Here is a 57671-nt window from a genome sequence, read left to right as displayed (position 1 = left end):
GACTTCGTCAGCTGCATTATTGTTATTACATGCAGCCAGACCGATTGTTAACACCCCTGATAGCAATAAACCTAATGGCTTTTTTATCAAATTTATTACCCCCTTGCAAAAGTTAATGTTTTTGCCTTCTTATTATTGATTATTTCTAAAATAATATTGATGGAAATTACAGTGTATTTTTACATTAAAAAAACCGTATGGTAATGTAACCAAACGGTTTTTTCTTATTAATTAGGGCATATTACAATCAAAGCTTTTAAAAAAGAAAAATCCAAACTCAAACGATGAGGGATTTTTCAAATAACGTCTCCGATACTTAGACAAGTACCTTTTTCAGTTTTTCCGTTAGTGCTTGAATGACCATTTTATAATCTGCTACAACACCAATATTGGCCCGTTTAAAGATAGGTGCTTCTGGGTCTGTGTTGATAGCAACCACCGTCTTTGCATTGGTGATTCCTGCAAGGTGCTGACTGGCACCAGAAATCCCAACTGCGATATAAAGATCAGGTGCAACCACTGCACCTGTCTGCCCGACCTGCAGATTTGAAGGAACCCATCCTGCATCACAAGCAGCACGCGAGGCACCAACTGTACCTCCTAAAAGATTTGCAAGAACATGAAGGTCATTAAAACCTTCCGGACCCTCGATTCCTCGACCACCGGAAATGATAATTCGTGCATCCTCCAGCCGAATATCAGATAATGCAGCTTGAATTTTTACTACCAGCTTGGTTACTATCATATCTTCTGATGGAGTATAGTTAACCTCAATAATTTCACCTATACGTGTCTCATCCGGCACATCTACATTCTGGCTCTTTTTACGAATACCAACTACTGCTTTAGAACGAGTTGTTGTATATTCCCCGAACGCCTTATCACCATAAATTGGACGAAGCCAAGTTAATTTGTCACTGTTGTAATTGTAATCAACTACTTCCGTAATAGCAGATGCACCAGTACGCGCAGCTAGCCTGCCCACAAGGTCTTTCCCGATTCTGTCGAAAGAGAGGATAAGGATATCTGCTCCCGACTGTTGTAATACAGTTTCGATGCAGTTTACATACAGTTCAACATCGTATTCAGTAAGAATTGGATTCGAAATGGTGTATGCAATGCCCGCCCCAAGGGAGATTGATTCCTTAGCCCCAGCCGCTGCTAAAGGTCCAAGCGAGACAGAACAAACTTCACCACCAGTGGAACTAGCCAAGCGGCCGCCAAAGAAAAGAGCTTCTTTAGCACCTGAACTCAAGCCCTCTTCCTGTTGATTTGTGAATACAAGAATTCTTGACATGGTTGTCTTCCCCCTATAAAATCTTGAGAGCCACTAGCCTGCCCGCTAATTCACCAGCAAGGTCCACACCATCATTTCCAGGCAGTACCTCACAAGCGACTTCCCGATTCAGGACGTAAGCCCGCTCCAGCTTGACACCGGGCTGACAGCGCTCACTATCAAGATTAAGATCTTCTGATTCTAAAACCGTAATCGGTTTACTTCTAGCAAGTCGAATATCCTTTACCTTTGGCAGCCTAGGAACGTTCGTTTCAGCACTAATAATTGTGAAAATGGACGGAGTTGGTACACTTACAACTGCATAGCCGCCTTCAACTTCAAGCGTAGCTTTCACATTGCCCTCTTCCACCTCAAGGTCTGAAACGAGTGTTAAGCAAGGTACCCCTAATTCCTCAGCCATAACAGGTCCAACAAGACCTTCCTCGATATCACTGGCTTGGTAGCCTGTCAGGATAAGTTGTGCTCCACCCAATGATTTAATGGTTTGTGCAAGTATATGCCCAACAGCCTGACCGTCTAGATTTTCCCACTCATCATCCCATACCCTGACTGCCGCATTGGCTGTAAAAGCAAGTGCTCTCCGAAGGACATCCTCTGACTCCTCATCCCCTAGGCAGAGAGCGGTTACACTCGCTCCAGGTATTTTATCTCGAATTTGAATGGCCAGTTCAAGTGCGTTTTCAGCAAACGAGTCTAGTAGCAAATCGGAGTCACTAATATCAGGACGATTTGTTTCAGGATCGATGTTAAAATATTTTGGTGTAATTTCAGGATCAATAACTTGTTTAAGGCAAACAACGATGTGCATATTTATTTCACCTCACGATTGTTAACGATATTTGATTCCCTTTAGCGAGCCTTTTCCTATCTGAAGGGCACCAAAAATCTTCTTTGATTCCCTTAACTGTGCTCTTTCCTTTCTGAAGGGCACCAAAGACTTCTTTTGATTCCCTTCAGTGAGCTTTTCCCTTTGCAAAGGGAACCATCAATTTTTAACTCCTACTCCCTTAACTGACAATCCATTATCATCCTTAGGATTTGGAGAAGGAATAAGTCCGTACATTTCCCTCAGTCTTTCCACTGCTTCAACAGGCGGCTTTGCATTATAGTAACCGCGCCGTGTCATGTAGACACCAGAGTTTTTGCGAAGATCTACTAGTGACTCACACATTTTTATTCCGGCTGCAAATGAGTCAACCACTGGTACATCACCAATTCGAGAAATTCCCTGGGTTGCTAAAAAGACGTTCATCGGGCCCTCTCCCGGAATGATGACATCTGCACCATCTGCAATCGCCAGCTCTGCAGCTTTTTTGAAGGATTCAATAATCGGTTCTGGATCATTAAATCCAGCCATAATATCATCAAAGCCCGCTTCTGTCTGAACAATAGGTCCAAGCTTTCCTCCTAAACCATATTTATCAGCATTTTGACGAAGCTCATCTGCCAGCGGCGCCAAAAAATTCACCACGCCAATCCGGTCCCCAAGCATCGAAGCCATGTGAAAGGAGGCTTGACCATATCCCACTACAGGAATATCAACCAATGTTCTTGCCTCTAAAAGACCTACATCTGGAATAGTTGCTATGAACATCGCGTCATATCCAGCCTTTTCAGCTGTTAGGGCAGCCCGTATAAACTGTTCCCGGTGAAGGTTTTGTAAATAGGAATGAGTTATAAATATACCTGGGTAATGAGAAGGATATGTTTCTTCTGACACACCATGTAAAACAACCTCCACATCCGGGCGGGCGATCCTGCTTACATGTTTAATAATCGCATCCCGATAATGTGGAACTCGGTCAATGGTGGTAAGGCTTTGATGCCAGATTTTCATAGAATGACCTCCTTTTTTCGATTATTTATAAAATAGAACTTACCTCAATTTGCTTTCCGCCAGTTTTTCCAGCCATCTGCCAGATACACCCGGTTCCGATTAAACTACTGCATTCTCAGAAACCGCAGACTGTACAGCAATCCGTCCAAATACGGCTGCCTTTCCAAGCGAACTTCCTGTCATATAGCCAGCCCCGTGGAATCCGCCTGTTACTTCCCCCGCTGCATACAAACCTGGAATGGGCTCGCCGTAAGGATTCACAACCTGTGCATTTGCATTTACAGAAATACCTGCATAGGTAGCAAGCATGGCGACTGTTGATTCAAATGCATAGAAAGGCGCCGTTTCAATTGCTGTTGGTTTTCCGTAGTTATGTGTCAAAGACCTTCTGCCAAAATCAGGATCTTCCCCATTTTGAACGCCTTGATTGTATCTAAAAATGGTATCTTCTAGTACTTCTACTGGTACGTCAATACAGTCCGCCAGTTCATCTAATGTATCTGCTTTGTACAGAAGTCTGCGCTTCTTTAGCAATTCAAAATCATAGAGGGGATCATCTAACACACCCTTTTTCATTACGGTCTGATCCCAAACTTGATAGCTGATCTGTTCAGGCTGTTCGAATGCCGCCTTACCTAAAAGTTTATACGAAATAGACTCATTCACGAACCGCTTCCCAAATTGGTTAACCATTATGGCCCCTTTATAAAATGCCAATCCCTGCGACTTTAACTTCCCGGCTGCACTTGGATGAAATCCATATGTTCCATTCAAATATGGGAGGTCCTTCACCCATGCACCATGCTCCCAAGCCATCCGAATCCCGTCACCTTGATTGCCAGCACCGCCAATTCTTAAGGCACCTTTTAATTGTGGAGCAAACTGGCCAAGCAGCTCTTCACTTTTAGCAAAACCTCCAGAAGCAATTAACACTCCTTTACTAGCAACAGCCTTTCTTTCTTCCCCAGACGCCTCATATAAAACTGTATCAATTCGCCCTTCATCATTCTTCAGCAGTCTTCGTGCAGGAGCATTAAAATAAATCGTCACGTTCGCTAGCTGCTTCACTCTCCTGTAAAGAGACTGGATTGCCTGATGAGGATCGATAATATGTCCGCGTGGAACGCTATGACCACTTACTGCTTCCAATGATCTAAACTCGACATCGTGGTCAACCAGCCATTGATATGTCTCCAATTGATATCTGCCATATTCAGCTACCAATGTTGAATCATTTACCCCACCGCCAACCTCCGTCATATCGGCCAATATTGATTCAGTAGAATCAGTTATTCCTGCTCGTTCCTGCATATCTGTACCCGCAAATGCCATATAACCTGAGCTGAGGACTGTACTGCCGCCCAGTTCATCCTGCTTTTCCAAGAGCAGGACATTAACACCCTGCTCCCCAGCCTCAACGGCAGCACACATACCCGCAAGCCCGCCGCCTAGAATGATCAAATCATAGCTTTCCATTATTCTCACTCCTCAGATTCAAAAGCTTTTAACACTTCTAACGCTGCTTCACATACCTGCATGTCGTGTGAATAATGACCTCCGCTTACTCCAAATCCACCAATTAGCTCATTATTGATTTTGATTGGATATCCACCGCCAAAAATAACTAATCTAGGCGTGTGAACAATGCCATGCAATAATGGAGGATCGTCTTTTAACCTGTCATACCATTCATGTGTTGCGCGGTTATAGGCTGCAGCAGAAAACGCCTTATTTTGAGCGATTTCAAGGCTAAGTACTGGTGCACCATCCATTGCATAAAATGCTTTTAAGTTACCAGGTTTGTCCACAATTGCAATACTGAATGGAATTCCTAGTTCTTGCCCCTTTGCTAATGCGGCTTCTAACATTTTATTTGCTAACGCTAGGCTAATATTTTTTGATTCAATTGCTGTTGTAAAGTTTTCCATTTTATTTCCCCTTTTCTATCAACAAATTAGTTTATAAATTTACTGGTCTTCCATTCCCAAATGCTTCAATTACTGTCGCGGATACGGCTTTCATTTTTGGCAGACACATGTCAACAATTACATTTGCCATGTCAATTGGATGCAGCCAATTATCTTTGTTAACATCCGGAGCAATATCTTCCATCATCTTTGTGTCAACTGGGCCTGGGCAGACCGCATTTACTCTAACATTGAATGGTTTTAGCTCTTCTCCTAATGCTTTTGTAAATCCAATTACTGCCCATTTAGAGGTAATATAGGCACTTCTGTCCGGACCGCCTTTTGTTCCCCAAATCGATGATACATTGATAATGACACCATTTCTTTTCTCTTTCATTTGCGGTACTACTGCATTCGCACATAAAAACACACCGCGGGTATTGATTTCTTGGACAAAGTCCCACTCTTCAACACTCGTTTCATCGAATGGCTTTAGTAGCATAACACCAGCATTATTAATTAAAATATCAATACTGCCGAGTTTTTCTACCGTCTCCTGAATTGCTTTGTTCACATCTTCCTCAGAGCGTACATCACCAGCAAGAGCAATTGCTTCGCCATCTAGTTCCTCCCTAATATAAGCAGCCGTTTCCGATATTTCTGCTAAACTACGAGAAAATACAGCTACTTTTGCCCCCTGTTTTGCTAAAAGCAAGCAGGTTTCCCTGCCAATCCCTCTGCCGCCGCCAGTTACAAACGCAACTTTATTTTTTAAATCCAAAAATCATCACCCCTTCATTACACCTCAAGTTTTTTATCACTACTAACGTAAGAAGCTGCATGCTCACCTGCACGTTTACCAAACACCAAGCCGCGAAGTACGGATGTGCCGCCAGGATATTTTCCATAGTATAGACCTGCAGTTTCACCTGCGACATACAATCCAGGAATTACATCATCATCCTGCGATAAAACCCTTCCTTTTGTATCAGAAGCTATGCCTCCATTCGTGAAAACATTGGAGCAGACAATAGGGTAGGCAATATATGGCGCCTTATCAATAGTTATGGCCCAATTTGATTTTGGCGGATAAATTCCAACAGCCTGTTTTCCGTCCTTCTTATCCCAGTGGAATTCTCCTGGCTGTACAGCAGCATTAAAGGATTCTACTGTTGCAATTAAATGATCTGCAGGCACCCCAATTTTCACAGCTAATTCCTCTAGTGTATCGGCCTCAATCGCCGGTTTATCCGTTTCGATTGCCCGTTCATAATTCGGAATGTCGTACATTTTTTGGTCACTGATCATATAGGCGATATGGTCAGGGAGGTCGTAGAAGATTTTGCGGGCTACTGCTTCATATTGCTCGTCAACCGTGGAAATTCCTTCATCGACAAAACGGTTGCCATTTTTATCAACCAAAATTGCATAAGGGTAGGTCATAACGGCTGCTTCTTCCCGCTTACTTCTAGGGTCAACTGGTTCAGCATGAAAGGCATCGAACTGACCCGCTCCTTTCGCCCCTATTTCCATTGCCATCCGAATACCTTCCCCTTTGTTATAAAGGCCGCCTTCGGCTACTGTACGAATCTTATGCGCATCTCTTCCGACATACTGTGCCATCATTTCTTGATTTCCTTGGAATCCTCCAGCAGCAAGAACAACAGCGCCGACTTTCAGCTGAAGAGAATTTCCACCCTTAACACGAACCATGAGTCCATTTATCGCACCTTCATCATCAAGGAGTAATTTCCAAGCAGTCGCTTCATAAATAATCTCGACACCAAGTCCGCCAGCACGGCGCGATAATGTATCAATGATTGCCCGGCCTCCGCCAACTGGGAGAAGCCGCGGTTTTGAAGAAGTTAAAAACATCGTTGGCAGGTAATCGAAATCTACCCCTTTTTCCTCGACCCAGCGCAGCGTACTTCCAGCGTTTTCTGCGAGAGTTTCTATGTACTCCCTATCGGAGAAATCATCTGAGAATGCCATCATATCTTCTACAAAGTTGTCTGCGATTTCATCAATATTCTTCATTCGCATGTAAGAGGCTGTCCATCTGGAATTTCCGCCCCGATGATCGTAATCCGTGCGTTCTAAGATCGCAATTCGTAAATTTCTTCCTTCCTTCTTGGCACTTTCCGCAGCGGACAAAGCTGCTGCTGTTCCTGCCACACCACAGCCAATTACTACAATGTCATAATCCAATTCTCTCTCCACTTTCGTAACCTCCTAGATTAATTATTATATAAATACTTCTTTTCCCACTCTTTGATTTGATCTAGTTTGAAAAGTGATTGTCTTTCCTCCCAGGTACAAATTAAAGGTAATAAATTTTCCTGAGAGCCTTCTTCTTTTAAAATTCTTAAAGATTCAGTGATTCCTTTAATAGCGGAACGAAGTGCAGTATTTGCACACAGCATGATTTTAAAACCTATTTCTTCTGCTTCTTTTAAAGAAATAAGTGGGGTTTTACCGCCCTCTACTAAGTTAATAACCTGTGGGATTCCTTTTAGTGAACTAGTAATTTGCCGTAATTCTTCAATGGTATTTGGTGCTTCGACAAAAATAATATCTGCACCCGCTTCGTAATAAGCAAAAGCCCTGTCTATGGCGTCTTCAAGGCCATTTGTAGCAATTGCATCAGTCCGTGCCATTATTGCCAGATTTTCATCTTTTCGGGCATCTAAGGCAGCCTTAATTTTTCCTACCATTTCTTCTTTCGAAATGACATCTTTTCCGTTAAAATGACCGCATTTCTTTGGTGATACCTGATCCTCCATCTGAATGGCAGCGACACCCGCACGTTCAAACTCTTTTACCGTCCGAATCACATTGATAGCATTTCCGAACCCAGTATCTCCATCTACTACGATCGGAACATTGGTAACATCGGCCATTCTGGCAACGATATCAACCACTTCCTTAAGAGAGGTAAGTCCTACGTCAGCCCAGCCAAGCTGTGCATTAGATATTCCAGCTCCCGTAGCATAAATCGCCTTAAAGCCAGTTTCTTCTATTAACTTTGCTGACATCGCATCATAGGCACCAGGAAGGATAAAGGAACCTGGTTCACGAAGCAGTTTTTGAAAAACTTGACATTTATTCATAGAGTTAATCCTCCAACTTTTAAAATAGGACGAGAAGAGGGAGCCTCCTCAGAGATACGCTGCTGCCAAACAATCGATAGCCTCCCAAACATATATAGCGGCAGTTCTGTAACAGGTTTAAGAGATTTTTCTACCACATTCACTTCTGTAAGCATTGATAAATTTCCTATATTAATGCTTACCGCATACTTTCCGGGGGCAGGAAGTGTATAGTATGGATTCAGCTTGAATGTTTGACCATCCCACATTCCTTCTACTTCATAGCAGCAGCCAAGAAAATCTGGCAGTTCCTCTACATTGCCTGCAGCTAATCTTTCACGAATGCAGGTAGAGCTTATTTTCTCGCCGCGGCATGCTACCTTTTCCACTTTTGTCACATCAATGATTCCCCCGGAATCATTCATCAAACGCTCTAAATTTCCGATTCCCCTAGAACCATAAGTAAAATCAAAACCGGCGACTGCATGGATAACCCCAAGATTGACCAGATAATCTTTAACATATTGTTCAGGTGAAAGAGCGGCAAATTCCCTAGTGAATTCAACAATATAAAACGTATCAACACCAAGTCCCCGAAGAATTTTTTCCTTAACAGAAAGGGGGATTAAATAATCAACTTGTTTTTCCCCATTGGACAAGACAGACTTTGGATGTGGAAAGAAACTCATAACAGCAAGCTGCACACCCTTTTCTTTCGCTATCCGTAAAGCCGTTTTAATTACTTCTCGATGTCCGTAATGGAGTCCATCAAAAAAACCAAGTGCCATTACACATGCATTTGCTTTTCCCTGCCAATCTGCCAAATTATCATGGTTAATATAAATCTTTTCCATACAGTCTCCTTTCTTCTTGATTAAGAATTTTTTGATAGATTAGGAGTATCCTAATATCTTAGTGCATTTGATTCTAAGCCTGCTAAAACGCGGCCATAATTTTCTTTGGTGATTAACGGTGAAATCGTTCTGTGTGAATAGAGCGTCCAAAAATCACGGAAAATTCTTTGCAGCGGGTGACCTTCATATACATAACCAGAACCGCTGGCTAGAATTAAAATATCGAGTGCTTCCTTACTTACTTGATTGGCATAACCGATATCTGCTAATGCCTTAACTCGTGCTGGCTTATCCATGAATTTACCGCTGGCAGCCCATGCATCTAGCTCATCCGCCACACGGTAATAATGCATGGAAGCGGTATCAATTTTCAAAGCAGCATCTGAAAGTAATGCATGGAGAGTCGGTGAATCAATTAAATTTTCTACACCAATATGGGCAGCTTTTCGATTAGGCAGTACTTGCTGGAAAAATTCTAACGCTGCCTTTACCAAACCTAAGCCCGGTAATGCCAAAGACAATGCTAAAGCTGGAAAAAGTGCAGTATTATAGAGCGGGATATCGCGTAAATGATCTGATTTAAATTGTCCATTTAGCACTTCTGCAAAAGAAACCACTCGGTGTTCTGGGATAAATACGTTTGTCATTTTCACACTGTTACTCCCTGTACCCTTCAAGCCCATAACATGCCAGTCATCCATAATTTCAACTTCTTCAAAAGGCACTGTCATTAAGGCTTGATCCACAAGGTTTCCTTCATCATCTCTGATTACCATACCGAAGTATCCCCAAGTCGCATGGAGCGAACCCGAGCAGAACATCCAGAACCCTTCTTCGATTAAATATCCACCGTCCACTTTTCGGGCAATACATTTTCTAGGTTCGTATACACCTGCAAAAAGGACATTATCTTCATTCTCTCCAAAGATTTCTTGGTGCGTTTTTTCTGTAAATGATTCCGCTACCATAAGTTCCCGAATTGCACAAAGCGAGAGAATCCAGCCCGTAGAAGCACAGCCGCGTGAAATTTCCACAATACAATCTGAATAGGTTCTCATACTTGTTTGATAACCGCCATAAATACTTGGGCGCAACAGCTTAAAAAGCCCCGCTTCTTTTAATTCATTGATCGTCGCCTCAGGTATTCGACGGATTTCTTCCGTTTCTTTTGCTCTTTCCTTTAGTTTTGGAACAAGAGATTTGGCTTTTTCTACAAGAAAAGTATCACTATGAGCAACATTTATCATTTGAAATTCTCCTTTTCAACTTTATTATTCCTCTTATTCGATTTAGATCTTAGTTAAATTTTAGAAAATTATAAAATTAATTTAAAGGGTAAAAACCTTTCAAGTTTGAAACATTTTTAGATAACTTTTATTGGTTTTCTAAACATAAATCTGCCGTTTTGTCCCAAAGAATAGAAATTAGTAAAGTTTTTTTACGAATTTATCGTTTCCTTTGTTTTGATAAAATGAGCTGCATGTTCACCTGCCAATTTTCCGAATACGGATCCTGCCATTAACCCTGCACCCCCCGGGTAATTAAAATAAAATAGACCCCCTACCGCCTCACCAGCAGCATATAGTCCCGGAATGGACTCGGATAACAGATTCTGAACCTCCGTTGCAGTATTAATTTTCAGACCGCCAAACGTAAAGGTTATACCGCAGGTAACCGCATAGGCCTCAAACGGGCCATCTTCCAATGTGTTCGCCCAATTTGACTTCTTGATTGCTAACCCTTCTGTGCATCTGCCGTCCTTGATATTTGGATTAAACGGGATATCTTTACGGACAGATGCATTGTATTCTTTAACATTTTGTAAAAAACCATCCGCGTCAACACCTTCAAGTTTTTCCGCTAATTCCTCTAACGTAGCGGCTTTTACTTTAGTCACTTGTCTGCCTTTATATTCCTCGCGAAGCAAATGAGAAACCTTTTGATCGAAAATCTGCCAAGCGAATTGTCCCGGCTGATCCAATATTAATCTTCCATATTTCGCATAGGTGTAATTGCGGAAATCAGAACCTTCATCGACAAAGCGTTTACCATCAGCGTTTACCATGATTCCAAAGGGGTAACTTAATTTTTGAAAGCCTTCTGTAAAATCTGGCAGATAACGGTCCCCTCCGACTGAATGGCAGCCTGACCAGTTGCCGGCGGATAGTGCACCAATATTTAGCGCCATTTGAATACCTTCTCCTGTGTTAAAACGGCTTCCCCTTGCATGGGCCAAGTCCCATTTTGGTCCTAAGTACCGGGTCCTCATTTCAGGGTTCGCATGAAAGCCGCCAGAAGCCAATATAACGGCTTTCGCCAGGATTTTTGTACTCTTGCCATTATGTTTAAAAATCACACCGTGTACACCATTGTCATCATGGATCAGTTCCACCGCCATCGCATCAAACAGAATCTGAACCCCTAAAGAGGACGCTTCTTTATGAAGCGCTTCGACCAATCCCGGCCCCCCGCCTACTGATTCAACAATCATACCGCCCCAAAACTTAAATTTACCGTCTACTTTAAAGGCTTGCCGACCATATATAGGCACCCACCTTACCTTGTGGCCTGTAAGCCATTTCATGGTTTCAAAACTTTTTTCGGTAAGAATGGAGGCTAATTCTGGGTCAGTCCGAAACGAAGTAACACGGCACATATCATCATAGAATTGTTCTTCGCTATAGACTCCAAAATCCGAAGAATCAATATCTTCTTGTGAAAGGTCGGGCATTATTTCTTTTAAATCTTCGACACCGTTATAGGCAAACCGAATCGAACCATGGGTGAAGGTGCTGTTCCCTCCTTTTTCAGCCTCAGGTGCCTTTTCAAGCACGAGGACGTCGGCTCCATTTTCCCTTGCAGAAATGGCTGCGCTCATCGCAGCATTTCCTGCACCAATTACCACAATATCTGTCTCATAAATTTTGATGTCACTCATTCTATCTGCCTCTCTTCCCAAAAAATTCTTTTAAAAAAGCTGACTCGTTTACTTTTGAGTCAGCTTTCTCCAAATAAGTAAGTATAATTTTTGAACATAGATTACTGTCCAGCTCCAGCGCCCTAGCGGCTAGTGTCCTTCGCTCTCCGCGAGTAAAAATCCCTTCAGGATTTTTACCTACCTACGATAAGTCAAGCACGAATGCGCCTCCGGCTCTTCGTGTTTCCTTTATCTCAGTTGGAGCGCTCCAGGCCATACGCCGCTGACCAGGGCGCTTCCGCTTTTCTTTATGCCTCGATTGTTGGTTTGTTCATTTCCTTATCCATTACAGAGTCACCCCAATAGGTGTTGGCTATTGAATGATCCTCTTCTGTCCACTCAACAGGCTCCCAGTCAGGTTCAAAAATTAAATAAGAATTACTAAACAATTCAACACGGCAGCCGCTTCCAGGATCAATCACATATAGGTATAGAGCTTGAGAAACGCCATGTTTACCTGGGCCAATAAACTTAATGCCTTCTTCGCTTAAAATATCTGCTGCCCGTAAGACATCCTGTGCATTATCGAGCCAATATGAAATATGGTGAAGCTGGTTCGGTGTTTTTGCCTGTGGTCTCGTGATCACTGCTATATCGTGAACCAGCGGCGTAACACTCATCCAGCCCGCTAGGGTTTTTTCTTTGTTATATCGCACATATTCACGCAGTTTAAAGCCTAATTGAGCTCCTAGGTAATCAAGGATTTCTTGGACATCCATTGAAGTAGCAATATTTACATGATCAAATCTTCTAGGTGAACAGCCACGGGCCCAAGCCTTGTATGTTTGGTTTTTCAAAACTGAACGTCTTTTTTCATCCGCTTGTGGTTTTTCTACATCATAATAGATTTCGAAGGAATGCTGACTTGGCAGTTTAAAACGAATTGCCCGCCCTTGACCCGCTTCTTCACCTGCTTCTATCCATTTTACTTCCGTTCCCGCTTTTTCGAGAAGCTGGGCAAAACCCTCTACATCTTCAGGGCGCTTCGTTCTCCAGCCGATGTGATCAACATACCCTCTATCCCCTGGAGTTAATGATAGGGAGTGATGTTCAAAATCACCCCAAGCACGTAAATAATACGTACCGTTTACCTCTTCCGTTACTTCTAGCCCAATCACATCACGGAAAAACCATAGTGATTTTTCAAGATCAGGTGTTACGAGTGCGACATGCCCTAACTTTGCAATTTCAGGTAAAGTCATTTTTTATTCCTCCTTAGATTATTAGATTTTATTAGAAAAATAGTTTTGAATTAAGTGATTAAAGCTTTCCTGCTTTTCAATTTGTGTCCAATGTCCACAATTACCGTATACATGCAGTTGTGAATTCGGAATATGTGATAGAAAATAATAGCTGGACTCCACAGAGCAAACCATATCATCCCGTCCATGCACTAGAAGTACTGGATGTTGAATTCTTCTTAGGGCGGTCACAGGTACAGGGACAGCAGCTGTTGCGAAAATAGAATCATTGGAAATACGAACATCTGGTTTCATCGCTGTTTCATAGCGATAATCCGTTATCGCATCAATGATTGGGGCCATGGCCTCCGCATCATATACAAACCAGCTCATGATTTGACGTAATTTCTCTGGTGATGGATTATTATAAAACCCTTTGGCACGGGCAAGCTCAGCGCTTAATTTGGTATTTGGTGTTCCTCCAGGTCCCATCAACACCACGCGGTCAAATCGCTCTGGATGTTCTAATAAAAGTTCTAATGCAATCGAACATCCCAGTGAATTCCCAACTAAATGAGCCTTTTGAACATCCAATTCATCTAAAAGCTCCATCAGTTGTTTGACCCATAAGTCCATCCATTCCTGTCTGTTTTTTGGCAGTGTCTCTGGATGGCTGCTGTTTCCAAAACCTAAAAGATCCGGTGCCAGACAGTCATACGTTTCGCTGCAGTCATTTAAGGCATAGCGCCAATTGGCGAAGGATGTAACACCTGGTCCAGAGCCATGTAGAAATAAAATCACTTCTGAATTTCCTTTACCAGCTCGATTTAAAAATGTTTCAAAATTAGAAGTTTTAATAGATTGTTGAGTAATGTTTGTCAATTTGTCATTCTCCTCCTTGAAAATAAAAATTTTTCTGAAAATCCCCCACGGATGAAATCCCTTACATTTTTTTAATTAAACATTCGTACTTAGATAACTACTTTTTCATTATCTATGTATCTAGTGATGTTTATCTGTTACTGAAATTTTAGAAAATTTAATCACTAATTTCTAGAATAAAATCATTTGATTTTTAGATTTTTTTTAGTAGTTTTTTGTTGGATTTTTGACAGATTAACACTGAAATTCACGTGAACTTGAGTGTATTTTCATAAAATACAGCCAGTATGGGTCAAAATAATTTTGGATTCGATGACTTATTACTTGAAGTCAATTCGGAATCTTTACTGCTCCTTGATCGACTATATCATTCTGGTCCTTCTTCACTAATCCTAGGGTAAATAGAGTTACTAGACTGACAAGTAAACACCCGGCAATGATAAACATTGCTTGTTTAAATTCAAAAATACCCATTAACATTGGACCCAAGAAACCGCCAAGCGAAGAAAGTGTACTTACTAAAGCAATCCCAGCGGGTGCCGTAGATTCAGAAAAGAAAAACGTGATATAGGCATAGAATGTTCCGGATATCCCATAAAGTCCTGCTGAAGTAATCGACAGCATTAACACCATCAGCGGTACGGTTGAAACGGATGCACAACCAATGAATCCAATCATTGCTATCGTCACACATGCACCTAAATGCAATTTATGTGCGCCAGTTCTATCTGCATTCCAGCCCGTAAAAAGTATGGCTGGAATCGCAATAATAGAAGGAATCATAGCCAGCCAGCCAATTTGCAAATTAGTTGTAGCAGACGATGATAGTGATTTAATGATTGTAGGCATCCAATACGAGAGTGCATTCACCGCAACAAAACCAGCAATGTTAAATAAAGCTAATTTCCAAACCTTCGATTCCTTTAACATACCAAGATGTGATGATTTATTTAATTTTGCACTTAATTTTCTTTCTTTTATAAGCTCATCTTCAAGCCATGTTTTTTCCTTTTCTGTTAACCATTTGGCGTTAACAGGACGGTCAGTTAAGTAAAACAAAACCACAATTCCTAATAGAAATGCAGGTATACCTTCTAAAATAAACATCCACCTCCACCCCGCTAATCCTCCCCAAGACACTGTATCCATGATCCAGGTAGAAAGAGGCGCACCTATTAAAGCACTTAATGGCAAGGCAACGAAAAAGAGTGCAGTTGCCTTGCCTCTTTCACGGGCTCTAAACCAATAAGTTAAATATAGAATAATCCCTGGGACAAATCCTGCTTCTGCCGCCCCCAATAAAAAGCGTAAAATATATAAGTGGGTGGCTGATTGTATAAACCCAGTTAATACGACGACAATACCCCAAGTAATCATAATACGGGCAATCCAAAGCCGTGCACCAACTTTGTGCAAAATAAGGTTACTTGGGACTTCAAAGAGGAAATAACTGATAAAGAATAATCCAGACAATAATCCAAACGCCTCCGCCGTTAAGGCTAAATCGGCATTCATCTCTAAAGCTGCATATCCCAAATTCACCCGATCCAAGAAAGCAACGACATAGAGTATTAAAATAAATGGCAGTATTCTTTTCATTGTTTTCTTTACAGTACTTCTTTCAACAGTATTAATAGCAGTAGCCTGATTCAAATAAATCCCTCCTAGATTCTTGCATTAAAGGGGAAACCCTTACATTTGTAAATTTTAGAAAATTACAAATATATAAACCAGAGTAAAAAACATTGGACTTTCTACTATTTTCAACTAATTTATATTGGTTTTTGATATTTTCTCAGAAGAAAAGAGCAATCAAAACATGAATGCTCAACCAACAAAACTCTCTATTTCTATATCTCTAGCTCCCCTAAAGCTAAAAGTGAATCTAGAATCAGCAGTAACTGATAACTTTGTGATGAATCTCGTAAATCTTTATTGATTAATGTTTCAATCTTGTTAATTCGATACATCAGTCCACTCATTGATAAGGACAAATCATCCATAGTTTGTTGGAGTTTTCCGCCGTTTGATAAAAAAACATAAAGTGTTTTCAATAATTCTTTTTGTTTGCTCTCTCCCAATTTATAAAGAGGCCCTAATTCCTGTTTCGCAATTTTCTTTATCCCGCTGACATTTTTCGAATTAATTAGGATACCGACAATCCCTAAATCTGTAAAATGAATAATTTTCTTTTCCGTGGACATTCTCAGGCTGATTAGTGATTCATCCAAATTCTCCAAAACATTTTCAATTTCCTCCGATTTGTCACTAATCCCAATTTTATAATTGTAAGAGGAATGGGTGGTTTCAATATGTTTTAAGATTTTTTCCATATTTGGTAATATGTTGGACGACTCTGGTATCAGCATGATGATTTTACCTTCATATTGTCCGATTAGCGCCTTATATCCCTGAATGTCAAGGTACTTAGCAATAGATTCTAACATTTGGTCATAATGATCGGTGCTGTCTTTGGCACTCTTACCATTTCCTTTATAGTCGATGGCAGCAATAAAAAACGGAGTTTCAAGGTCAACCCCCATATAACGGCCGCGATTAATGATTTCCTCCCTAGAAGAATATTGACCCTTTAGAATTTGTTCCAAAAAATACCCTTTCATTTTTTCAAGCGCTTCAAAGCTGGTCTTTTCATTTAATAGGTATAAGGAGGCTGCATTGGCTACCCTCTCAATAAACATAATATTATTCTCAGAGCTTTTCTCTGCATCTTTTAAATATATAAATGTACAATATCCAATGATCTTTTTTTGCACGATGATTGGAGTGACCAGTCGTTCCTGGTTTTCTGTTATTAACCTTGTTGTTTCTTTAAATTGAGGAAGTGGTTTGTTGCTTTTTCGATTTTTTCGAATTAAACTTTCTTTCAATTCTTTACTCAAGACTCTATACTCGGCCTCTTCCATTCCCGAGAAAACAATTTTTTGAAAGCTCAAATCCTCGATTGATATAGGTATTTTTAATAATCCAAATGTAGAATCGGCAATATCCTGCAAATTGCTTCCATTTGATATACTTTCTGTTAATTTCTTATGAAATTTGGATACCTTATCGATGTAATTGCGCTGCTCTAACAATTGTTCGTAGGTATACTCTAATTCTTCAATAATGTTTGATTCATGATAGAATTTTAGCTCTTCTTGAATCTCCATTCCCCAATCCTCTTTGAGCTTCATCTCGAAACGGCATTCTGGGTCCCCTTTGGCGATGCAGCTTATTTCCTTTACAATTACACTCTTTTTACAAATCGTAGACATATAGCCGCTTGCATAGCCTGTTAGAGTATGGCATATAGGTGTATCTGATTTTCCATGATGTTTAAGATGCTCAAGTGCTTCAAATGAATTAATCCACTTTCCCTTTGCTCTGATTGTTTTAATATTTTCTGAATCAACCAATTCAATAAATCTTTCAGTCTGGACATCTCCAATATGCCCTGTACCTAAATGGAGAACCGAGGCTTGTTTAATAAGATATTCTATTGCGGTACTCGTTAACATTGCTTCTTCTGCATCACTGACGCCCAAGCTCCAACCATAACGAAGTAAAAACCCCTTGGCTCTCTTTGACCCTAAGTTCTCTATTATTCCCTTACGTAAAAGTCCAAAGGCTCCAGCAGTGGTTAGAATTTTTTTATTTCCATCTTCTATGTAGTTTGGTTCCAGTAGATTGCCTGAGTTATCCTTCATAAACTCACCTTTTTCCCCATTAAAGATTAAGTATTAATAAGATTGATTTCATATTGTTAGTTAATTAAATAAAGACTCCTTACATTTTACATACAAGGAGTCCTCATTTTTACACATGTTATTTCATTTCAGCACCATTTTCTACATTTTGAAGAATTTGGATAAGCTGGAATTAATATTTGTTAATTATACTGTTACAGCCTTTTCTTCGGCTAATGATCGGTACTTGCCACTGTAAAAAATTAGAGGTTCAGCATCTTCTAAATGAATATCTGTTACTCGTCCAATGAATAGCGTGTGATCGCCTTCAAGATGTTCAGCAGATACCTCACAAGCAATTTGTGCAACTGCACCCTTTAGAACCGGTTTTCCATCAAGACGGTCAAACTCCACTTCGCGGTGTTCCTTCAATTGTCCAGCAAAAATCATAGATAGCTCTTGCTGGTCTGCTGCTAAAATATTGACTGAAAACGTTTTGCTTTGTTTAATCTTTTCAAGAATCCGAGCTTTTTCACCAATTGAGATTACCACTAATTTTGGATCAAGTGAAACGGACATGAAGGCATTTGCTGTCATACCATGTACATCCCCATCCAACTCTGTTGCAATAACCGTTACACCTGTAGCAAATTTACCCATTGCAGTTCGAAATTGACGATCATCCATATATAGTACCTCTTTTCTGTTTAGTAGTTTTCTAGACACTTACCAATCTATTAAGCTTCAATCGTTGGATTATTTTCTGGTAAGGTGTCAGTTTGATCTCCCCAGAACGTAAAACCAACATCCATTTCATCTAAAGTCCAGACAATTGGCTCCCAATCTGGTTCAAAGATTAAATAACCATTCGTGAATAATTCTACGCGTACCCCACTGCCTGGGTCGACAACGTATATATACATCGCTTGGGAAATACCGTGCTTACCAGGACCTTTAAACTTGAGTCCATGCTCACTTAAGATATCTGCAGCTCGTAGAAGGTCTTGGGCATTGTCAAGCCAGTAAGACAAGTGATGAATCTGATGCGTTGATGGTGAGAACGGGTCATGGCTGACTGCAATATCATGAACAAGAGGTGTTACACTTAACCAAGCACCAAGCAAGGAATCATCTGGAGCCTGAACACATTCTCTCATTTTAAATCCAAGTTTCTCCATTAAGTAATCTGAAATAACATTCGCCTTTAATGATGATAGAATATTAACATGGTCAATTCTTCGCGGTGAACAGCCTTTTGCCCAAGATTTATAGGTCTGATTCTTTAACACTGATCGCTTAGAAGGTTCTGCTAATGTTTTTTCCATATCATAATAAAGTTCAAAGCGATGTTCGCTAGGTAATTTAAAACGAATGGCCCTGCCCTGACCAGCTTCTTCTCCAGCTTCTACCCACTTAACTTCTGTACCAGCTTGTTTGAGAAGGCTGGCAAATTGCTCTACATCTTCCGGACGTTTCGTTCTCCAAGCGATATGATCCACATGAGATTTTTCTCCAGCAGTAATGGAGAGTGTGTGGTGTTCAAAATCTCCCCAAGCACGTAAATAGTGAGTGCCATTTACTACCTCAGTTTCTTCTAAACCGATTAATTCCTTAAAAAACCAAAGGGACTTTTCAAGATCTGCTGAAACTAACGCTACGTGACCTAACTTTGCGATTTCTGGTAAACTCATGTTTACCCCTCCTATATATTGTTTTTTAAATATTTAGAAACTAGAAAGCCCTTTCATTTTGAATAATACGTAATTAAACAAAATAAGTATTTGGCTCTTGACCGCATAAGACTCTTCCATATGTTTCAATCAAACTCGAAGGTGTAATAAAACCATGTAAATGCATTGCAAAAAAATCACGATAAACTAACTGTAAAGGATTATTATGATAGGTAAACATGGAGCCGACTCCTGCAACTAAAAGATCGATTGCTTCTTTACATAATTGATTTACATACCCAAAATCTGCCTTCACCTTTACAATTTCAACAGTATCCATAACCTCCCCGCGTTCAGCATAGCTATCAATTTTATCCACAGCACGATATAAATGCATTTCAGCGGAATCGATTTTCAACTGAGCTTGGGCAACTTGGTGATGTGTAATAGGTGCCTCATTTTGTTTAGCATAGAAGGTGTTTCCAATTCCAGCCTTCGGAAGCCTTTCCATATAGATATCCATAGCAGCCTTCGCGAGCCCTAATGCTGGCCCTACAATTGATAGTGTAAGGGAAGGTACAAAGGAGGATCTATATAATGAAACATCTTTTAGCGGATCAATTAGATAATGACCTTTGCTCGCTAACCGGTCCAGTGATACACGATGTTCTGGAACAAAAACATTTTGTATTCTGCAGCTATTACTGCCAGATCCTTTTAATCCCATAACATGCCAATCATCAATAATTTCTAATTCCTCGCGTGGTATGACCATAATGGCCATTTCCATACCGCCATTTTCATCTGCTAATGGAAAACCAAAGTAGCACCAGTCTGCATGAGGGCTTCCAGAAACAAATGGCCACTGGGCGTCCTCAACAAAATATCCGCCCTCAACCTTTTTGATATTGCACTTAATAGGCTTAAAGTTTCCAGCCAACACGGGGTCTTTGCCACCATTATAGATTTCATTTAAGGCTTTATCACCAAAGGTATAGGAAATCATATAATCACGAATATTACTGAGACATACGAACCAGCCTGCTGAGCCATTGCCGCGGGAAATTTCTGTAACCACCTCGGTAAACGCCCTCATGTTTGTCTGATAGCCGCCAAACATATGCGGCCGAAGTACTTTCAAGAGTCCATTGTTTTTCAAGTCCTCAACAATCTCATCTGGTATTCTACTATTTTTATCAATATCTTGACTAAACTCACGCAGTTTAGGAATAAGAGCCCTTGCTCTATCCACTAATTCATTTTTCGTTTCCAATACACTTTGGTTCATAAAAAGACCTCCCGTAAAATGGTTTGTCACACCAGGTTAACTTTCGTTAACCACTTCCTCAGTCGAATCCATTCTCTGATATTTCACGCTGACACTTTCTGCAATTCGCATTAAATGCTTTTCCGTTAGCTTTTTTGCTAGTTTAGTATCGCCCTCTTTTAAGCAATAATAAATTAACCAGTGCTCCGCCTGTGATTGTTTTCTACGATCACGTGTAAATAACATTTCTGGATTCCCAACATAATTTAAGTAATCCCATAACTGATTTGCAAGATTAAACGTAAACGACAACTTAGCGGCCCTATAAATGATTGAATGAAATTCTATGTTGAGGTTGGCGTACTCTTCTTCGGAGATTTCTAGATTATCCATCTTTGTCAATGTTTGAAACAATTGAGAAAGTTCCTGGTCGGTAATTTTTTTTGCAGCATGTTCTGTCAATAAGGCATCCAAATTCGCACAAACCAATAATCGTTCCAGTACTTCTTCCGTTTCTGGTCTTTTTACAAACACGCCAACTTGGGGAATGATAGATAAAAAGCCTTCCTCCGAAAGTTTTGTCAAAGCCTTGTGTACAGGGGTTCTACTCATTTTTAAATACTCGGTCACTTCATTGACATTGATTACGGTTTCAGGTTTCCAAACTCCATCAATAATTTGTCTTTTAATATAGCGATATGCCTGATCTATTTTCATCTAAATACACCCTTCAATTCTCAATTTGTTTTGTTACCCCTATAATATTAGTATTTACTCAGTGAGTCTACCATATTATAGGAGAAAAGTGAGATCAACGGTGTATCACCTTTTAACTTTCATTTAATGAACTATTTTTAAATTTCACCGCTGAAAAAATCATATGTTAGTTTGATAAATCTTTCCTTTTGCTCTACTTGTGCCCAGTGTCCACAACGCTTGAAAATATGTAGCTGTGCATTTGGTAAATAGTCCATTACGTAAAGACTGCTTTCAATCGGTACAAATCGATCCTGGTGACCATGAATGAGCAGCATTTCATTTTCCATTTGCTTAAGTGCAGAAGGAGGCACGAGCATATCAGATAAATGTGATTTTGAGAAATTTTCTAAATAAGATTTGCGCACATCAGGTCTTAAGAATAGTTCTAAACGTTCTGCAACGATTTTCTCCAATTTATCTTCTAGAATACTCTTATCATATAAGAACCAGCTCAATAAATTTTTAAATGCAACAGGGTTAGGATCTTTATGGAAATTTGCTAATTTAGCAAGTTCTGGGGTAGGTTCTTTCAAACCGCCTCCTGCTCCCATTAAAACTACGCGGTCGAATCTTTCTGGTGCGTACATGAGAAGGTGAAGTGCAATCACACCGCCTAAGGAATTTCCAACTAAATGGGCTTTTTTAACTTCTAATGCATCCATTAATGAAAGCACTTGGTTAACCCGAATATTCATCCACTCTGCGCCATTTTGTGGATATTCTTCAGGATGATCTGTATTTCCAAAACCAAAAATATCTGGTGCTACCACATGGAATTTCTCTTGAAAACGAGGTAAGATCTCTTTCCAATTCGACTCTCCGCTTACTCCTGGCCCACTGCCGTGTAGAAATATAATGGTTTCTGATGATCTACTATCTCCAGCTTCATTAATAAGAGTTTGATAGTTTCCGGTTTGAATTTTTCTTTTTATAACTTCAGCCATTTTTCATTACCCTCTCTTTCTAAAATGAATTTTTAACTAAAATTTCCCAACTAAAATTTTAGTCTCTTCATTTACACCATCTAAACAGTGTTAAACTATTAAAAAAGCGTTTTCATTAATCTACTGTAATTTTACCTGCCGTTTTCTATTTTGTCAATTAATTCTAAATATTTTTTATTTCGTTTTTTACTCCAGTTAAATCTTTTAAATCTGATTTTTTGAATGGATCATCTTTTAACAATAAGCGGTCTTTTTATGACCTCCATAACTTCAGCGGCAGGCAAACCATTTTCAATTAGTTGTACCATTACCTTCATATATCTATGAATATGGTGGAAGTATTTTTTGTAACCTGCACACAAGTAGTTTAACCCTGGTTCACCATCGGGTGTTAATAGGAAGCGTTGTTTTAGGCATTCTCCATTGCAAGCGAAACGAACTTCACAGGTTTGGCAGTATTTTGGAAGTGATGTTTTCTTATTTTCTCCGAACGCCAGTTGCTTATTTGAATCAATCATCTCATTAAACGTGTCATCAAAAATATTGCCCAGCTTATATTCTGGATACATAAAGTGATCACAGGGATACACATCACCATTGTGTTCAACAATTCCTGCCCTTCCACATGTTTCAGCAAAAAAACATGTGGAAGGGCAGGAAGTCCTAACCATGAGGTTAGAGCGTGCTCAAAGTTCATTACATGGATTTTACCAACATCTTTTCTGACCCACTCATCGAAAATAGCAATAAGAAAGTCTCCATATTTTTCTGATTCTACGGTCCAGCTGGAAACCTCTTTCTGGGCTTCTTCCTGTTTTACAGAAGGTGGGGCGGCATGACGGAGCCCAAGTCTTATCGCCTCAATAAGCTTCTTTTTCTGTATAAAAGCAGTACTGGCAATCGAGGTTACAAATAGGGCCAGATGGTTTCGCTAGAATATGAAAGCCTTTTGTTTGGGTTTTCGTTATCTCCATTTTTTCAACCCTCGTTTCTTTAAAATAAAAGCCAGTAACACAGATGGATGTTACTGGCTTTTTTACTTTTCCTGGACCCTAAATTTTTTATTTTAGTTCGTAAACCACTTTTTCGAGTTCCCCCGAAAATTTAAATTCCCCTTCATTTTCATAAGCTGGACTCACAGGATAATGTGTATCTCTACCGATGTCCAATCCTTCAAAACTTATTTTAAATTTATGAGTTTGATCGATCGTGACTTCTCCTGTTTTCTCCCCGTTAATATAAAGACTGCCTGTTCCTTTGTGAAGTCCGGTAGGGGTAAACTCATATTTAATGGTTGATTGGCCATTAGGAGCAACAGCTTCAATCCGATAAACTTTTGTCCCTATGTTATACTCATAAACTAGTTTGTTATCTTTAATATAAAGGGTATAACCGCCCTCATAGTTTCCTAGTGCCACTAGTACCCCTTCATTAGAAGAGCTTTCCCGATTAATTGGAACTGTAATCGAATATGGACGGTTTATGATAAAGGGTGCTGCCCCTTCTGGCAGCAGTGACATGCCGGGATAGAAGGTGAAGGTATTACGATTACGATTAGAATCACTAGGCATAACTAAAAACCCGTCACCCATTATGTCAGTCATCGGGATAACATCATATTTCTTTGCCTCTTTATCCCATAAATTTTGAAGTTCTTTTAATTTTTTTGGCTCTTTTGCTGCCAGGTTATTTGTTTCAGAAGGGTCTTCAGCTAAATGATAAAGTTCCCAAACATCATTTTCGTACGGCTGTCCTTTTGTATGACGAGCGATTGCTTTCCAGCCATCATGGTACATGGCACGCTGCCCATTGTTTTCGAAATATTGGGTTTTCTTACCAGGAGCTTTTGCATTTTCAAATGTTTCAGCAAAACTCTCACCTTGAAGCGGTATTTGTTTTACTCCCTTTATTTCTTGCGGCAATTCTATTCCGGCTATATCATAGACAGTCGGCGTGATATCACTTACGTGAACATACTGATCTCGGATTTCCCCTTTATCCTTAATGCCTTTCGGGTAATATACAATCAGCGGTGTTCTGATTCCAGCTTCATACATTGTTGACTTATATAATTTAAATGGAGTGTTACTTACCTGAGCCCAGCCAGCCGGAAATTCAACTTTTGCTTTATCCGTTCCAAAATTATCAATATTTTCGACCACATAGTCGAGTGTTTCCGGCATATCGTTGTAGGCCATTGTATGATTTATCGAACCTGTAGCCTTGCCCATTGAACTTGCTCCATTATCGGATAAAAAGACAATCATCGTATTATCCAATTCTCCAACAGAACGCAGATTATCAATAAATCGGCCAATTTGTTCATCTGTATGCGTTAAAAAACCAGCATAAGTTTCCTGGAATCGTGTGAACGTTTCTTTTTCGACTTCCGTAAGTTGGTCCCATGGTTTCACTCCTGGGTTAAGCGGTGCAAGCACGGCATCTTCTGGAATAATTCCTAGTTCTTTTTGCTTCTTAAACCTTTGTTCCCGGATTTTATCCCAGCCTTCATCGTATTTTCCATTGTACATATCAATGTATTTCTGCGGCACCTGAACAGGCTGATGCTGGGCGCCAAACGCTAAATTCAAGAAAAAGGGCTTTTCTGGGTTCACAGATGCATGATCGGTAACATACTGATTGGCTTTGTTAACGATATCCTCCGAGAAATGATAGTTCTCCTTTTCCGGGACATCAATAAAACTATTATCCTGAACAAGCTCTGGCCTATATTGATCACTAGAGTCTTCTAGTATTCCGTAGAACCGATCAAAGCCTTTCCCAAGCGGCCAGTTTTCATATGGACCGGCAGGAGTTAACTGATGAGATGGTGCTAGGTGCCATTTCCCTAATGTATAGCTATTGTAGCCTTCCTCTTTAAGTACCTCGGCTATCGTGCCTGCCTCAGGATAAATTCGTCCTCGTTTATTCGGATATTCTGGACCCATATCAAAATTGGCCACAGTAGACATTCCAATATCATGAGGATTGCGCCCTGTTAATAAAGCTGCACGGGTTGGTGAACAAACTGGTGTAACATGAGAATTGTTGTAGCGCAGCCCGTTCTCCGCTAACCAATCTAGATTGGGTGTTTGGATTTCGGAACCATAACTTCCAAGGTCGGAAAACCCTGAATCATCTAATACAATATAAACGATATTTGGTTTCGAAGAGTCTTCCCCCTCCTTCTGCGTCCCTTTATTATTCTGTACATTTGTTTTATTTGTTTCTGCTTTTACTTCCTGCTCCATAAAGTTCTTATATGAACATCCTGATAATAATGCCAAGGCAGACGCCAATACGGTTAACTTTTGAAATGGAGATTTATTCAATACTTTTAATCGGTTATCCAACGTGTTTCCCCCTCTATTCAGTAAGTCTAGCACCAGCCATAGTGCCGCCATCAATTACTAATTCGGAGCCCGTCACAAATGCAGATTCGTCTGAAGCCAGCTATAAAACACCGTATCCAACATCCTCTACCTTCCCAAATCTTTGTAGTGGAAGTTGATCCATTAGATTCTTTCTAACAGCTTCATTTGCAAGCGCAACTTCTACAGGCCCGGTAATGATTGCTACCTTTCCTTTTAATCTAGTCACTATCATTCTTCTTTTCTATCAAATGCTTCGTTAAAATGTTACATATATCCAAGTCTTACTATTTATTCACTTGTTTATTTTCATCTGATGAAAGGAAAGTAGAATTATGTGAAATGATGTTCCCCATACCTCCGCCAACATTAATTTTCTGGCCGGTTACATAATCAGATAAACTAGATGCTAAAAACAAACAGACTCCTGCAATATCTTCAGGCGTCCCCATTCTTTGCATTGGAACTTCTTTTTTAGAAAGAGCATCCGTAAACTGATCTCTCTCTGGACCCGGCGGCATGAGTTCATCCCAAAATGGAGTCATAATAGGCCCAGGTGATATCACGTTTACATGAATACCAAGTGGGGCTAGTTCGAATGCAAGATTATGAGTTAAACTCTCGACCGCGCCTTTTGCAGCATGATAATGCAATACCACTGTATAGGCATTAAAGGCTCCCATAGAGGAGAAGTTTACGATTTTTCCATAGTTTTGTTTTTTCATATGCGGTAAAACTTCCATAATCGGGTTTAAGGTGCCATTTAGATTTAACTCGATTGTTTTATTCCAATCTTTCATATTAATATTCTCACTGGTACCGTTTGCGCCAAAGGTTCCACCCGCACAATTAATTAATATATCAATTCTTCCAAATTCCTCAATTGTTGCATCGGCCACACTCTTAATCGTGGCAGTGTCCGTTACATCAACTTGATTGTAGGCACGTGCTTGGCCACCCAACGAATTAATGTTAGAAGCAACTTTCATCGCAAGCTCAAAATCAAGGTCAGCTATAATAACCCTGGCACCTTGCTCAGCAAATCTTATACATATCGCTTCACCCATACCCTTTGCACCACCAGTAACAATCGCAACCTTATCTTTTAATAACATCTTCATTCCCCCATATTTTGTTTGTTAGATTCCTCTCACACCGCCGTCAGAAACGATGGACGTACCTGTCATATAGGAAGACTCATCAGATACAAGGAATAATAACGTTTTAGCTTGTTCCTCAGGGGTTGACATTCTGCCCATTGGAATAATTTTTTCCATATTCGGTGTATTTGGATTATCCGCAATCATATCCGTATATACGACCCCTGGTAATAAGGAGTTCACTCTAATGCCTTTACCTGCATATTCCGCTGCCACTACCTTCGACATATGCGTTACTCCTGCTTTCACAAAACTATAGAGAGCATGGGTTGGCATGACAGCTAAAGCCGCTAAAGACGTTACATTCACAATATTTCCAGTCTTCCTGCTCTCCATATGAGGGAGTACAAGCTGCATTGTACGGAAATAGGAGTATGCATCTAGTGTAACGAATTCATTCCAATCATTTTTTGTAAATTCTACAAATGGTTTTTCAATAATTCTCCCAGCGTTATTTACCAGAATATCAATTTGGCCATATGTTTCTAAAGTTGCCGCCACAAGGTTTTCAATTTGTTCATCCTCCATCATATCTGCGTGAATAAAAATGGCTTCTCCACCCTGTCTATGTATGGCTTCAACCACTTTTTCTCCTTTTTCTTTCCTTCTTCCTGATACAACAACTTTAGCTCCTTGAGCTGCAAATAGTTTAGCAGTTGCTTCACCTATTCCAGAAGTACTGCCAGTAACAATAGCAACTTTATTTTTAAGTCGTTTTATAATACTTTCCACCTTAATCTCCCCTTTCTCTTTAAAAATAGAGACACCTCTTTCAATTAATTAATAGTGAATAAATTAATTCACTAAAGTAAAAAGAATGAGATGTCTTCAATTTTAAATAGTTGTTTATGAGTTTAACGTAACCTCTAAATCCCTGTTCGGTTTCTTTACGGTTACCGCCCAAATCAGGGCCAAAATAATTAATCCTACTGCACTAATGGCTAATGGGAATCGACCAATATCTTGATTGAAAATATTCTGGACAACTTGAAATCCAAATGGTCCTAAGATACCGCCTAATCCCTGACCTACTACAACTAAACCTACTTGCGGAGGTGCACCGACAGGAGTAAGTTCCGAAACTTTAGTAAAAACACCAGGAATTCCAATTCCCATTGCAAAGCCGCCGATAACACTACCAATAAAAATCATGGTTAATGTTGGTGAATAATAACAGATGGCCATACCTAAACCAGTCACTAAAACTCCGACTGGAAGGTAGAAGTTTGGTAGTGCATGTTTAATTTTTCCAAACGCCATCCCAGCCAACAGTGTTCCAAATGTGAATACCGATATAGCCAAACCAGCCTCAGTCGCATTGCCTAATTGATCACCTTGAATAACAACAGAAATGTTTGTAACATAACCAAAAATTAGCCCTGAATAAAATACCTGTCCTAAGCATACCCAATAGATTGCTTTAGGCAGCTTAACCTTAGCGTTAGTTTTTGCTTCTGTTTGCTGTTTCTTCTTAGGTTCAGGTAGATATAACATGGTAATCGCCAGTATCCAAATTGGGAAAAGGTAAGTTAGGAATCCATATTGCCAGCCAAAGGAATCTGCTAATATACCACCGCCTAATTGGAAGAAAATCGCTCCAATACAAGCAATCGTGGAAGTTCCAAACCCGATGAGGAAATCTCTTTCCCTGCCCTCAAAGAAATCCGTGATAACATCTATCGATAATGGCATTGTTATCCCTACACCAAGCCCAAGAAGTCCTCTCATTGCAATAATTAATGGTAAGCTATCAATAAATGTAGGGAGGGTTCCTCCAACAATAAATAAAGTCAAACCAACCAATAATAGTGTTTTCTTTTTAAACGCTTTTGTAAGTTTTCCATAAAAAAGTGCTGGGACAATTTGAATTAATCCTGGGAAAGTAGCAACCAGCATGACAATCGTGGGATCGTACTCAGGAAATGCTTTAATAATATCCGCCATGATAGAACCGGCTACACCTGCAGCTACATCCTGGAAAGCTAGAATGACGACCAAAAATTTAAGCATATTTTTACTGATATTTTTTGTCATTTTTTATCCTCCCCTTATTTTGTATTAACATCTTTATTTAAACCAAGTAAAAAAAGATGCGTGAAACCGTTTTCATTTACAATTGAATAATTTCTTTGTTGCCATTGTGGCCAGCAATAACAACATGCTAAAATTTTAGTTTAATAAGTACTAAAATTTTAATTTTCTACTTTTTACGTTTTTACCGGTGAAAACCGTAAAAAGAGCGCTTTCTTTTGCTAACTGTAATTCTACAATTGCAAAATATGCTTGTCAATATTTTCATAATATTTTTTAAATTCCGAATAATTATTGATACATTATCCTTAATAAAACAAAAAAAACATTGGAATTCCAACGTTTTTTAGCTAATTTTTTTGGATTCATCAAATTGTGAAGGTCAGATTGTAATCGTAATCTGTAATTTTATTATCAAGTATAGCGATACACTATATCAAAATAATAAAATAGACAAAGTGGCGTTTTGTTTAGAATGTAAACGCATTCAATAAAATACGTAAAAAACATTAATTTTTTTTACGTATTCTCATTAAAAATAATAGAAAATATGTTATATTCTAATAAATGAAATTTAGGAGTGAGAAAATGAATTCACTTATACAGCGCGCATACAATTTTAATGCCGGTCCTTCTGCTCTTCCACTTGCTGTTCTAGAAAAAGCGAATCAGGAATTAATTGATTTCCGCGGTACTGGTATGTCTATCATGGAGCTGAGCCACCGTAGTGCAGCCTATGAAGAAGTACATAATCATGCTATTGCACTTCTTAAAGAACTGTTATCAATTCCTGAGAATTATGAGGTACTTTTTCTGCAAGGAGGAGGCAGTCTTCAGTTTTCAATGGTTCCAATGAACTTTTTAAAACCAGGAGAAAAAGCAGGTTACATTATGACTGGTTCTTGGTCTGAAAAAGCATTTGATGAAGCTAAATTATTTGGGAATCCGTATCATGTTGCCAGCACCAAGGATGGTCAATATCGCAAAATTCCTCAATTTGATGAATTACAATACAATCCGACTGATGCCTATATCCATCTTACATCCAATAATACTATTTATGGTACTCAATGGAAGGACTTCCCGGATACAGGGGATGTACCACTAATCGCGGATATGTCTAGTGATATCTTGTCTAAGCCGTTTGATGTCAGCAAATTTTCCTTAATTTATGCAGGAGCTCAAAAGAACCTTGGACCTTCTGGTGTTACAGTTGCAATTATTCGGAAGGATTTAATTGAAAAAGGAAATCCAACAATTCCAACTATGTTAAAATACAGCACTCATTCAAAAAACAACTCTTTATATAATACTCCTCCGACATTTGGCATTTATATGCTTGGTGAAGTTTTAAGCTGGATTAAAGAGTTAGGCGGAATAAATGCTCTTACCAATCGAAATGAAGAAAAAGCAAAAGTTATCTATGACGCGATTGACCAAAGCAATGGATTTTATGTTGGTCATGCTGAGGTTGAGAGCCGTTCTCTTATGAATATTACCTTCCGGGTAAGTAATGAGGAATTGGAAAAGAAATTCTTAGCAGAAGCGAAGAAGGAAGGTTTTGTTGGTGTAAACGGTCATCGATCCGTTGGCGGCTGCCGGGCATCCACCTACAATGCTGTACCGTACGAAACGTGTAAGGCTTTTAGTGAATTTATGATACAATTTCAAAATGCTAATCAATAAGGAACGAAAAAAGGGAAGAATATAATTTTATATACTTCCCTTTTTTATTTTTCTAAACAAACGATATCCTCTTCTTACATTGTTAACGATAAAGAATGGAATAGAAATATTATATTTATAGATAAAAGGTAAATAAAATTTGTAATAAGCCTTTTTTAAGTCATCCCACTTTTTGCATTTACCCTGTTTATAAAAATCTGAAACATCGACGATATACCCTCTCCCATTGCTCATCACTACATTTTTCCCGTGTACATCAAATGGGTTTAATCCAACCGACCTTGCATAGGCAATCCCCTCATCCACATCGTGTATAACCGACTCTGGAATACGGATTCCTTTTACGACAGCATCGAACAGATTCACACCATCTATCCGTTTTAAAATCAAATAATTATCTCCATAATCAATTAAAGAAGAAAAGGATGGATGACTCCCTAGTTTTTTATAAACCTCAACTTCTTTTTTTAAATCCTCGGGTTTTCTTCCATACACCTTCACAACCCACTTGGGGTTTGACCGATGTAAAAATACACCTGCATAATTCCCGCTTCCTATTGTTTTCCAGCTATCTGAGGAATTTTTTACAATAATGGGTTCAAATGGACCTTCTGTTGAAAGTTGGATATTAGGCAGTAATTCGGTTCCAATTAATTTCGTATATTTCTCAATTTTCATGCGCACCCCTCAAAACAAACACAAATATTCTTACTTCCCTTTTAGTATACATCTCATATACACTAAGAATAGAGAAAATATTCTTTTTTTACTAAAAGTATATTACCTACTTAAGAAGAGGTGTTTAGTATGGTAGTTCCAATTTTAGAAACAAAGCGATTAAAGTTAATTGAAATTACTCGAAAACATGCTGAAAGCTTATTTGAAATTTTATCATTAGATGAGGTTATCAGATATTACGGTACTGACAGATTGACTTCTATCGAGGATGCTAAAAAGTTAATTGACTTGTTCCAGAAAAACATTTACGAAAAACGTGCTATGCGATGGGGAATCGTCATCAAGGAAAATAACCAATTTATCGGAACCTTAGGTTTAAATGGATTACAGCTTAAAAATAAAAAAGCTGAAATTGGCTATGAAATCCATCCCTCATATTGGAGAAAAGGCTACACTACTGAAGCTATAAAAGAAGTTTTGCGGTATAGCTATCTTGAGTTAGAATTAAACCGCATCGGTGCTGTGGTATATCTAGAAAATGAGGCTTCAAGTAATCTTCTTGAAAAGTTAGGATTCAAAAAAGAAGGGGTATTGCGTGATTATTTGCTTCAAAACAACTCCTTTCATACAACGAGTATGTTTTCTTTACTTAAGGGTGAATGGGAACTGCTTACAGCTGAATCTTTAGGTGTAGAAGTCCATTAAAAAAGCCAGGTAGATCCTGGCTTTATTCTTCAAAATAATCTCTAAAGGCTTTTGGATTACTTGTTTCTTTTCCTTGGTAATAAGGGTTGTTTTCTGTTGAATCCTGTGGGTCAAGGTTTGTCTTGATAATTAAACGAGGTTCCGAGGACTCTTCAGCAATTATTCTGTCGTTTAATTGTTGAAAATCAGGCATTTTATTATTTCCAGGTTGTCTTGGCTCCATTTCGATGACACCTCCTAAAAATAGGTTGCTGATTTTTGTTTTGTATCATACATCTTTTCATTCTAGTTCCATTATAAAAGAAACAAAAAGAAAAAACTAGGAAGTAAAGACTTCCTAGTGTGTTTATTCTTCTTCAACTCCGAGTAAGAAATCTGGGTTTAATTCCTCAAATTCTTCGTCGTCTACATCCATTCCCCAATCATTGTCATCATCATGGCAACCCTTTGGATTAACGGCGACACATACCTTTGTTTCACCAATGACCTCCACTAAGAATTCCTTTTCAACATGAACAATGATGCGATTTCCATTTGGGGAGATAACTGCTTCACAACAATTAGGCTGCTGCACCACTTTCGCACAGATCTCATTGTCATCCAAGCAATCATGATCTCGATATTTTAACTTGATGACATCTGTATATTGTACACGTTCTGTTACGACTTCTGTTCTGGTATTATCATTATATGAGTACCAAACATTGATATCATAAGAGCCGTGTATTTCAACAGTTTTGCCGACTTTTTTCGCGTTGTATTTATGGTTGATAATCCAACAGCCTAGTATACTGGTTGGACTATGTGCCGGGCTGATCGTATGATTGGAATTGGTGAATTTACGCCCTTTCGCTACTACGGCCTTTACAATTATCTCTCTGTATTCTCCCATTTCGCGCGAACCCTCCTCATTCATTTTCATTTCATCCTATGCTAGATTTTTGACCAGTGTGAGAAATATTTCTGTGAATACTGGTTAAAAGTTTAGTCATAATTCATTTTATGCGGAAGTTTAAGGTAGGTTCCAATTAGGCATGTACTTTACGCAAACGAGGATTAATTAATGAAGACAACAAAAAAGCCAGGCCTTTAACAGCCCAGCTTCCTTTTATTAATGCTCGTGGTCATGATCATGATTTCCACAAGATCCGCCATTTTGTAGACTTGCACCCGTCTCGCCCCGTAATACATCGCCGCCAGTTGATTCAATAATGACATCTGTTACTTTATTTGAGATTGTAGTGGCAATTAACTGAAGTAACTCATTTACTTCAATTTGAGATTGTTTAAATTCTTGAACAACTGGAATTTCATCGAGTTCCTGCTCAATAGAGGAAATTTTGTTTTCTACTTTTTTCAATGCTTCTGGTTTTCCGTAATGCTGTAGATTAACGGCTTGCTTTTGTAATCCCTTAATATCCGAAATTAACGTACTTACCTTTTGATTGGCGTGAATTTGCGCTTCTGCGCGTTTAAAGAAATCAACCTCTTCTGTTTCTGCAATCATATGTGCAAGTTCTTGTGCACGACTGATAATATCGTCTTTTGTATATTTAGCCAACTTATTTCACCTCAACTGTTTCTACTTCTTCCACCATTTCACCGTTTAATGACCAAGTTTTAGCGTCAGTAATTTTCACCTTAACAATTTTACCAATGGCTGATTTAGGAGCGACAAAATTAACCAGCTTATTTCTAGATGTATATCCGGCAAGAACATCAGGATTGTTCTTGCTTTCCCCTTCGACTAGAACTTCGACAATTTGACCTTTGTGCTTTTTCATTGCTTCGGCAGACATTTCGTTAACCAATGCATTCAAACGCTGTAAACGTTCCTTCTTTACCTCCATAGGCACATTATCCTCCATTTTTGCAGCAGGTGTACCTTCACGTGGAGAGTAAATAAACGTATAAGCTAGTTCATATCCCACTTCACGGTAAAGTGATAATGTTTCTTCAAATTGTTCATCTGTTTCATTTGGATATCCTACGATAATATCTGTAGTTAATGCTACATTCGGTATCGCGGCTTTAATTTTAGACACTAGCTCTAAATATTGTTCTCTTGTATATTTACGAGCCATAATCTTTAACACATCTGTTGAACCAGATTGAACTGGTAAATGGATGTGATCCATTAGATTGCCGCCCTTAGCAAGGACTTCAATAAGGTGATCATCGAAGTCACGTGGATGACTCGTTGTAAAACGAATACGCGGGATATCTATTTTGCGCAACTCATCCATTAGATCGCCAAGACCGTACTTCACGTCTTCAAAGTCTTTCCCATAGGCATTTACGTTTTGACCTAGAAGAGTGACTTCCTGATACCCTTGTGCAGCTAAATGACGTACTTCCTGGATAATATCTTCAGGTCGGCGGCTTCGCTCTTTTCCGCGTGTAAATGGAACAATACAATAGGTACAGAACTTGTCACAGCCATACATAATGTTAACCCATGCCTTAATATTACCACGTCGTACCTTCGGAAGGTTTTCGATGACGTCACCTTCTTTAGACCACACTTCAACAACCATTTCTTTAGACATGTAGGCTTCATTTAAGATATTTGGCAGCCGGTGAATGTTATGTGTACCAAATATCATATCGACTTGGTTATAGGTTTTTAAGATTTTATTGACCACAGATTCTTCCTGTGACATACATCCACATACTCCTAGTAGTAAGTCTGGCTTTTCTAACTTTAAATGTTTTAAATGTCCTAGTTCACCGAACACCTTGTTTTCAGCATTCTCACGGATTGCACATGTATTTAAAAGTATAACATTGGCTTCCTCTGTCTTATCTGTTGGCTCGTATCCTAAAGCCAGGAAGATCCCTGCCATTACCTCTGTATCATGTTCATTCATTTGACAGCCATATGTGCGGATATAGAATTTGCGCCCTTCTCCCATACCACGAAACTCTTCTGGAATGGAGAAATCGTTATGGTATTTCACTTCTTCTTTACCACGTTTTTTTGCATCTTTTAGGGAAGGAGCAGTAATTACCTGCTCAAAGTACTTGCTGTAATCCTTGGCGGATTTTTTGTCCGAAGAATTAGCAGTATCAATTTGTTGAGCTTCTAACCGTTGTTTTTCGTTCATGTGTATTTAAATCTCCTTTCGACCAAGTTGAATATTTGTCTATGAAAAGTAAATCTTTTCCTGTACTAGTGAATGAGGAACTACCCTAACACACTTCTGCACATTATAATAGTATAACGCTTAAAAGGCTTGAAAACAATAGAAAATCCCGTAGTCATCTGCTACGGGATACTCTATTTACTATTACATAAATTCGCCAACTAGTTTATCAAAATATTCTTGGTCAAGATTTAAATCAGCCTGCGATAAAGGAGTTTCAGAGAAACCATTGATTAATTCCTGATAAGATTGACGTTCTGTGTTTTGATAAATTAAACCAGTTACTAATCCATTATGCTTCATTAATGTTTGCATAGCCTCTTCACGATTTGAAGGGTCATATCCTTCAATATCGCTTAACTTAGTTAGATTTTCTTTAAACCAGTCATAAGTATTAACTTTGTTATAAGTTACACAAGGACTGTATACGTTAATTAAAGAGAATCCCTTATGTTTAATACCTGCTTCTATTAATGCAGTTAAATCTTTAAGATCAGTTGAGAAGCTTTGGGCAACAAATGTTGCACCTGCAGTTAAAGCCATCTCCATAGGTGAAATTGCTTGTTCAATCGAACCAAGTGGAGTAGATTTTGTTTTGAAACCTGCAGCTGAACGTGGTGACGTTTGTCCCTTCGTCAAGCCATAGATTTGGTTATCCATAACAACATAAGTAATGTCGATATTTCTACGAATCGCATGGATTGTATGGCCCATACCAATAGCAAAGCCGTCTCCATCACCACCAGAAGCGATAACAGTCAAATCACGGTTTGCCATTTTTACACCTTGTGCGATTGGTAATGAACGTCCATGAATGCCATGGAAGCCATATGAATTAATGTATCCAGAGATACGGCCTGAACATCCGATACCAGAAATAACAGCTAAGTTTTCAGGCTCTAGACCTACATTTGCTGCTGCACGTTGCATTGCCGCTTGTACAGAGAAGTCGCCACAGCCAGGGCACCAGTTCGGTTTTACATTATTTCTAAAGTCTTTAAAAGTGGCCATGTTTAGAACAACTCCTTACATTTTGTATATACTTCGTGTGGTAGGAACGGATTACCGTCATATTTTAAATGTTTAATAATCTTTTCAGCATGACCAACATTCATTTTCATAATGTTTGCCAATTGTCCAGTAGCATTATTCTCAACAACAACTACTTTCTTTGCTGAGCGAACAAGTGGTAATACTTCGTCTGATGGGAATGGGTGAATCAAACGAATATGAGCGTGATTTACCTTGATTCCTTCATTTTCTAAGCGAACCATAGCTTCTTCAATAACACCTCTAGTTGAATTAAAACCAACTAGTAAAATGTCAGCTTCTTCGTGCTTAACATTTTTATACACTGGTGTGTTAAAACGAATATTTTCAATTTTACGGAATCGCTTGTCCATTTGAGCGTTCCTGTTTACAGCTGATTCAGAAGGCTTTCCTGTTTCATCATGTTCAACACCCGTTACATGGTGAATACCATTTTTCATACCAGGAATAACACGTGGTGAAACACCATCTTGCGTGACTTCATAACGTTTGAAATACCCTTTATTTTCATTCTCAGGAATTTCACCTGTAACAAGCTTTCCACGTCTGATTTCCACTTTATCCATACCTAAAGGTTCAACTGTTTGCTTACCTAAAGATAATTGAAGGTCTGTTAAAAGAATTACAGGGCATTGATATTCTTCAGCAAGGTTAAATGCTTCAGTTGTATCATAGAAAGCCTCTTCCACAGTACTTGGAGCAATAACGATTTTTGGAATTTCTCCATGTGTGCCATAGATCATAGCCATTAAATCTGACTGTTCTTGCTTTGTTGGTAATCCTGTAGATGGACCGCCACGCTGAGTATCAACAACAACAAGTGGAGTTTCAGTAATACCTGAAAGACCAATTGCTTCCATCTTTAATGATAGTCCTGGACCAGCAGATGCCGTAATAGTACGAACACCAGCATAGTTAGCACCGATTGCCATTGTACACGCAGCAATTTCATCTTCCGTTTGAATAACCGTACCACCAAGAGCAGGAAGCTTCTTAATTAAATATTCCATTATTTCAGAAGCAGGTGTTATTGGGTATGCAGCCATAAAACGGCATCCAGCTGCAACGGCACCTAATGCAATAGCGTCATTTCCAATCATGAACATACGCTTCTTGCCGTCAGCCTTTTCAAGTTCCATTATTTCAACACCATCAACAAGCTGTTTCTTCATATAATCAAATCCAGCTTTAATGGCATCCATGTTTTTAGCTACAACCTGTGCACCTTTTTTACCGAAAATCTCTTGAACTACTTCTTCAAACACCTGAATATCAAGGTTCAAAACAGCTGAAGTTGCACCAATAGCTACCATGTTTTTCATTAAGGACGTACCTAACTCAGTAGCAATCTCAGTGAATGGAACCGCATACAATGAAGCTTCAGTATCTTCCGGCTTCTTTGGAGTGAATTTCGCATCGGCAAGGATTACACCTTTGCTATGCAGTTCTTTGTAATTTAAATCAATTGTTTCTTGGTCAAAAGCTACAAGAACATCTAGATCATCGGAGATAGAACGAACCTCAGTTGTGCTAACTCTAATCTTGTTGTTTGTATGACCGCCTTTAATACGAGATGAAAAGTGACGATAACCATACAAGTAATACCCGAGGCGATTCAATGCAATAGCAAATATTTCCCCTGTACTTTCAATACCTTCCCCTTGTTGTCCGCCAACTTTCCACGAAAGTTGATTGATCATGTCTTACACCCCTTTGGATATGTAAAAAATAGGTTTTTTTTATGAATCATTATTAGTGTAGCACTTTTCCAAGTCATTCACTAGAATTTAGCCTATTAAAGTCTAAAAGACTAAATAATATGAATTTAGAATGTACTAAACGCTTACAATTCTAGACCTCAAAACAAAAAATTGCAACCCTTTCAGTTAAAATATTGTCTAAAATATGAATATTTTTTTATAATTTAAAATTTGACATTTAATGGATTTAATAAGCAGGCGTCTAAACTGCATGGATACGCACTTTTTTTGATTATTCACCCACTATTTGTTTGTTTTTATTATATCATAGAAAACGTTTTCATCTATGCTAGAATAGTATTTATTTAAATTTAGAGCATAAAAATACCTGCTTTTGTGAAAGCAGGTAAACGTCTGTTTTTTTCATTTGTCTCACATTTTTGATTCTATCTCTTTCATCTTGGCTCAACAATAAGCTTAATAGCAGTGCGTTCTTCACCATCAATCTGAATATCAGTGAACGCAGGGATGCAAATCAAATCAACTCCGCTAGGTGCTACAAATCCTCTTGCAATCGCTACTGCCTTAACAGCTTGATTCAATGCACCTGCACCAATCGCCTGTATTTCTGCTGCACCTCTTTCACGCAGAACTCCAGCAAGTGCACCAGCTACAGAATTAGGATTAGATTTTGCTGAAACCTTTAATATTTCCATTCCTAGCTCCCCCTTGTATAATCCCGATCCTGGCATGAGCAGTTTCATGAGCAAATCAGGTATATAAGTTTCCACTGCTACTATATTCATTCTACAAATGACATATTCCGGCTTGGACAAAAAAAGTGCAATAAAAATAGAAAAGCGGAAGCGCCTTGTCCAGGAAAAATGCAGTTCAACTTTTCCTAGGGGCGACAGGCATAAGATAAGCCGACGAGAAGGTTGGTCTTTACCTTCTTGACGGTTTATCTTATGACCCCGAGTCCCTAGGCGCTGAAGCTGGACAAAAGAAAAACCTTCCAAGATTGGAAGGTTATGAATACCAAGGATTATCTTCATTTATTAAAATTCTTTCCATCTTTTTGCATTTTCCCGTTTTTCTATCTAGTTCCAAATAAACACCGCTTAGTTGGTTATGACCGGATTTTGGAACTTCAAACCTCACCGGCAGGCTTGTCAAAAACTTGGTGATGACAGCTTCTCTCTCCATACCCAGAATTCCATCATATGGACCTGTCATCCCAACATCGGTTAAATAGCCCGTACCGTTTGGCAGAACACGACTATCTGCAGTTTGTACGTGTGTGTGTGTTCCTACGACAGCAGAAACTCTCCCATCAAGATACCAGCCCATTGCTTGTTTTTCACTTGTAGCCTCTGCATGAAAGTCCACAAAGATAAAAGGTGTTCGCTCTTGTGCGATTTCGACTAATTCATCTGCTTTTTTAAATGGACAATCTAATGGGGGCATAAAGGTTCGCCCCTGCAAATTGATGACAGCAACTTCCAAATCATTCACCTTAAAAAAAGCTAACCCTTTTCCGGGAGTACCTTCTGGAAAGTTTGCAGGACGTACCATATTCTTTGCTGTTTCGATAAATTCAAAAATCTCCTTGTTATCCCACGCGTGGTTTCCTAGGGTTACAGCCTGAGCACCGCTGCTTAAAAACTCTCGGTAAATCTTTTCTGTAATTCCCCGTCCTCCAGCTGCATTTTCACCATTAATAATCGTAAAATTAGGGCGATATTTTTCCTTAATTTTTGGTACATACTCTTTCACCATATCACGGCCTGGCGAGCCTACCACATCTCCAATAAATAATAAGTTCATTTGTTTTCCTTTCGCAAAGCTTATATTTACTAAGGCTCTTTTCTTAAAATATGTTGATTTTTGGAACAAACTTTATTAAGAAAAGAGCCTACAAACTAAATTCTAAAGGACAAAATAGATATTTCCACGTTAAAATCGGCATTAAGATTTTAACAACAATCTTTAGAATACAGCCTTTAATCTTAATTGTATCACATTTTTATTTTATTTAATCGTAAGCTTACTTTTTCAAAGGCTGTATTGAATTAGGCTTTTGATTTCAACTGTGTAAGAAAAATAAACGGAAAAACTCCGGCTAAATTTGAAAATACCCCTATTTGCTTAAAAATAAGCGGAGTTTTTCCGGTTATTTTATCAAAATCATTGAATTTTGTCATATTTAGAGCAGTTAACCGGAATATCTCCGCTTATATCTGCTCCTTCAGCTTCCCCATATACATTAGACGGAAATTCTCCGCCTATGAATTCTCATACCTTCACTAATAACAACAATGAATAATAACATGGCCAAAAAAATAGAGCGATGCTTAAGCATCGCTCTATTTTGCGTATTCTACAGCCCGTGTTTCACGGATAACTGTTACTTTAATATGTCCTGGATAGTCAAGCTCTTCTTCTATTCGTTTCCGAATATCTCTAGCCAAACGGTGTGCAGCTAAATCATCAACGGCATCAGGTCTTACAATAATTCGGACTTCACGTCCAGCCTGAATTGCAAAGGATTTCTCAACACCATCATAGGACTCAGAAATTTCCTCCAGCTTTTCTAAACGGCGGATATAGTTTTCTAAAGTCTCACTGCGTGCACCTGGTCTTGCAGCTGATAATGCGTCAGCAGCAGCTACCAGAACAGCAATAATCGATGTTGGTTCTGTATCACCATGGTGTGAAGCAATACTGTTGATTACAACAGCATGTTCCTTGTATTTTGTCGCAAGTTCGACTCCAATCTCAACATGGCTGCCTTCTACTTCGTGATCAATCGCTTTTCCAATATCGTGTAAAAGACCTGCACGACGGGCAAGCGTTTCATCCTCACCAAGTTCCGCTGCTAGTAAGCCCGAAAGCTGTGCAACTTCCATTGAATGTTTTAAGACATTTTGACCATAACTTGTACGGAACTTTAAACGTCCAAGGATTTTGATTAGATCTGGATGTAATCCATGAACTCCAACTTCAAAAGTCGTTTGTTCACCCACTTCACGGATATACTCATCCACTTCCCGACGAGATTTCTCAACCATTTCCTCAATGCGTGCGGGATGGATACGTCCATCTTGGACTAGCTTTTCAAGTGCCAATCGGGCAGTTTCTCGACGAATTGGATCAAATCCTGAAAGAATTACAGCCTCTGGTGTATCATCGATAATCAAGTCAATTCCCGTAAGTGTCTCTAGAGTACGGATATTTCTTCCTTCACGGCCAATAATACGACCTTTCATTTCATCATTTGGAAGGTTGACTACAGATACAGTCGTTTCCGCAACATGGTCAGCAGCGCAACGCTGGATTGCTAGCGATAAAATTTCCTTTGCTTTCTTGTCTGCTTCTTCTTTCGCTCGGTTTTCACTTTCCTTAATCATTATCGCGGTGTCATAGGTTAATTCCTGTTCCATTTTATCGATAATGATGGTCTTTGCTTCCTCACGAGTCAAACTCGAAATACGCTCGAGTTCAGTTTGTTGTGTTCGTACCAGCTCGTCCACTTTGCTTTCCATCTGTTCAATATGCTGTTGTCTTTGGTTTAGAGAATCATCCTTCTTTTCTAATAGAACTTCTCGTTTATTTAACGATTCATCCTTTCGATCTAAATTCTCTTCTCTTTGCAGTAAACGGTTTTCTTGTTTTTGCAGTTCATTTCTTCGTTCACGAACCTCACGTTCGGCTTCAGTACGAAGCTTGTGAATTTCATCCTTTGCTTCTAGCAAAGCTTCTTTTTTCAATGAATCAGCATCACGCTTTGCATCTTCAAGAATCTGCTCTGCAGCATTCTTTGCTCCTGCTATTTTTGCCTCAGCAATGGATTTACGAACAAAATAGCCAACAACGGCACCGACGATAATGCCAAGCAAAATGGAGATGATAGTAATAGGTTCCATCGTTACACCTCCTCTTGCTATGAACTTTTTTCTTACACTTTTTTTAAGTGTCGGCATGTACATTGGTTTGGTTCAATATACAGCAAGCACCAAGCTTTTCATTGTAATATTAACAAAAATGTAAAATATACATTTTAATTGTAAATGTGTGTATATTCATTGTCAAGGGTAACTCCTGTTAGCTTTTTCAAATATTTGGACTTTGTTCAAATTTTAACAATTTGGAAATTTTGCATACCGTGAATTAAAATACAATTTAATGGATAAATATAAAGTTTTTTCAAAAAAAGAGCAAAACCTAAACAGGCTTTGCTCCTATTTCTTAGTCTATTAATTCAAACTGCTCATCATCATCAGCGGATTCTGTCACGACTTTTTCGCCATCTAATCCGAAATGTTCACGGATTTTTTGTTGAATTTCAAGACGAACACTTGGATTTTCTCGTAAGAATTGCTTGGCATTTTCGCGTCCTTGACCAATTCTTTCTTCATTATATGAATACCAAGAACCACTCTTTTGAACGATATCTAATTCGGAGCCAATGTCAACAATTTCCCCTTCCTTAGAAATACCTTCTCCATACATAATATCCACTTCAGCTGTACGGAACGGTGGCGCAACTTTATTCTTAACAATTTTAATTTTTGTTTTGTTTCCTACCACGTCTGTTCCTTGCTTTATCGCTTCTGCACGACGTACTTCAACACGGATAGTGGAGTAGAATTTCAATGCTCGTCCACCTGGAGTTGTCTCTGGGTTTCCAAACATGATCCCAATCTTTTCACGAACCTGGTTAATAAAGATTGCAATTGTCTTAGATTTATTGATGGCACCAGATAGTTTTCTGAGTGCTTGGGACATTAAGCGAGCTTGAAGACCCATGTGAGAATCTCCCATTTCACCTTCAATTTCTGCTTTTGGAACTAGTGCTGCAACAGAGTCGACTACAAGAATATCAATTGCGCCGCTTCGAACAAGTGCTTCAGCGATTTCAAGTGCTTGTTCCCCTGTATCAGGCTGGGATAACAATAGTTCATCAATATTTACTCCCAGTTTTTGAGCATATGCTGGATCCAGCGCATGCTCGGCGTCGATAAACGCTGCTTGTCCGCCTGCTGCTTGAACTTCTGCAATTGCATGAAGGGCAACAGTTGTTTTACCAGAGCTCTCAGGTCCATAAATTTCAATAATTCTTCCTCTTGGATATCCACCCACTCCAAGTGCGGCATCAAGTGCCAACGAGCCACTTGGACTAGTTAAAATCCTTGTATCAGTTTTTTCGCCCATTTTCATAATGGAGCCTTTTCCAAATTGCTTTTCAATCTGTTTTAGCGCCATTTCTAAGGCGGCTTTACGATCACTCACTACTAGTTCCTCCCTTATATATAAACCAAAAAGTTAATAGCCAAAATCTATTTAATTAAATCCTATTAATAATATAACCTCTTTTAAGACTTTTGTCGAGTAAAAAATCGAACATTCATTCGACTTTTTTAGAGCAATAAGTCATGTAAAAAAAGGTAATTCACCCAGACATTTATCTTCTTTCCATTCGTTTTTTTCTCCAATTTATGATTTTGTCTCATTTTCAGACAATATCATTGGATAAAAAAATCACAGAGAGCTTAGTTAGCTCTCTGTGATTCCTTCAAATGCTTTATTAAATAATAACATCCAAATTTTACCGAACGGCTCCGGATTGCTTCCCTTGAACCGCCTAGTTCCAGTTTTTCCACCACTGTAGGCTTTCCCTTTATTGAAATCCCAATGAAAACTGTACCCACAGGTTTTCCTTCAAGCTCATCAGGCCCAGCAACTCCAGTAAAACTAATTCCTATATCAGCTGAAACCAATGCTGCAACATTCTCAGCCAGTTCTTTTGCACACTCTTTACTTACAACCCCATATTTTTCAATCGTTTCATGTTTAACTTTTAAAACATTCTTTTTAACCTCATTCGTGTAGCAAACAACTCCGCCCTTAAAGACTGCACTCACACCGGGGAAACTAGTAAGTTCCTCTTGAAACAATCCCCCTGTTAAACTCTCTGCTGCTGATGTCGTAACATTTTTTTCTTTTAACACCTTCATCAGTTCCGCTACTAACGAAGTATTGTTATACCCATATAAAAACTGCCCTACGCGAGAATTAATATTAGCCTCTACTTCGTCCAGCATTAACTCTGCTGTATCCAAATCCCGGTGCTTCGCTGTAAGGCGTAAGGTACATTCCCCATCCGCCGCAAGCGGGGCAATGGTTGGATTTGTTTGCTGCTCGATAAGATCATCGATTTCCGTTTCTAAAGCCGCCTCACCAATTCCAAAGAACCTTAAAACTCTAGAAACGATTTTCTCGTCTGTTTTTACTTGTTTTGACAAAGCAGCCGTCCCGAATTTAGAAAACATTGGTTCCATTTCTTTTGGCGGGCCGGGTAAAAGCATATAAAGACAATCTCCATTCCCGACCATCATGCCCGGTGCCATGCCGTGATGGTTTGGCAGAATCGTAGAGCCCTCAATAACAAGAGCCTGTTTCTTATTATTTTCAGTCATTACCCTATTTCCCTTTTTAAAATAGAGTTCAATAGTTTCTAGTGCCTCTTGGTCCATGACAAGTGTTTTCCCGATATGCCGAGCAATCGTTTCCTTCGTTAAATCATCTTTTGTCGGTCCTAGCCCGCCGGTAAAAATGATCAAATTTGAACGCTTTTCCGCAATCTCAATCGCAGAACTTAACCGGTCAGGATTATCTCCAACTACTGTATGAAAAAAAACATTAATCCCCAGCCCGGCAAGTTGTTGCGAAATAAATCGAGCATTGCTATTAACAATTTGACCCAGCAGTAATTCAGAACCAACAGCAATTATTTCTGCATTCATTATCTATTACCCCAAATTCTATTTAGAATTTTTAAAAACATGCATATTCTTCGAGAAATAATCCCAGCCAGACCAGATAGTAAAAATTAATGCTACCCATAATGCTACATCATCAAACGGAAATCCTATCATTTCAAAAATAATATTATGTAATAAAAGTGCTGATATTGCGATAATCTGTGCCCAAGTTTTAATTTTTCCGAGGTTATTAGCAGCTACCACTTCTCCACCCTCTACCAATAAAAGCCGGAGACCGGTGACAGCGAATTCCCTGCTTATGATTGTAATCACAATCCAAGACGGTGCAAAGCCAAGCTCCACAAGGACAACCAGCGCTGCAGAAACTAGTAATTTATCGGCAAGCGGGTCGAGGAATTTCCCCATATTTGTAACAAGATTATATTTCCTAGCGTAATAGCCATCTACCCAATCTGTAGAAGCAGCAAAAATAAAGATTAATGCTCCAACAAAATGTGTTACTGGCAGGTCCGTCCCTAGTAAATGCATGGTTCCCCAATCAAAGGGTACAAGCATAATAATCAAGAAAAGTGGAATTAATAGTATTCTTGATATCGTTATTTTATTTGGTACATTCATATTCTTGCCTCCAGGTAATATTAATGCTCTTTTCTTAAACTTTGTTGCTATTTGAAACAAAATCAAATGATTGTGCTAAGTTTCCACAGAAAATAGAATAAATTTAATAAGAAAAGAGCCTGCAAACTAAATTCTAAAGCACAAAATAACTATGTCCACGTTAAAATCGGCTTTAAGATTTTAACACAATCGTTAGGTAAACTACCATTATTAAGAACGAAAAATAGTCATCACTCGATGACTATCCGTTCTTCGGAACATATTGAATCGTAATGTTCTGTTGAACCACATCAGCAGGTGCGATTGCATACTCAAGCTTTTGGTCATTTACGTAAATTTCAGTATCGACCGCTCTACCAACAACAATGACTGCTTTGGTGTCGCCTGTTAAATCTACTTCTGTACTTTGGGTACCAGTGGTTGATAATAGACCCTGAAACAAGGATTTACCACTGCTATTTTTAACATTAACCCATGTTTGCCCTGTTGAAACCAGTTTTACGACAAATTTATCTGTATTTTTCAAATCATACGTAGAGTTTTTTCCACTGTTTTGAACAGCTGTTAATTCTTGTTTTGGCGTTTCTACAGGATTTTCCTCAACAGTCTTTTCTTCTTCGTTCTGATTTTCTTCATCGTTTTGTTCTTTGTCGTTTTCTTTTTCTGAATCCTTTTCGGTCTCTTCCGCTTTTTCTAGATTTTCAGAGCGGATAAATTTTACTGGCTCATTCTCTTTATTAATCGCGTTATTTCCATTGCCTCCAACGTTATTAACAAAGAAGTAATATAATAGCCCGGCTGCACCTATAACAAAGACCCCAATTAAGACTTTGGGAATAATATCAAAAATTTTCGAGGAGCCTTCAGTAACAGTTTTTCGTGTTTTTACTCTTGATAATTGTTCGGGTAAATCCTCGTTATGTGTTGCTGGAATTTCATTCTTATATGTTTCAAAGATTTCTTCGGGATTAAGCTGAAGCGCTTCTGCATATTGTTTCACAAAAGCCCTGACATAAAAATTACCTGGCATACTAGAATAATTGCCTTCTTCGATCCCTATCAGATATCGTTTTTGAATCTTCGTGATAGATTGTAAATCCTCCAAGCTTAGTCCTTTGGCTAATCGCGCTTCTTTTAGTCGATTACCTAATTCTGTCACCTTTTAACACCTTCCAATTAATTAAAATCCAAAATCTCCAAAATCAGAGCCAGAGAATAAGTTATTTTGGTCAACAATGTCATATGTAATTTCTTCGTCTGCGTGGCTTCTCAACTCGATAATATAATCAAAGTCATCAAGAGTATACTCTGAATTTTGCACAAATATATCAGGATGCTCCACCACTTTAACGGCCGGTAAACGCATAATTTCACGTACCAGCTGCCAATGACGTTCACTTGCACGCTTTGTAGAAACTATACCATCAAGAATGAATAAATTATTTTCGTTGTATTCATCTTGAATCAGCTGATTCCGTATCGTTTGCTTTAGAAGAGTGGAAGATACAAATAACCATCTTTTATTTGCACATACACTGGCAGCTACTACAGACTCCGTTTTACCAACCCTTGGCATGCCACGAATCCCTATTAGTTTGTGCCCTTCCTGCTTAAATAACTCAGCCATAAAATCAACTAATACACCAAGTTCGTTCCTAACAAATCTGAATGTCTTTTTATCATCTGCATCACGCTGTATGTAACGTCCGTGGCGAACTGCCAGACGATCGCGAAGTTTTGGTTCTCTAATCTTTATAACTTTTATTGTGTCCATTGTATTTAAAATTGACTCTAAACGTTTTATTTGATTATCATCTTTTGATAACATTAATAAACCGCGTCTTCCTTCATCCACTCCGTTTATCGTGACAATGTTTATTGACAGCATACCAAGTAATGAAGAGATGTCGCCCAATAGACCAGGACGGTTTTTTTGAATCTCATATTCTAAATACCACTCTTTTTTCTCCATAAAAACCTCCTAATCGGTAACGACAAATTTTTCTTGATTTCACCTATCCATTATAATATATGATTTTGATTGAAGATGAAAGCAAAAACAAGTTCAATGCTTATTAAACTGATGCTCCACATACATAAATGTAGTGGATTCTAACTTCCTAGTCTTCGCCTATTCGTACACACACTTTTCTTTAAGAAGAAAACGGCTTTGGAAACAGGAACTGGAACTAGTTTTGTTAGAACATTTGTAGGCAAAGCAACCTTTGTTGCCATTGACGACTACATCTTTTGTTCTTTCGAACTCGGCTACATCAAGCCGCAATGAAATGGAATGTTAGACTGCACATCCTGCAGTCTTTTTTGCTTTCAATTTAATGCCCGAATTTAAAATTACCTCATTATCATTTTCAATTTTTTTAATTTCTTCTTCGTGAAATGTTAAAAATTGCTCAAATGTATTTAGGCAAGTTTCTCTATCGCATTTCAATCCTAACAAATCTGAATTCATTAAAAGAAAGGCAGAATATAAATCACGTTGGACCTTGGTACCATCATCAAATATATGCCATCGTTCTTTCAATTCTTTCTTTTTGCATTTGTCTGCTTTGTGATCATATTGACTAGCTTTAAAAGAGGATGTTTTGACTTTGATGAAAGTCCCGTCCAATGCTGTGACTTTTCTTGAAAGTAGACTTACGAAGGCTGAGGGAGAACGACGTGCTATGGTTTTACCGAATCGTTTTTTCCTTTTATACTTACCTGTTTTTTCACTAACTTCTGTCTTTTTAGCACGTTTTTGGAGGGCTTTAAAATTCATTTCTTCGACAAAGAATCTGTCTCCTAAAATAACCATTCGATTGACTTCGTATTGATGGCTAAACTTACGATATAAAGCTAATTTTCGGTATATCTCTTTCAATTGAGCTTTTAGTTTCTTATAGTTATTGGAAAACTTCCACTGCTTTTTACCTTTCCTAGTACGACCTGCTTCGTCGTAGTTCTGTGGATTAGTAGCACGTTTCGAACGGTCTAGTTTCCTATTGTATAATCTGATTTCTCGTTGTACATTTTCAACCTTTTTTATGTTTTCAGCCAAGTTTTTCAATAGAACCTTTGATGTACTTGATATTGCAATCGAGGATGTACCAATGTCGGTCCCAAGCGGACCTTTGCCTAAAGGATATTTCACTTGTCCTGTTTTCCGGTCTTTTTTTATGGGAGGATAGCCCGTACAAACCAGTTGAGCATAGTACCGAACGGTCCCTCTTATGACTCGTTTTAAAATACGAACATATTTTACCCTAAAGAAGTCTGTAACAGTTTCTCCATCTTTGTTCTTGTATTGAAATGTCTGTTGGGAATTTAGTAGATGAAAAGCTTCTTTTAGATATATATCCATTTCTTTTACCTTCAGATCCAATAACACATCATTAGAAATTATTTTCCCATTTTTAAATCTCCAACCTGTTTCATTGTTTTTCCCTTCAAAAGAATCCATTTCTCCACGCTTAACAAATACCACTTTTTTCGCTTTGCCAAACAATTTTTGTTTGATCGTGTTCCATGCTCTTGTGGCTGTTTTTTGGGCGATGATTGAATTTATTTTACCGTTAAAGTGATTTCGAACTTCTTTTATGTATTCGTGCATTGAATACTCTGTTAGTCCAAATTCTTCTCTAAGTTTCTTGAATTCTTCAGAGATGTTTTTCTGTTCGTTTTGAAAATACTCCATCTTTTCTTTGTTACAATTTCTTGCTAGATGTGATTTTATAGCTCTTGAAATACGGACTAATTTTTTGTATCGTTTCGTCCTTTTCATTTGTTTTTCTCTCTTTAGATACTCACCGAGTGATGTATTATAAATCACTCGATTAATTTCCAATTCAGATTCGATGTTTAAAAAATCTCTATTCTTACCTTTTATCTCTACATCGATGATGAATGAAGGAGTTTTTACTTTCGCCATGTTTCACACCTACTTTCAGGTCTCGAATCAAACGTATGTTCCTATATATTTTACCAAAAAACTCATAGATATGCAATAATAAAATCGGTTCCTAAAAGCAGGGGTTTTCCCGATTTAGCTTTGGTAAATTTAGATCTAAATACACAAAAAAGAGAGGTTAACCCTCTCTCTTAGCGACTTCCATTATTTTGAACTAATTTAACCATAATATTCGCAATTGCTTGTTGTTCTTCTTTATCAGCAACAGACCATAGGTCAGCAAGGATTCTTTCCTGCTCATTTTTAGGTTCCACTTGTTCTGCTAAATAATCCCCAATTTGTAAAGCGAGTGCACTTATTGCTCCCTCACTCATCCCTTCATTTTGTGCTTGATGAAGACGATCAGCAAGAAAATCTTCCCATTGCTTCCAGTTATCTAAAACTGACATATTAAACCCTCCTTTTTATTGTACAGTATTATTTTGCAATTGTAGGGAAGAAATTATTCACGAAAATTAAATGTATAAATTATGTATGCCAGCCGCCGTTAATAGAAAGAACTTGGCCAGTTATATAGGAAGATTCATCTGATAGTAAGAATTTCACACCGTTGGCTATTTCTTCAGGAAGAGCCAGCCTGCCCATCGGGATTTCGTATTGAAGGATTTGTTTATCCTCTTCTGTAAACTGGCTCATCATCGGCGTTTCTACAGCACCAGGAGCAATGGCATTAACTCGTACACCGTTCAATGCCATCTCCTTACTTAATGCTTTTACAAAGGCAATCTGTGCTCCCTTTGCACTTGAATAAACCACTTCACATGCGGAACCAATTTGACCCCAAATGGAAGAGATAAAAATTACATTTCCAGATCGTTTTTTTATTAATTTCGGTAATAGTTCTTTCGTGATCATCACTGGATTCATCACATGAACTCTCATTAGGGATTCCATTTCCTCCTGTTTTAAATCAACCAGGAGTCCATACTGGCTATTACCACTACAATGGATGATTGAATCTAGTGAGAAAATTTGGGAACAAATTTTTTTATATCCATCTGGATTTTCTAAATCGGACTGTATGATTATGTATTCACCGCCAAATGGTTTAAGGCTTCTAAGTAATTTCTGTATTGATTGTTCATTTTGATTGAAATGCAGATACAAATGATACCCTAAAGAAGCTAGTTTTAAAGCAACCGCTTGTCCGATGCCTCCGCTCGCACCAGTAATTAGTGCATATTTTTCCATTTATCTCACTCTTTCCCTTTCTAACTACTATTCATTTTAAACGAAAGAAGCGCCGGCTAGCGACGCTTCTTCACTATTTTTTAGGTATGACTTGGCAAACTGAAAAACGTTCTTCTGAAATAACTTCTGAAGCCATTAATTTAACGTCATCCAGCGTAATTTTCTCTAATGTTGGAACGACATCAAATAGATTCATGTCATTAAAGGCATACCTTGTGAATTGATTTGCGATATATTCTGGTGAATTCACTGCACGCAAAAACCCGCCAATTTTCTTCTTTTTTGCTCGTTCTAATTGATCCTCGGTAAACGCTGTTCCGTTTTTGGCTTGAAATAGCATATCTTTTAGCTGCTCTGCAAGTTTATCAGGATTTTCCGTGTCTCCGCCTACCATCGCAAAACCGAATCCTTGTTCCTGGGTATAATCATAAGAGAAGGTTTCATCAATTAGTCCTTGGTTATAAAGTTGATTATAATTTTCCGAGCTTTTTCCAAATAACAAATCCAAAAGTACATTCATGGTTAACTCATTCTTTAATAACTGTGCACCACTTTGGTCCACATGTAGTGCTTTCATCCCAATTAAGCATTTTGAGGTTTGCACATTCATTTCTAGCACTTGCTTCTGTTGTGCTGCCTGAACTGGCTCATCTTCAAATTTACGCTGAATCTCTGGCATCTCTTTGTATTCTTTTTTTGCTTGGTTACCTCTGACTTGATCCATAAATTTATTGGGATCAACAGGTCCGACAATAAATAACAGCATATTACTCGGATGATAGAAGGTATTGTAGCACTCATAGAGCAAATCTTTTGTAATATGAGAAATCGATTCAATTGTACCAGCAATATCTATTTTAACGGGATGATTTTGATAAAGATTTTGAATCAGCCCAAAATAAAGGCGCCAATCCGGATTATCGTCATACATGGTAATTTCCTGACCGATAATCCCTTTTTCCTTTTCAACCGTCTTCTCAGAAAAATACGGGTCCTGAACGAAATCAACCAACGTTTCCAGGTTTTTCTCTACATCTGATGTACTAGAAAACAAATAAGCTGTTCTTGTAAAGGATGTAAAAGCATTTGCTGACGCACCTTGTTTACTGAATTGTTGAAAAACGTCCCCATCTTCCTTTTCAAAAAGCTTATGCTCTAGAAAATGGGCAATACCATCAGGAACTTTTACAAACCCCTCTTTTCCGAGCGGCACAAAATGGTTATCAATGGATCCATATTTCGTCGTAAAAGTTGCAAACGTCTTATTAAAACCCTTTTTCGGCAATATATAAACATTTAACCCATTAGATAACTTTTCATGGTAAAGTTCTTCCTGAAGTTGGTCAAAATTTATTTTTTCCATTATTTTGCCGCCTCCGTTCCTGTTAAGAAGTAGATAGTGTCAAGTTCAATTTTATTGGCAACCGCAACTATTTCATCCATTGTCGTTTTTTCCATATCATTGATCCACTGCTCAAGTTTAATGTCTTTGCCTGCAACTACATTATGATAAAGAATCTCCGTCAGTCCTCTGGGGGTGTCAATTGTTTCAAGAATTTGATTACGAATTACTGCTTTTGTTTGAACGAATTCCTGCTCCGTAAAATCACCTTTTTTCATTGCTTCTAATTGATCGCGGATAATTCCCACAGCCTGATCGTAATTCTTAAGGTCAATCCCAGACATGACCATCATAAGACCTTTATGGCTCTCAAGCCTGCTTGAGACATAATATGCTAAGCTTGCCTTTTCACGGACATTGATAAACAACTTCGAGTGAGAAAAGCCGCCAAAGATCCCATTAAACAATTGAAGAGCAAAATAATCACTGTCTCCATAAACAATATTCGTACGATAACCAATATTCAATTTTCCTTGCTTTACATCCTGCTCTTCTTTAATTTCTTGTACCTGCTCTTTTTTCAGAATTTCTTTTGACTGAAATTTTTTCGGTGTGCGGTTTTCAAAAGAAAGAAGTTCATTCGCAATGCTTTTTACCTCTTCTTCCTTTACATCACCAATTACATAAAGGTCCATTTCATCTTCGGAAAAGGCCTTTTTAAAATAGTCGTATAAATTACTTGCAGTGATAGCATCCACATCCTCGGCTTCACCATTCACTTGCAGAGCATATGGCTCACCTTTACACATTTCTTTCAGCAGGCGGACATTGGAATAACGCATTTTATCATCATACACAGATTGAATACGCTGTTTTAAGGTCCTCTTTTCTTTGTTCACTGTTTCCTGATCAAAAGCATTGCCGGAAACATTCGGTTTTGTTAAAACTTCTGAAAGAAGTTCGAAACCTTTTTTCATTAATGGGGCGGGGTCACTTAAAAATTTCTCATTTGCAATCTCAAGAGTAAAACTGATAATATGATATTCACCTTTTTTTGCTAAATCAATAAATAGTGTAGCTCCATATAATTCATCTAAATAAGAACGTAAAGCCGTAGTTGTCGGGTATTTCGAGGAGCTGCTTTGTAATACTTGAGGAAGCAATGCTCGTTTCGTTACATCTTCCTTTGTTAGTGGTGCTTTCATTTTCCAAACAAATGTATTTGTTTTGTATTTATTGGTTTCAATGACATGGAGTTTGTAGCCATGCATATTGGTGATTTTTTCCGTAGTTGAACCCATCTAATTGCCTCCTTTAGATTTCAAATCTTTCTTATTTATATATGTAAACATTCATCCGGTTATTTTACATCTTTTCCAATGTATTTAACACTTATTCTTACTATAATTTGCCAGGCTTGGTTTTTACAAGCTAAAACCCCTGCTATTAACAAAACAAAAAAGGCTGACAGATAAGCCAGCCTTTTCTACTTTACAAATCTTATCGTTTTCCTGGATCAAATGGTTCTCCTGCTGCTTTAGGTGCTTGTGAAGATTTAGAAAAGATAACTAAAGCAATTAATGTTACCACGTATGGGAAAATTTTTAGAATAATTGGCGGAATAACTGCCAATTCAGGGATAACCTGTGATACGTTAGCGATTGTGCTAGCAAATCCGAAGAATAATGTTGCTCCTAAGATTCCGAGTGGTCTCCATTGTCCAAAAATCAAGGAAGCCAATGCCAAGAATCCTAGCCCTGACACGGAACCAGTAAATTCACCTGCGTAGGTTAGAATAATGATTGCTCCGCCTAATCCTGATAGTGCACCCGATAGCATAACACCGATATATCGAATTCTCACTACATTAATCCCTGCTGCTTGAGCAGCCTGCGGAAACTCACCACAAGACTTTAAACGTAAACCAAATTTTGTTTTATTTAGTACAAACGCACTAATAAGTAGTACCACTAGTATAAACCAAGTTGTGGCATACGTTTTTGTAAACAGTAAATCTCCAATAATTGGAATTTGCGATAAAATTGGCACATCAAATGGTGTAAACCCACTAGTGATACGAATATTACCACTTCCAGTTATATTTCGAGCCAAGAATACGGTCAAAGCCATCGCAATCATGTTAATCGCTGTACCACTGATTACTTGGTCAGCACTTAAATTAATGCTGGCAAAAGCATGTAATAGGGAAAACAAAATACCGACTATTGCCGCTACTAATAACCCCACCCACAATACCGCTGATCCTGACATACTATCCTGCAAAAAGTTAACCGTTAGTGCACTCGCAAATGCTCCTGAAATCATTAAACCTTCTAATCCAATATTAACGATACCGCTTCTTTCACTAAAAAGACCGCCTAAAGCTGTAATGAGAAGTGGGATGGTAAAAACAATTGCGTAAGGGAATATTTGTTCAATTATGGTCCACATTTTATGCTTCTCCCTTCTTGCCAACAGGTCCATTTACATCATTTGAATTGGAACGAGTCTTACGGAATTTATTTAGCAGACGGTGAATTAGTACACTGGTAGCAGCAAAATAAATAATAATGGCAATAATTGTATTAGCAAGCTCTGGTGGGATTTCGATCATCGCATTCATAAAGCCTGTACCTGAATAAAGAATACCAAAAAGGAGTGCTGCAAAGAATACACCAACTGGTGAGTTTGCCCCAAGTAATGCAACGGCAATCCCATCATAGCCCTGAGTTGGCAGAATACCGATTTGCATGCTGGAAGCATTACCAGTATATAATGCTACCCCGCCAAGACCTGCAAGGGCACCAGAAATTAACATCGATAAGATGATATTCCGATTAACTTTCATACCTGCATATTCAGCTGCGTGCCGATTGAAACCAACCGCTTTTAACTCAAATCCTAATGTAGTTTTATTAACGATGAATGCAATGATAAGTACAGTAATAACTGCAAAAAACAAACCTAAATTAATGTAGGAACCCTGAAACATCTCTGTCAGCCAAGGCGTTCTCAAAGTAGAATCTTCCGCAAGTTTACGTGATTCAGTTTCTAGGAATTCACCTTTAAAATAACCAGGAACAACATAGTAAACTGTCCAATACGCAATCCAGTTCATCATAATTGTTGATACTACTTCATGCACATTGAATCTTGCTTTAAAATAGCCTGGAATAAATGCCCATAATCCTCCACCTACAATACCAGCTAGTATCATTACTAGGATTAGGATTGGTCTTGGAAAATCAAACGTTAACGCGACAGCAGTAGCACAAAGACCGCCAATTAACATTTGACCTGCTGCACCGATATTAAATAGACCTGTACGGAAGGCAAACGCGACAGCAAGCCCAGTAAAAATAAGTGGTGTTGCAGTTGCAAGAGTATCACCAATACGTGATATATTCTTTAATGCACCTTGGAATAAATACGTGTAACCTTCAATCGGACTTGCCCCTATGAAGAGCATCAATAAGCCGCCAGCTATTAGTCCTAAAATAATTGAAATTAAAGATACAATGGTGTTTCTCATACGCTTCTCTCCTTATTCACTCCAGCCATCATCAGTCCTACCTCATTTTCATTCGTTTCAGATGCATTAACCGTTCCAATGAGTTCACCATTATTAACGATAGCAATACGGTCTGAAAGCTGAAGTACCTCATCAAGCTCTAAAGAAACTAGAAGAACAGCTTTCCCTTTATCGCGATGCTCAATTAATCTTTTGTGGATATATTCGATTGAACCAACATCAAGGCCACGTGTAGGCTGAACTGCAATTAATAAATCAGGGTCTAATTCCATTTCACGACCAATGATAGCCTTTTGCTGGTTTCCGCCTGATAATGTCCTGGCAATGGAAACCCCGCCCTCTCCTGAGCGCACGTCAAAGTTTTCCAGTATTTTTTTAGCATATTTCCTAATAGCAGAACCATTTAATAATCCATATTTTGCAAATGGCGGTTTATTATAAATTTCTAAAACCATATTATTTTCTAATGTATAGTCAAGGACAAGACCTCGTTTATGTCTGTCTTCCGGAATATGCCCAATACCGCTTTCGATTCTTTTACGAATAGGAATATTCGTTATTTCATTTCCATTTAATAAAATCTTTCCGGATTCTGCCTTTCGAAGTCCTGTAATCGCTTCCACGAGTTCCGATTGTCCATTCCCTTCAACCCCAGCAATACCAAGAATTTCTCCTTTTCTTACTTCAACAGAGAAATTTTTAAGACCCATTACTTTTCTGCTGTTCTTAACTGATAAAGAATCTATTTGAAGTACAACATCTCCTGGTGTACTTTCTTTCTTATCCACTTTAAAGTTAACCTGACGGCCAACCATCATTTCTGCCATTTGTGCCTCGCTAGTTTCTTTTACGTTAACCGTTCCAATACCTTTTCCACGTCGAATAACGGTACAACGATCTGCGACCGCTTTAATTTCCTTCAGCTTATGTGTGATAATGATAATCGATTTTCCTTCATTAATTAGATTACGCATGATTTTCATAAGCTCTTCTATTTCATTTGGGGTTAGAACCGCAGTCGGTTCATCAAAAATTAGAACTTCAGCTTCGCGATAAAGCATTTTCATAATTTCTACTCTTTGCTGCATTCCTACAGAAATATCTTCGATTTTCGCATGTGGATCAACATTTAAACCATAATGCTTTGACAATTCCGCAATCCTTTTTGCAGCACTATCAATATCAAGGACCATACCTTTTAATGGTTCACTGCCTAGAATAATATTTTCTGTTACTGTAAAATTTTCTACTAATTTAAAATGCTGATGGACCATTCCAATACCAAGTTGGTTGGCTACGCTCGGATTTGCAATACGAACCTCCTCCTCGCGGATTTTTATGATCCCTTGCTCAGGTTGATACATACCGAACAATACGCCCATTAGAGTTGATTTACCGGCACCGTTTTCCCCCAGCAGTGCATGTATTTCCCCTTTTTTTAGTGTAAGGGTAATATTATCATTTGCTACAATACCAGGGAATTCCTTCCTGATATTCAGCATTTCAACCACATAACTCATAGTAGCACTCACCTTTTTATTTAGACTCGAATTTCTATGAAAATAGGGAGCCCCCTATCACAACAAGGTTATTGAAAAGAAATTTTTGCCAAATGCTATTTATTAAACCACTATTGTCACAAAAGTACATAAAAGAGACGGGAGATAAACCGTCTCTTTTATACTATTTTTACTTAAATAAGCTGCCTTGCTCACCTGAAACTTTAATATCTCCGGATTTGATCTTATCAAATGCTTCTTTTGCCTTAGCAACTGCTTCATCACTCAAGTTTGGATTTTCTTCTGGCAATCCAATACCGTCATTTTTCGCATCATACGTTAATGTCTCGCCGCCAGGAAAATTACCGTCTAATTCACGTTTAATGATGTCAAACGTTACAACGTCTAATTTCTTCATTGCGGAAGTTAAGATTGCAGATTTTTCACCTTCATAAATTCCATCCGCATATTGGTCAGAGTCAACACCAACGATCCAAATGTCGTCTCCAGCTTTCTTACGAGTTTTTGCTTCATTGATTGCTCCTACACCAACACCGCCAGCTGCTGCGAAGATAACATCTACACCACGGTCATACATTTGAGCTGCAATTTGTCCACCTGCAGCTACATTATCAAATGATCCTTGGTAAACTACGTTCTCAGCTTTAAGTGTAATATTTGTACCTAGGTTTTCGTTCGCGTATTTTAGTCCTTGTTGGAAGCCCCAGTTAAACTTTTGAACTGCAGGAATTTCCATACCGCCAATAAAGCCAGCTTCGCCTTCTTTTACTTCAACGGCAGTAGCTACACCAGCGATGAAACCTGATTCATGTTCTGAGAAGAAAACCGCAACTGTGTTA

General features: G+C 38.6%; 52 protein-coding genes (1 of these 52 only partly in view). 2 read left to right on the top strand and 50 right to left on the bottom strand.

Annotation, left to right across the window (positions count from 1 at the left end; genetic code table 11):
* Positions 1-316: 316 nt before the first annotated feature.
* The 26 genes from AC2TFD_RS09810 to AC2TFD_RS09685 all read right to left on the bottom strand — a co-directional run bounded on the left by AC2TFD_RS09810 (position 317) and on the right by AC2TFD_RS09685 (position 28915).
* Positions 317-1297 carry an electron transfer flavoprotein subunit alpha/FixB family protein gene (locus AC2TFD_RS09810; RefSeq protein WP_484675511.1) on the bottom strand — a complete coding sequence of 327 codons (981 nt, stop codon included), beginning with the start codon at positions 1295-1297 and terminating at the stop codon, positions 317-319.
* Positions 1298-1310: 13 nt separating this feature from the next.
* Positions 1311-2105, bottom strand: coding sequence for an electron transfer flavoprotein subunit beta/FixA family protein (locus AC2TFD_RS09805; RefSeq protein ID WP_484675510.1), 795 nt, complete (start codon positions 2103-2105; stop codon positions 1311-1313).
* A 177-nt stretch (positions 2106-2282) separates the two neighbouring features.
* Complete coding sequence (locus tag AC2TFD_RS09800) at positions 2283-3134, bottom strand: aspartate/glutamate racemase family protein (RefSeq protein ID WP_335512619.1); 852 nt, start codon at positions 3132-3134, stop codon at positions 2283-2285.
* Between the two features lie 99 nt (positions 3135-3233).
* Positions 3234-4610, bottom strand: coding sequence for an FAD-dependent oxidoreductase (locus tag AC2TFD_RS09795; RefSeq protein ID WP_484675509.1), 1377 nt, complete (start codon positions 4608-4610; stop codon positions 3234-3236).
* A 5-nt stretch (positions 4611-4615) separates the two neighbouring features.
* Positions 4616-5062 (bottom strand): GlcG/HbpS family heme-binding protein, encoded by a 447-nt coding sequence (locus AC2TFD_RS09790; protein WP_484675508.1) that lies wholly within the window; start codon positions 5060-5062, stop codon positions 4616-4618.
* A gap of 31 nt (positions 5063-5093) precedes the next feature.
* Positions 5094-5822, bottom strand: coding sequence for an SDR family NAD(P)-dependent oxidoreductase (locus AC2TFD_RS09785; protein ID WP_335512613.1), 729 nt, complete (start codon positions 5820-5822; stop codon positions 5094-5096).
* Between the two features lie 17 nt (positions 5823-5839).
* On the bottom strand, positions 5840-7261 hold the full coding sequence (locus AC2TFD_RS09780; RefSeq protein WP_484675507.1) for an FAD-binding protein: 1422 nt from the start codon (positions 7259-7261) through the stop codon (positions 5840-5842).
* A gap of 17 nt (positions 7262-7278) precedes the next feature.
* Positions 7279-8151 carry an isocitrate lyase/PEP mutase family protein gene (locus AC2TFD_RS09775; protein WP_335512609.1) on the bottom strand — a complete coding sequence of 291 codons (873 nt, stop codon included), beginning with the start codon at positions 8149-8151 and terminating at the stop codon, positions 7279-7281.
* Positions 8148-8984 carry an adenylyltransferase/cytidyltransferase family protein gene (locus AC2TFD_RS09770; RefSeq protein WP_335512607.1) on the bottom strand — a complete coding sequence of 279 codons (837 nt, stop codon included), beginning with the start codon at positions 8982-8984 and terminating at the stop codon, positions 8148-8150. The genes AC2TFD_RS09775 and AC2TFD_RS09770 overlap by 4 nt, the downstream gene beginning before the upstream one ends.
* A gap of 50 nt (positions 8985-9034) precedes the next feature.
* Positions 9035-10231: an acyl-CoA dehydrogenase family protein gene (locus tag AC2TFD_RS09765; protein ID WP_335512605.1), complete on the bottom strand. Its 1197-nt coding sequence runs from the start codon at positions 10229-10231 to the stop codon at positions 9035-9037.
* A 191-nt stretch (positions 10232-10422) separates the two neighbouring features.
* Positions 10423-11922 (bottom strand): FAD-dependent tricarballylate dehydrogenase TcuA, encoded by a 1500-nt coding sequence (gene tcuA, locus AC2TFD_RS09760; RefSeq protein WP_484675506.1) that lies wholly within the window; start codon positions 11920-11922, stop codon positions 10423-10425.
* A 287-nt stretch (positions 11923-12209) separates the two neighbouring features.
* On the bottom strand, positions 12210-13163 hold the full coding sequence (locus AC2TFD_RS09755) for a VOC family protein (RefSeq protein WP_335512601.1): 954 nt from the start codon (positions 13161-13163) through the stop codon (positions 12210-12212).
* Positions 13164-13184: 21 nt separating this feature from the next.
* The gene (locus tag AC2TFD_RS09750) at positions 13185-14024 is read right to left on the bottom strand and encodes an alpha/beta fold hydrolase (protein WP_335512599.1); all 840 of its coding nucleotides are present in this window, start codon (positions 14022-14024) and stop codon (positions 13185-13187) included.
* 330 nt (positions 14025-14354) lie between these two features.
* Positions 14355-15677: an MFS transporter gene (locus tag AC2TFD_RS09745; RefSeq protein ID WP_484675505.1), complete on the bottom strand. Its 1323-nt coding sequence runs from the start codon at positions 15675-15677 to the stop codon at positions 14355-14357.
* Positions 15678-15874: 197 nt separating this feature from the next.
* Positions 15875-17731, bottom strand: a complete 1857-nt coding sequence (locus AC2TFD_RS09740) for a V4R domain-containing protein (protein WP_484675504.1) — start codon at positions 17729-17731, stop codon at positions 15875-15877.
* A gap of 186 nt (positions 17732-17917) precedes the next feature.
* Positions 17918-18397: a flavin reductase family protein gene (locus tag AC2TFD_RS09735; protein ID WP_335512593.1), complete on the bottom strand. Its 480-nt coding sequence runs from the start codon at positions 18395-18397 to the stop codon at positions 17918-17920.
* A 50-nt stretch (positions 18398-18447) separates the two neighbouring features.
* Positions 18448-19401, bottom strand: coding sequence for a VOC family protein (locus tag AC2TFD_RS09730; RefSeq protein WP_335512591.1), 954 nt, complete (start codon positions 19399-19401; stop codon positions 18448-18450).
* Between the two features lie 73 nt (positions 19402-19474).
* A complete protein-coding gene (locus tag AC2TFD_RS09725) occupies positions 19475-20668 on the bottom strand; it encodes an acyl-CoA dehydrogenase family protein (RefSeq protein WP_484675503.1) in 1194 nt (397 codons plus the stop codon).
* Positions 20669-20704: 36 nt separating this feature from the next.
* Positions 20705-21364, bottom strand: a complete 660-nt coding sequence (locus AC2TFD_RS09720; protein WP_335512588.1) for a GntR family transcriptional regulator — start codon at positions 21362-21364, stop codon at positions 20705-20707.
* A 137-nt stretch (positions 21365-21501) separates the two neighbouring features.
* Positions 21502-22350 (bottom strand): alpha/beta fold hydrolase, encoded by an 849-nt coding sequence (locus AC2TFD_RS09715; RefSeq protein ID WP_335567439.1) that lies wholly within the window; start codon positions 22348-22350, stop codon positions 21502-21504.
* Between the two features lie 227 nt (positions 22351-22577).
* Positions 22578-22919 (bottom strand): SPASM domain-containing protein, encoded by a 342-nt coding sequence (locus tag AC2TFD_RS09710; RefSeq protein ID WP_335567440.1) that lies wholly within the window; start codon positions 22917-22919, stop codon positions 22578-22580.
* A 492-nt stretch (positions 22920-23411) separates the two neighbouring features.
* Entirely contained in the window at positions 23412-25703 is a 2292-nt protein-coding gene (locus AC2TFD_RS09705; protein WP_484675502.1) for an arylsulfatase, read from the bottom strand.
* Between the two features lie 100 nt (positions 25704-25803).
* On the bottom strand, positions 25804-25950 hold the full coding sequence (locus AC2TFD_RS09700) for a hypothetical protein (protein ID WP_335512856.1): 147 nt from the start codon (positions 25948-25950) through the stop codon (positions 25804-25806).
* Between the two features lie 58 nt (positions 25951-26008).
* The gene (locus tag AC2TFD_RS09695) at positions 26009-26836 is read right to left on the bottom strand and encodes an SDR family NAD(P)-dependent oxidoreductase (RefSeq protein ID WP_484675501.1); all 828 of its coding nucleotides are present in this window, start codon (positions 26834-26836) and stop codon (positions 26009-26011) included.
* Positions 26837-26860: 24 nt separating this feature from the next.
* Complete coding sequence (locus AC2TFD_RS09690) at positions 26861-27613, bottom strand: SDR family NAD(P)-dependent oxidoreductase (protein ID WP_335512859.1); 753 nt, start codon at positions 27611-27613, stop codon at positions 26861-26863.
* Positions 27614-27727: 114 nt separating this feature from the next.
* Positions 27728-28915 (bottom strand): MFS transporter, encoded by a 1188-nt coding sequence (locus AC2TFD_RS09685; protein WP_335512861.1) that lies wholly within the window; start codon positions 28913-28915, stop codon positions 27728-27730.
* Between the two features lie 585 nt (positions 28916-29500).
* On the opposite strand from AC2TFD_RS09685, the gene serC reads away from it, so the two are divergent.
* Entirely contained in the window at positions 29501-30598 is a 1098-nt protein-coding gene (serC, locus tag AC2TFD_RS09680) for a 3-phosphoserine/phosphohydroxythreonine transaminase (RefSeq protein ID WP_484675500.1), read from the top strand.
* Positions 30599-30625: 27 nt separating this feature from the next.
* Here serC and AC2TFD_RS09675 read toward each other — a convergent pair whose 3' ends face one another.
* The gene (locus AC2TFD_RS09675) at positions 30626-31276 is read right to left on the bottom strand and encodes a protein kinase family protein (RefSeq protein ID WP_335567442.1); all 651 of its coding nucleotides are present in this window, start codon (positions 31274-31276) and stop codon (positions 30626-30628) included.
* Between the two features lie 129 nt (positions 31277-31405).
* Between AC2TFD_RS09675 and AC2TFD_RS09670 the strand changes: the two genes are divergently transcribed.
* The gene (locus tag AC2TFD_RS09670; RefSeq protein ID WP_335517767.1) at positions 31406-31981 is read left to right on the top strand and encodes a GNAT family N-acetyltransferase; all 576 of its coding nucleotides are present in this window, start codon (positions 31406-31408) and stop codon (positions 31979-31981) included.
* Between the two features lie 22 nt (positions 31982-32003).
* Here the strand turns inward: AC2TFD_RS09670 and AC2TFD_RS09665 are convergent, their stop codons facing one another.
* The 23 genes from AC2TFD_RS09665 to AC2TFD_RS09555 form a co-directional block, all read right to left on the bottom strand.
* Complete coding sequence (locus AC2TFD_RS09665; RefSeq protein ID WP_335517770.1) at positions 32004-32204, bottom strand: hypothetical protein; 201 nt, start codon at positions 32202-32204, stop codon at positions 32004-32006.
* Positions 32205-32327: 123 nt separating this feature from the next.
* A complete protein-coding gene (locus tag AC2TFD_RS09660) occupies positions 32328-32873 on the bottom strand; it encodes an outer spore coat protein CotE (RefSeq protein WP_335517773.1) in 546 nt (181 codons plus the stop codon).
* 219 nt (positions 32874-33092) lie between these two features.
* Positions 33093-33542, bottom strand: a complete 450-nt coding sequence (locus AC2TFD_RS09655; RefSeq protein WP_335517776.1) for a YlbF/YmcA family competence regulator — start codon at positions 33540-33542, stop codon at positions 33093-33095.
* A gap of 1 nt (position 33543) precedes the next feature.
* The gene (miaB, locus tag AC2TFD_RS09650; protein WP_335517779.1) at positions 33544-35088 is read right to left on the bottom strand and encodes a tRNA (N6-isopentenyl adenosine(37)-C2)-methylthiotransferase MiaB; all 1545 of its coding nucleotides are present in this window, start codon (positions 35086-35088) and stop codon (positions 33544-33546) included.
* Positions 35089-35271: 183 nt separating this feature from the next.
* On the bottom strand, positions 35272-36138 hold the full coding sequence (locus tag AC2TFD_RS09645) for a 2-oxoacid:ferredoxin oxidoreductase subunit beta (RefSeq protein ID WP_335517782.1): 867 nt from the start codon (positions 36136-36138) through the stop codon (positions 35272-35274).
* Positions 36139-36140: 2 nt separating this feature from the next.
* Positions 36141-37877, bottom strand: coding sequence for a 2-oxoacid:acceptor oxidoreductase subunit alpha (locus AC2TFD_RS09640; protein ID WP_335517785.1), 1737 nt, complete (start codon positions 37875-37877; stop codon positions 36141-36143).
* Between the two features lie 455 nt (positions 37878-38332).
* Positions 38333-38593 (bottom strand): stage V sporulation protein SpoVS, encoded by a 261-nt coding sequence (gene spoVS / locus AC2TFD_RS09635; RefSeq protein ID WP_003181955.1) that lies wholly within the window; start codon positions 38591-38593, stop codon positions 38333-38335.
* A 313-nt stretch (positions 38594-38906) separates the two neighbouring features.
* Positions 38907-39704: a TIGR00282 family metallophosphoesterase gene (locus AC2TFD_RS09630; protein WP_484675499.1), complete on the bottom strand. Its 798-nt coding sequence runs from the start codon at positions 39702-39704 to the stop codon at positions 38907-38909.
* A gap of 539 nt (positions 39705-40243) precedes the next feature.
* Complete coding sequence (gene rny / locus AC2TFD_RS09625; protein ID WP_335509424.1) at positions 40244-41803, bottom strand: ribonuclease Y; 1560 nt, start codon at positions 41801-41803, stop codon at positions 40244-40246.
* Positions 41804-42125: 322 nt separating this feature from the next.
* On the bottom strand, positions 42126-43169 hold the full coding sequence (gene recA / locus AC2TFD_RS09620) for a recombinase RecA (protein ID WP_335509422.1): 1044 nt from the start codon (positions 43167-43169) through the stop codon (positions 42126-42128).
* A gap of 260 nt (positions 43170-43429) precedes the next feature.
* Positions 43430-44683 (bottom strand): competence/damage-inducible protein A, encoded by a 1254-nt coding sequence (locus AC2TFD_RS09615; RefSeq protein WP_484675498.1) that lies wholly within the window; start codon positions 44681-44683, stop codon positions 43430-43432.
* Positions 44684-44701: 18 nt separating this feature from the next.
* Positions 44702-45280, bottom strand: a complete 579-nt coding sequence (pgsA, locus tag AC2TFD_RS09610) for a CDP-diacylglycerol--glycerol-3-phosphate 3-phosphatidyltransferase (RefSeq protein ID WP_335509419.1) — start codon at positions 45278-45280, stop codon at positions 44702-44704.
* Between the two features lie 241 nt (positions 45281-45521).
* Positions 45522-46439, bottom strand: a complete 918-nt coding sequence (locus tag AC2TFD_RS09605) for a helix-turn-helix domain-containing protein (RefSeq protein WP_335509417.1) — start codon at positions 46437-46439, stop codon at positions 45522-45524.
* A 21-nt stretch (positions 46440-46460) separates the two neighbouring features.
* Positions 46461-47252: a YmfK family protein gene (locus tag AC2TFD_RS09600; protein ID WP_335509414.1), complete on the bottom strand. Its 792-nt coding sequence runs from the start codon at positions 47250-47252 to the stop codon at positions 46461-46463.
* A 324-nt stretch (positions 47253-47576) separates the two neighbouring features.
* On the bottom strand, positions 47577-49208 hold the full coding sequence (locus AC2TFD_RS09595; RefSeq protein ID WP_484675497.1) for a nuclease/transposase family protein: 1632 nt from the start codon (positions 49206-49208) through the stop codon (positions 47577-47579).
* A 170-nt stretch (positions 49209-49378) separates the two neighbouring features.
* Entirely contained in the window at positions 49379-49636 is a 258-nt protein-coding gene (locus tag AC2TFD_RS09590) for a DUF3243 domain-containing protein (RefSeq protein ID WP_034676717.1), read from the bottom strand.
* Between the two features lie 79 nt (positions 49637-49715).
* A complete protein-coding gene (ymfI, locus tag AC2TFD_RS09585; RefSeq protein ID WP_335509407.1) occupies positions 49716-50438 on the bottom strand; it encodes an elongation factor P 5-aminopentanone reductase in 723 nt (240 codons plus the stop codon).
* A gap of 73 nt (positions 50439-50511) precedes the next feature.
* On the bottom strand, positions 50512-51801 hold the full coding sequence (gene yfmH, locus AC2TFD_RS09580) for an EF-P 5-aminopentanol modification-associated protein YfmH (protein WP_335509405.1): 1290 nt from the start codon (positions 51799-51801) through the stop codon (positions 50512-50514).
* On the bottom strand, positions 51801-53081 hold the full coding sequence (yfmF, locus tag AC2TFD_RS09575; protein WP_484675496.1) for an EF-P 5-aminopentanol modification-associated protein YfmF: 1281 nt from the start codon (positions 53079-53081) through the stop codon (positions 51801-51803). Before yfmF ends, yfmH begins: the two co-directional genes overlap by 1 nt.
* Positions 53082-53280: 199 nt before the next feature.
* On the bottom strand, positions 53281-54231 hold the full coding sequence (locus AC2TFD_RS09570; RefSeq protein ID WP_335509402.1) for an ABC transporter permease: 951 nt from the start codon (positions 54229-54231) through the stop codon (positions 53281-53283).
* Between the two features lies 1 nt (position 54232).
* Positions 54233-55312, bottom strand: coding sequence for an ABC transporter permease (locus tag AC2TFD_RS09565; protein ID WP_335509400.1), 1080 nt, complete (start codon positions 55310-55312; stop codon positions 54233-54235).
* Complete coding sequence (locus AC2TFD_RS09560) at positions 55309-56832, bottom strand: ABC transporter ATP-binding protein (RefSeq protein ID WP_484675495.1); 1524 nt, start codon at positions 56830-56832, stop codon at positions 55309-55311. The genes AC2TFD_RS09565 and AC2TFD_RS09560 overlap by 4 nt, the downstream gene beginning before the upstream one ends.
* A gap of 169 nt (positions 56833-57001) precedes the next feature.
* Positions 57002-57671, bottom strand: the 3' portion of a protein-coding gene (locus tag AC2TFD_RS09555) for a BMP family lipoprotein (protein ID WP_420489007.1). It continues 404 nt past the right edge of the window; the window shows 670 of its 1074 coding nt (coding positions 405-1074); its start codon lies beyond the right edge, outside the window — the gene reads right to left on this strand; it ends in the stop codon at positions 57002-57004.

The sequence above is a fragment of the Neobacillus sp. plas4 genome, assembly GCF_057221695.1.
The sequence above is the reverse complement of the archived record's forward strand: the minus strand, read 5'-3'. Positions and strand labels throughout refer to the sequence as shown.

Coding starts and splice junctions, on each gene's coding strand:
- AC2TFD_RS09810 (WP_484675511.1), bottom strand. CDS start 1,297: ATGTCAAGAATTCTTGTATTCACAAATCAACAGGAAGAGGGCTTGAGT.
- AC2TFD_RS09805 (WP_484675510.1), bottom strand. CDS start 2,105: ATGCACATCGTTGTTTGCCTTAAACAAGTTATTGATCCTGAAATTACA.
- AC2TFD_RS09800 (WP_335512619.1), bottom strand. CDS start 3,134: ATGAAAATCTGGCATCAAAGCCTTACCACCATTGACCGAGTTCCACAT.
- AC2TFD_RS09795 (WP_484675509.1), bottom strand. CDS start 4,610: ATGGAAAGCTATGATTTGATCATTCTAGGCGGCGGGCTTGCGGGTATG.
- AC2TFD_RS09790 (WP_484675508.1), bottom strand. CDS start 5,062: ATGGAAAACTTTACAACAGCAATTGAATCAAAAAATATTAGCCTAGCG.
- AC2TFD_RS09775 (WP_335512609.1), bottom strand. CDS start 8,151: ATGAATAAATGTCAAGTTTTTCAAAAACTGCTTCGTGAACCAGGTTCC.
- AC2TFD_RS09770 (WP_335512607.1), bottom strand. CDS start 8,984: ATGGAAAAGATTTATATTAACCATGATAATTTGGCAGATTGGCAGGGA.
- AC2TFD_RS09765 (WP_335512605.1), bottom strand. CDS start 10,231: ATGATAAATGTTGCTCATAGTGATACTTTTCTTGTAGAAAAAGCCAAA.
- tcuA (WP_484675506.1), bottom strand. CDS start 11,922: ATGAGTGACATCAAAATTTATGAGACAGATATTGTGGTAATTGGTGCA.
- AC2TFD_RS09755 (WP_335512601.1), bottom strand. CDS start 13,163: ATGACTTTACCTGAAATTGCAAAGTTAGGGCATGTCGCACTCGTAACA.
- AC2TFD_RS09740 (WP_484675504.1), bottom strand. CDS start 17,731: ATGAAGGATAACTCAGGCAATCTACTGGAACCAAACTACATAGAAGAT.
- AC2TFD_RS09735 (WP_335512593.1), bottom strand. CDS start 18,397: ATGGATGATCGTCAATTTCGAACTGCAATGGGTAAATTTGCTACAGGT.
- AC2TFD_RS09730 (WP_335512591.1), bottom strand. CDS start 19,401: ATGAGTTTACCAGAAATCGCAAAGTTAGGTCACGTAGCGTTAGTTTCA.
- AC2TFD_RS09725 (WP_484675503.1), bottom strand. CDS start 20,668: ATGAACCAAAGTGTATTGGAAACGAAAAATGAATTAGTGGATAGAGCA.
- AC2TFD_RS09720 (WP_335512588.1), bottom strand. CDS start 21,364: ATGAAAATAGATCAGGCATATCGCTATATTAAAAGACAAATTATTGAT.
- AC2TFD_RS09715 (WP_335567439.1), bottom strand. CDS start 22,350: ATGGCTGAAGTTATAAAAAGAAAAATTCAAACCGGAAACTATCAAACT.
- AC2TFD_RS09710 (WP_335567440.1), bottom strand. CDS start 22,919: ATGTATCCAGAATATAAGCTGGGCAATATTTTTGATGACACGTTTAAT.
- AC2TFD_RS09695 (WP_484675501.1), bottom strand. CDS start 26,836: ATGTTATTAAAAGATAAGGTTGCGATTGTTACTGGTGGTGCAAAGGGT.
- AC2TFD_RS09685 (WP_335512861.1), bottom strand. CDS start 28,915: ATGACAAAAAATATCAGTAAAAATATGCTTAAATTTTTGGTCGTCATT.
- serC (WP_484675500.1), top strand. CDS start 29,501: ATGAATTCACTTATACAGCGCGCATACAATTTTAATGCCGGTCCTTCT.
- AC2TFD_RS09675 (WP_335567442.1), bottom strand. CDS start 31,276: ATGAAAATTGAGAAATATACGAAATTAATTGGAACCGAATTACTGCCT.
- AC2TFD_RS09670 (WP_335517767.1), top strand. CDS start 31,406: ATGGTAGTTCCAATTTTAGAAACAAAGCGATTAAAGTTAATTGAAATT.
- AC2TFD_RS09665 (WP_335517770.1), bottom strand. CDS start 32,204: ATGGAGCCAAGACAACCTGGAAATAATAAAATGCCTGATTTTCAACAA.
- AC2TFD_RS09660 (WP_335517773.1), bottom strand. CDS start 32,873: ATGGGAGAATACAGAGAGATAATTGTAAAGGCCGTAGTAGCGAAAGGG.
- miaB (WP_335517779.1), bottom strand. CDS start 35,088: ATGAACGAAAAACAACGGTTAGAAGCTCAACAAATTGATACTGCTAAT.
- AC2TFD_RS09645 (WP_335517782.1), bottom strand. CDS start 36,138: ATGGCCACTTTTAAAGACTTTAGAAATAATGTAAAACCGAACTGGTGC.
- AC2TFD_RS09640 (WP_335517785.1), bottom strand. CDS start 37,877: ATGATCAATCAACTTTCGTGGAAAGTTGGCGGACAACAAGGGGAAGGT.
- spoVS (WP_003181955.1), bottom strand. CDS start 38,593: ATGGAAATATTAAAGGTTTCAGCAAAATCTAATCCTAATTCTGTAGCT.
- AC2TFD_RS09630 (WP_484675499.1), bottom strand. CDS start 39,704: ATGAACTTATTATTTATTGGAGATGTGGTAGGCTCGCCAGGCCGTGAT.
- rny (WP_335509424.1), bottom strand. CDS start 41,803: ATGGAACCTATTACTATCATCTCCATTTTGCTTGGCATTATCGTCGGT.
- AC2TFD_RS09615 (WP_484675498.1), bottom strand. CDS start 44,683: ATGAATGCAGAAATAATTGCTGTTGGTTCTGAATTACTGCTGGGTCAA.
- pgsA (WP_335509419.1), bottom strand. CDS start 45,280: ATGAATGTACCAAATAAAATAACGATATCAAGAATACTATTAATTCCA.
- AC2TFD_RS09600 (WP_335509414.1), bottom strand. CDS start 47,252: ATGGAGAAAAAAGAGTGGTATTTAGAATATGAGATTCAAAAAAACCGT.
- AC2TFD_RS09595 (WP_484675497.1), bottom strand. CDS start 49,208: ATGGCGAAAGTAAAAACTCCTTCATTCATCATCGATGTAGAGATAAAA.
- AC2TFD_RS09590 (WP_034676717.1), bottom strand. CDS start 49,636: ATGTCAGTTTTAGATAACTGGAAGCAATGGGAAGATTTTCTTGCTGAT.
- ymfI (WP_335509407.1), bottom strand. CDS start 50,438: ATGGAAAAATATGCACTAATTACTGGTGCGAGCGGAGGCATCGGACAA.
- yfmH (WP_335509405.1), bottom strand. CDS start 51,801: ATGGAAAAAATAAATTTTGACCAACTTCAGGAAGAACTTTACCATGAA.
- yfmF (WP_484675496.1), bottom strand. CDS start 53,081: ATGGGTTCAACTACGGAAAAAATCACCAATATGCATGGCTACAAACTC.
- AC2TFD_RS09570 (WP_335509402.1), bottom strand. CDS start 54,231: ATGTGGACCATAATTGAACAAATATTCCCTTACGCAATTGTTTTTACC.
- AC2TFD_RS09565 (WP_335509400.1), bottom strand. CDS start 55,312: ATGAGAAACACCATTGTATCTTTAATTTCAATTATTTTAGGACTAATA.
- AC2TFD_RS09560 (WP_484675495.1), bottom strand. CDS start 56,832: ATGAGTTATGTGGTTGAAATGCTGAATATCAGGAAGGAATTCCCTGGT.